Source organism: Dechloromonas sp. H13, assembly GCF_009469615.1.
GTDB lineage: Bacteria > Pseudomonadota > Gammaproteobacteria > Burkholderiales > Rhodocyclaceae > Azonexus.
The window spans coordinates 485,001-540,117 of the sequence record NZ_SSXX01000002.1 but is presented as its reverse complement, the minus strand read 5'-3'; the positions used below and the strand labels follow the sequence as shown (position 1 = coordinate 540,117).

The window sequence follows — 55,117 nt, the reverse complement described above, 5'->3', positions numbered from 1 at the left end:
TGCCAAGCGTTAAAAGCGAATTTTAACCGCGCAGGCGACCGATGATCTCCCTCGCCTGGTCGACCACGTCGCCACTGCCTTCGGCAATCACTTCTTCCAGCAGTTCGCGCGCCTGGGCATGGTCGCCCATTTCCTCGTAGGCCTTGGCCAGCGCCAGCTTGGTGCCGACTTCCTCGCTGAACTGCCCGCCACCCTGGCCGTCGCCGCCGGACAGGCTGACGACCTGGGTCGGCTCCGGCGTATCGCTGGCGAGATCCAGATTGATCGAGGTCATGTCGAATTCGGGAACCGGCATCGGCTGCCCGATGAAGACCGATTCGCTGAGCTTGACGTCGAAATCCTCTTCGCTGGGCGCATCGAAACCGACAGCCATCCCGGCCATGCCGTCGGTCACCGTCAGCTCGCCGCCCGGCTGCTCGTTGACCAGGGTCGGATTGACCATGGTTTCCGCCAGTTGGTCCCCGGGCAAGGTACCCTGGATCTGCGGATTGACGATGGTGTCGCTGCCATACTCGCCGCTCATAGTTCCCTGCATCGCCACCGGATTGACCACGGTTTCGACTGCCTGGGCAGCGGTATCCAGTTCGAAATCGATCTGGCCGGCCTCCGGCTGCGCCAGAGCGCCCGGCTGAACCGTGGTCGCCTCGAGACCGATGAAGGATTGCGAAAAATCGTTGGCGACATCGGCATTGCCCACAATCAGCGTATCGCTGGCCGCCAACTGCGGATTCACTTCGGTCGCGGCAAATGGCTCCGCCGGCGGCGCGCCGAGATCGAAATCGAGCGCCTCGATTTCCGGCAGCGCGGCAACCATCTCCGGCGCCTGCACCTGGGTCGGTTCCGGCTGCGGCGCCGTTTGCTGCTCGATGCCCAGATCGAAATCCAGCGCCTTGACGTCGCCACTGATCATCGTTTCCGAAAAATCGGCTTCCTGCGCGACTGCCGGTGCCTGAGCCACCTCCTCCATCGGCAGCTGGGGCACGACGAGTGGCTCCTCGACCGCAGCTGCCGCCATCACGCCAAGCGTACCGGGCAGGACCATCGTCGCCCGGCCGGCCTCGACCGGCGCGGCCACCTGAGGCGCTTCGCCTTCGGGCGTCGCGGCCGGACGTGCGCCGGAATAAAGGGGATTTTCGGGATCGAGCGCAGCCCCCATGGCTGCGACCTTTTCCCATTCGGGGCCAACGCCGCCGGTCTGCGCATAGAGTTCGCTGGCCAGCGTATCGAATTGCTTGACGCTCTTCCGATTGGAATAGATTTCAAGCAGTTTGGCGTGAATCGCCGTGCGATGCGGATCCTTGCGCAAGGCCTCGATCAGGATTTCCTCGGCCTGGGCATCCCGGCCGTACGCCATGTAGACGTCGGCCTCGGCAACCGGGTCGACTTCGTCGGTGTCGATCGTGCCCGGGCCCGTCTGGCTGAATTCGCCGGTCTGCAACGGTACGTTACCGGTGTCCACGCTCTGGCCACCAGTCATCCTGAACACCGAATTCGGCCCCAGACTCGACGGTCCGGGCTCGGCGGCGGTGAGCGCCGGCTCAGGTTCGTTACGCCGCCGGCGGGCGAAGAAATAACCCGCCAGAAGGGCAACCAGACCACCACCAGCAAGCAACGGCAAGGGGTCGAAGCCCGACTCGGGTTCGGGTGCCGGTGCCGCCTTCTTCGCCACCTCCGGTGCCTTGGGCGCCTCGGCCGGCTTGGATGCTTCGACCGGCTTGGGCTCTTCCGCCGCCTTCGGCGGCTCGACAGGCTTAGCGGGCTCTACTGCCTTCGGCGCCTCGACGACCGGCGCCGCTTCAGCTGCCTTCGGCGGCTCGACCGGCGCTGCCGGTTTCGGCGGCTCGGCTGGCGTCGCCGGCTTGACTGCCTCTTTGTTGGCAGCTGCCTGCTGCTGCAGTTCGGCGAGACGCTGAGTCTTCATGTCGACCAGCTTCTGCAGCTCGACGACATTCTTTTCCAGGATCGCCAGGCGATCCTGCGCTTCCTTCAGGGCACGGTCCTTGGCGATCAGTTCCTCCTCAACCGCCGCCGCCTTGCCACCAGCCGCCCCCTTGGCCTGCAGGTCGGCACGGGAAACCTTGACCTGATCCTTGGCCTGCTCCGCCGGCGCAGCCTTGTCTTCGACGCGCGCAGTTATCTTGCCCGAAGCAGCCTGGGCCGCCTCGTCCTGCTTCGCCTGGCCCTTGCCGGCTGCTACGGCCAGTTTCTGACGGTAGGCGTTCCAGTCGGCGGCCTGCGCAACGTAGACCTTCTTGGCCTCGGCTGGCGGCACCGCGGCCACGGTCGCCTTGTCGGGAACGTTGAGGATGGCGCCAGCCTTGAGACGATTGATGTTGTCGCCGATGAAGGCGTCGGGATTCTTCTGGAACAGGCCGATCAGCATCTGCTCCAGCGAGACGCCGTCGTACTTGGTTTCCCCCGCGATCTTGCGCAAGGTTTCGCCCGGCTGGACGACATGCGTTCCCGCTTCGGAGGATTTCTTCGGTTCCGCAATCGTTCTCGGCATCGGCGCTGCCGACTTCGGCGCATCGGACCTTGCGGCAGGCGTCGCCGCCGCTGCCGCACCACCGCCACGGACAGTTTCGACGACCCGGGCTTCCGCCGTGGAAACCGGACGCCCCGCCGCCCTGGCGGCCACTTCCGGCGGATCGAGCAGGAAGGTGTATTCGCGAATGACAGGGCCAGCCGGCCAGTTCAGTTCGACGAGTATATCCATGAAGGGATCGTTCACCGGCTTGCCGGAAGTGATCTTCAGCACGGGGGTGCCATTGCTCCGCTTGTCGATGGCGAAGCGCAGATCATAGAGCGCCGACGCATAGTCGATACCGGCCTCGCGGAACGCGGATTGCGGCGCGAGTCGCGCCGACATCGCAGCCAATTCGGCCTTCGAAGCATTGATCTCGATTTCGGCGCGCAATGGCTGGCCGAGCCCCGAGAGCACGGTAATCTTGCCCAGTCCGGCGGCCTCGGCCAGCCAGGGGGCAAACGAGAGGCAGGAAGCAACGGCCAAAGCCCCTGCGCGTTTCTTGAAGTTTGTTTTGGTCATATCTGTCACGGCGCCACCCATCCTGAGCGTCGAATTCGGGACTTTCAAATTAACATCATGCACTTAGCAATGCAAGCTAATCCGGGTTCTAAACAGCAACTTTTGGCATATTTCCAACATAAAAAATCCGGGGCCGCAGCCCCGGATTTTTATCGGGCAATTTCGACGATCACGCGTCGAGCAGGATGCGCAGCATGCGGCGCAGCGGCTCGGCCGCGCCCCACAGCAACTGATCGCCGCAGGTAAAGGCGGCCAGATACTCCGGCCCCATGGCCATCTTGTGTAGACGGCCGACCGGCACGGTCAGCGTACCGGTGACGGCGGCCGGGGTCAGTTCGCGCTCCGAGATCTCGCGGTCATTGGGCACGACCTTGGCCCATTGGTTGGCCTTGGCCAGCATGTCGCTGATCTCGTCGAGAGGCACGTCCTTCTTCAGCTTAATGGTCAGCGCCTGGCTGTGGCAGCGCATGGCGCCGATGCGCACGCACAGGCCGTCGATCGGGATCGAACCCGGCGCGCGGAAGGCCGGACGACCGAGGATCTTGTTGCATTCGGCACCGCCCTTCCATTCCTCCTTGGACTGGCCATTCTCGACCGGCACATCGATCCATGGAATCAGCGAACCGGCGAGCGGGGTGTTGCGGAAGTTCTTCTTCGGGAAGGCATCGGAACGGATCGTCTCGGCGACCTTGCGGTCGATGTCGAGGATCGCCGAAGCCGGGTCCGCCAGCAGGTCGGCCACCGACGAATGGATGGCGCCCATCTGGGAAATCAGCTCGCGCATGTTCTGCGCGCCGGCGCCGGAAGCGGCCTGATAAGTCATCGACGTGGCCCATTCGATCAGGTCGTTCTGGAACAGGCCACCGAGGCCCATCAGCATCAGCGAGACCGTGCAGTTGCCGCCGATCCAGTTCTTGCCGCCCTTGGCCAGCGCATCCTTGATCACGTTCATGTTGACCGGGTCGAGGATGATCACGGCGTTGTCGGCCATGCGCAGCGCCGAGGCGGCGTCGATCCAGTGGCCGTTCCAACCGGCGGCGCGCAGCTTGGGGAAGACTTCCTTGGTGTAGTCGCCACCCTGGCAGGTGATGACGATTTCACAGGCCTTCAGCGCCTCGATATCCGAGGCGTTCTGCAGCGGCAGCGAGGCTTCCTTGCCGCCGAACGCCGGCGCCTTGCCGCCAGCTGCCGAGGTGGAAAAATACACCGGATCGATATGGGCGAAATCGCCCTCCTCGACCATGCGCTGCATCAGCACGGAACCGACCATGCCACGCCAACCGACCAGACCAACCTTTTTCATGACTCTCTCTCCGAATTAATCTTTGAATAACGCCCGAAACCGCCGTTCGGTTTACGCCAGCGCCGCCAGCACGGCGTCGCCCATTTCCTTCGTCCCGACCTTGTTGGTACCGCGCTCATAGATGTCGCCGGTACGATAGCCTTGCGCCAAGACTTTTTTGACCGCATTTTCGACACGCAGTGCCTGCTCTTCCAGCCCGAAGGTGTAGCGCAGCATCATCGCCGCCGACAGGATGGTGGCCAGCGGATTGGCCACGCCCTTGCCGGCGATGTCCGGTGCCGAGCCATGCGACGGCTCGTAGAGGCCCTTATTCTTGTCGTCGAGCGACGCCGACGGCAGCATGCCGATCGAACCGGTGAGCATCGAGGCCTCATCGGACAGGATGTCGCCGAACATGTTGCCGGTAACCATCACGTCGAACTGCTTCGGCGCCTTGACCAGTTGCATCGCGGCATTGTCGACCAGCATGTGGCTGAGTTCGACATCCGGGTAGTCGTGGGCGATCTCGATCATCACGTCGCGCCAGAGCTGGGTGCATTCGAGCACGTTCATCTTGTCGACCGAGCACAGCCTCTTGTTGCGCTTCTGCGCCGCCTGGAAGGCAACATGGCCGATGCGGCGGATTTCCGACTCGCTATAGACCATGGTGTTGAAGCCGACGCGCTCGCCGTTTTCCTCGCGCACGCCGCGCGGCTGACCGAAGTAGATGTCGCCGGTCAGTTCGCGGACGATCAGGATGTCCAGCCCGGCGACGACTTCCGCCTTCAGCGTCGAGGCATTGGCCAGTTCAGGGTAGAGGATGGCCGGACGCAGGTTGGCGAACAGGTTAAGATCCTTGCGGATGCCGAGCAGGCCGCGCTCCGGCCGCTGCTCGCGCGGCAGGCCATCCCACTGCGGACCGCCGACGGCGCCGAGCAGCACGGCGTCTGCCTCGCGCGCCAGCTTCCGGGTCGCTTCGGGATAGGGTTCGCCGGTCGCGTCGACCGCAGCGCCGCCGAGCAGCGCCTCTTCCATCTCGAACTTGAGATCGAGCGCCCGGAGGACGCGCACCGCCTCGGCGGTGATCTCGGGACCAATGCCGTCACCCGGCAGGACACAAATCTTCATGCTCTCTCCTCGTTACGCGAACAGCCAGGGCTGGTCGATGCGGCGTCTTTCTTCGAATTCCTTGATCTTTTCGGCATGGCGCAGGGTCAGGCCGATGTCGTCCCAGCCGTTCAGCAGGCATTCCTTGCGGAAGGCGTCGATCTGGAACGGGATGCCGTGGCCGTCCGGACGCACGACGGCCTGTGCCGGCAGATCGACGACCAGTTTGTAGCCGGGCGTCGCCTCGACCTGCTGGAACAGCGCCTCGACCTCGGCAGCCGGCAGCACGATCGGCAGGATGCCGTTCTTGAAGCAGTTGTTGAAGAAGATATCGGCGAACGACTCGGCGATGATGGCCCTGAAACCGAAATCCAGCAGTGCCCACGGGGCGTGTTCGCGCGAACTGCCGCAACCGAAGTTGGCGCGCGTCAGTAGCACCTCGGCGCCCTGATAGCGCGGTTGATTCAGCACGAAATTCGGGTTCTTCGGACGATTTGAACTGTCCTGCCCGGGCTGGCCGACATCCATGTAGCGCCATTCGTCGAAGGCGTTCGGGCCGAAGCCGGAACGCTTGATGGACTTCAGGAACTGCTTGGGAATGATCGCGTCGGTATCGACGTTGCTGCGATCGAGCGGGGCCACCAGGCCCTCAAGGCGAATGAATTTATCCATGTCCCGATCCTCAGAGAACGTCACGCACATCGGCGAAGCGCCCGGCGATCGCCGCCGCCGCCGCCATCGCCGGACTGACCAGATGCGTCCTTCCACCCGGTCCCTGGCGCCCCTCGAAATTGCGGTTCGAGGTCGAGGCGCAACGCTCGCCCGGCTCCAGGCGGTCGGCGTTCATCGCCAGACACATCGAACAACCCGGTTCGCGCCATTCGAATCCGGCGGCGACGAACACCTTGTCCAGTCCTTCCGCCTCGGCCTGGCGCTTGACCAGACCCGAACCCGGCACGGCGAGCGCCAGCTTGACGTTGGACGCGACATGGCGGCCCTTGAGCACCGCAGCCGCTTCGCGCAAATCCTCGATGCGCGAGTTGGTGCACGATCCGATGAATACCTTGTCGATGGCGATCTGCTTGATCGGCGTATTCGGGTTCAGGCCCATGTACTGCAGGGCGCGCTCCATGCCCTCGCGCTTGACCGGATCGGCCTGCCGAGCCGGGTCGGGCACGACGGCGTCGATGGCAACGACCATTTCCGGCGACGTGCCCCAGGTCACCTGCGGCCGGATATCCTCGGCCTTGAGCGTGACGACGCGGTCGAACTGCGCACCGGCATCGGAATGCAGCGTCCGCCAGTAGGCGACGGCCTTGTCCCAGATTTCGCCCTTCGGCGAGAACGGACGGCCCTGCAAATAATTGATCGTGGTGTCGTCGACCGCAACGAAGCCCATGCGTGCACCGCCTTCGATGGCCATGTTACACAGGGTCATGCGGCCTTCCATGGACAGGCCGCGAATCGCACTGCCGCCGAACTCAATGGCGTAGCCGGTGCCGCCGGCCGTGCCGATGGTGCCGATGATGGCCAGCGCGACGTCCTTTGCGGTGACGCCCTTGCCGAGCTTGCCATCGACCGAGATCAGCATGGTCTTCGACTTCTTCTGCAGCAGGCACTGGGTGGCCAGCACATGCTCGACCTCCGAGGTGCCAATTCCATGCGCCAGACAGGCGAAGGCGCCGTGCGTCGAGGTGTGCGAGTCGCCGCAGACGACGGTCATCCCCGGCAGGGTCGCGCCGTTTTCCGGACCGACGACATGGACGATGCCCTGCTTCGGATCCTTGAACGGGAAATAGGCCAAGGCACCGACTTCGCGAATGTTGGCGTCGAGCGTCTCGACCTGCTGGCGGGAAACCGGATCCTTGATGCCTTCGTCCCAGTGGTCGGTCGGCGTGTTGTGGTCGGCCGTGGCGACGATGGACGAAATGCGCCACGCCTTGCGGCCGGCCAGCTTGAGGCCCTCGAAGGCCTGCGGGCTGGTCACTTCGTGCACCAGGTGACGGTCGATATAGAGAAGCGCCGTGCCATCAGCTTCCTGATGGACGACGTGGTTCTCCCAGAGTTTGTCGTAAAGTGTCTTCGGCATTGAACGCTTCGAATGGGCCGTAAAGCAATAAATTATGGCACAGGATCGGCGGTTTTTGCCCCGTCGGACGCGTCGACCGCAACCGCCTCGCGCACCCAGCGCCAGACCAGGAAAAAGCCGGCCAAGGCGAAGGCCGAGGCGAGGGTGAAGGTCCAGCCGGCGCCGATGGCGTCCCACGTCCAGCCGCTGATCAACCCGCCGAGCAGACCGCCGGCGCCGAACGAGATGCTCGAATAGAGCGCCTGCCCCCGCCCCTGCGCCCGCCCGGGAAACCAGAGATTGACGGCGGCGATGGCCGCGGCGTGATAGGCCCCGAAGGTGAGCCCGTGCATCAGTTGCGCCAGCACCACGGCCGGCAGCGACTCGACGCCCCAGCCGATCAGCAGGAAGCGCAGCACGGCAGCGGCGAAGCTCGCCAGCAGCAGGCGGCGCAGCGAATAGCGCCGCGTCAGCCGCGCCATCAGCATGAAGACGACGATTTCCGCCAGCACGCCGAGCGACCACAGGCCGCCGACTTCGGCCGTGCCATAGCCGTAGTCGGCAAGGTGGATCGAATAGAAGACGTAGAGCGCGCCGTGGGCGGCCGACATGGCGAAGCAGGCGGCCAGCAGCGCCCGGACATGCGGCTGGCGCAGTATCGCGGTGACCGGCAGGCTGTCATGGGCATGCGTCACCGCCGGCGTGTCGGGCAGGACGACGGCCAGCGCCAGGATGCCGGCCAGGATGCCCCAGCACACCCAGAGCACGCCGTTGAGCGGCAGCACGTCGAGCACGGCGCCAGTACCGAGCACGGCGACGATGAAGCCGATCGATCCCCACAGACGGATGCGGCTGTAGCGCCCGCGCTCCTCGCGCAGGTGATCGAAGGTCAGGGTCTCGACCAGCGGCAGTGCCGCGCTCCAGAAAAAGGCGATGACCGCCATCGCGATCAGCATGCCGCCCAACCGGTCGAGCCAGAAAAACGCGGTGAAGCCGGCCAGTCCGGCGACGGCCGCCAGGCGGACGATGGCCATGCGCCGCCCGAAGCGATCGGCCAGCCAGCCCCACAGGTTGGGGCCGAAGAGGCGCATCAACTGCATCTGCGACATCAGGAGGCCGATGTCCCAGGCGGAAAAATTCAGGGATTGAAGATAGAGCCCGAAATAGGGCGAGAAGGCGCCAATGAAGGCGAAATAGAAAAAGTAATAGCCCGAGAGGCGCCAGTAAGGCAGAACGTGCATCCGGCGATTTTACCGGATGCACCGTCGGGCCGGGACGCCGGTCAGGCGCGTGCGGCCTGCTGGCCGGCGCGGAAGGCCAGCAGCATGTGATAGAGCTCGTCCTTGAGCTTGACGCGCTGTTTCTTCATGTCTTCGATGGTGAAATCGGCCACCGGCATGTCGTTTTCCTCAAGGTCCTCGACCTTGCCGGTCAGGCGATGGTAGCTGCCATAAAGCCTGGCGAAGTGGGCGTTACCGGCTTTCAGCGCGTGAATCGCGTCGGCAAATTCCGGAAAATCGTGATGGAGATCGTGGTGATCGACTTGCATGAAACTCTCCCTGTGACGACATTTTCGCTCGACGAGCGGCAAAAAGCTCCAGATTTTACGCGATTTTTCCCGGGATGCGCGGCGTCCGGCAGACGACATCGCCGCATTGCGCCCGGTGGCGCAGCGCATGGTCCATCAGCACCAGCGCCAGCATGGCTTCGGCGATGGGCGTGGCGCGGATGCCGACGCACGGGTCGTGCCGGCCCTGGGTCGCCACCTCGATGGGATTGCCCTGGATGTCGACAGAGCGGCGGGGCTGGGCGATCGACGACGTCGGCTTGATCGCCATGTTGACGACGATGTCCTGGCCGGTGGAAATCCCGCCGAGGATGCCGCCGGCGTGGTTGCTGACGAACCCCTGCGGCGTCATCTCGTCGCCGTGTTCGCTACCCTTCTGCGCGACGGACGCGAAACCGGCGCCGACCTCGACCCCCTTGACCGCGTTGATGCCCATCATCGCGTAGGCGATTTCGGCATCCAGACGGTCGTACACCGGCTCGCCCCAGCCCGGTGGAACGCCGGTCGCGATGACGGTGATCCGGGCGCCGACGGAATCGAGCGACTTGCGCAGGCTGTCCATGTAGTTTTCCAGTTCAGGCACCAGCCCGGCGTTCGGCGCGAAAAAAGCGTTGCCGTCGATGTCGTCGGCCGCAACGAAGGGAATCTCGATCGGTCCGAGCGCGCTCATCCAGCCGCGGATGCTGACGCCGTAACGTTCGTTCAGCCACTTGCGGGCGATCGCCCCGGCCGCCACGCGCACCGCCGTCTCGCGCGCCGAGGAGCGGCCGCCGCCGCGGTAGTCGCGGAATCCGTATTTCTGGGTGTAGGTATAGTCGGCATGGCCGGGCCGGAAGGTCTCGGCGATATTGCCGTAATCCTTGCTGCGCTGATCCTGGTTGCGGATCAGCAACGCGATCGGCGTTCCCGTGGTCTTGCCCTCGAAAACACCGGAGAGGATCTCGACGGCATCCGGCTCGCGGCGCTGCGTCACGTGGCGCGAGGTGCCCGGCTTGCGGCGATCCAGTTCGGACTGGATATCGGCTTCGCAAAGGGCCAGTCCGGGCGGGCAGCCATCGACGACACAGCCGATTGCCGGACCGTGGGATTCGCCGAATGAAGTGACGGTAAACAGGGTGCCAAAAGTATTGCCGGACATGGGGAATGACAGTCAAAAGTTAATGCGGAAGTTTATCATGGCGGGCAAAAAGCCCTCATCCGGGCGGTCGACCGCAACCGGCCACGACCATCGGGACGACGCCCGCCATAAAGCACAAGGGCGGCCGCAGCCGCCCTTTCCCGCCTGAACCCGGTCAGGCCTGCGGCTCGTCAGGCCAGTTCTTGATGTAGTTCTTGAGCATCTTGTTCTCGAAGCTCTGTTCTTCGAGAACGGCCTTGGCGACGTCGAGAAAGGAAATCACGCCGAGCAGCGTGTCACCATCGATCACCGGCAGGTAGCGCGAATGCTTTTCGATCATCAGGCGACGCAGGTCGTTGGCTTCCATTTCCGGGAATGCCGTCACCGGGTTCCTGACCATCACGTCGCCCACCGTCACGCCGACCGGACAGGCGTCGTGCTGCCGCATCGCCTGCAGCACCTCGCGGAAGGTCAGCATGCCGGCCATTCTGCCGGACTCCATGACCACCAGCGAGCCGACGTCGAGTTCCGCCATGGTATCGATGGCCTTCGCGAGGAGCTGCTGCGGCGTCGTGGTGTACAACGTGCCGCCCTTGAGTTGGATGATCTCCCTGACCTTCATGATGCCTCTCCGGATGGTGTCGATTATTGGTCTCGGGATGTTAGAGCATCCGGCCCGATTGGGGAAGCGCCGGGCATTGCGATCCGGTCCGCCTGGCGAAAATCCGGGGCACGAAACTGCTGACGGAGCGCACTTCCGATTCCGGAGAAACTTATGGCATTGGCACTTGTCTTATGTCATAACGAGTTATACAATTCGTTATATTACCTAAGTCATAAATCGCTAGGATGCTTGGGTAAGTCCAGAAATCTGGCGAATGGAGAGTAGATGATGACAACTGTAAAAACCATCGAAAAAATCGACGCCCGCGAAATCCGGCGCAAACTCGGCCTCAACCAGCAACAATTCTGGTCCACCCTCGGTGTGACGCAGAGCGGTGGTTCACGCTATGAAAGCGGCCGCAATATGCCCAAACCGGTGCGCGAACTGCTGCGCCTGGTGCATGTCGAGCAGATCGACATCAAGGCGATCAAGCGTGAGGACTGGGATGTCATCGAGTACCTAAAGGCGCAGGAACCGGAACTCTACAAGTCGCTCAAGAAGTCGGCGCGCAGCAAGGGCAAGAAGGCCGCGTGAAAATCGGCCTGAAAAGGCCGTCGACCGCAGCAGCAGGCATCACGGGGAAACCAGTACCCGGATGCCTGTTTTTTTTTGGATTTCTTCGGCGAAGTCTTCCAGCGCCGTGATCGCCAAGCGCTGCAGGCGGGGCGCCGCCGGTTGCTGCGATGGCCGCGCCAGGCCATAGAGATGAATGCCGGCCAGACGCTCCGCCAGCGGTTTCAGCAAGCCGCAATAGGCATCCCGCGCAACGGCGTCGGGCGCCTGTCCATCCAGGGCGAACCAGCAGGTCTGCACCCAGGTGGTCGCCAGGCTGGCACATGACTCAAGGTTGCGCCGCACCTTTTCGGCCTCCAGCGGCACACCGTTGATCGCCATGACGTCGGCCGCCGTCGCCCGGTCGACCTTGAACCACACCTCGCCGCCCAGTTCGCCAAGCACGCGGATGCCTTCCTGCACCGCCGGGCGTTGCAGCAGGCTGCCGTTGGTAATCAGGCGCACCGGCAGCGTCCCGGCCAGTCCAAAGTTTTCCAGAACGCCCCGCACGCGCCGCACCGCATCGGGAAACTCGAAGGCGCTCGTCGGCTCGCCATTGCCGGAAAAGGCCACGTCCATCAGGCGCCGCGCCTCGGCCGGCACTTCGCGCGCCATGAAGTCGCCATGCAGCGCATCGTCCAGAAAACCCGCCAATTCCCGTTCGAGGAGGTCAAGATCGATGGGCGGCGGCCCACCCCGCGTCAGGCCGTCGACCTGGCAATAGACGCAGGCCCAGTTGCAGGCATTGTTGACGTTCAGGTTGATGCCCACGGACACACCGCCCGCCCGGCGGGAGATCACGGGATATACATAGCGCAGCCCGGCGCTGTCGCGCCGGTGGTCTTCGATTGTCAGCATGGGTCCATTGTATAATCCGCGACCGCCTAACGGACGAATCCGCCATGTTGATCACCCGCCGCCTCGAATTCGACGCGGGCCACCGCATCCCCGACCATCGCAGCCAGTGCCGCCATCTGCACGGCCACCGCTACGTCATCGAAGTCTCGCTGTCGGGCAACATCATCGACAAGGCCGGCGACGCCGCCAACGGCATGGTCATGGATTTTTCGCTGGTCAAGGATCTGGCCAAGGCGCACCTGGTGGACGCGTGGGACCATGCCTTCCTCGCCTTTGCCGGCGATCGCGCTGTGATCGACTTCCTCGACTCGCTGCCGGACCACAAGACGGTCGTTCTCGACCGCGTGCCGACCGCCGAGAACCTTGCGCGGATCGCGTTCGACCGCCTGAACGAGGTCTACCGCGATACCTACGGCAACCATCTGCGCCTGGAGCGCGTGCGCCTGTACGAAACCCCCAACTGCTGGGCCGATGCGGTGAGACCGACCGGCACGGACTGAACGCAACCGGAAGGAATTGGCGGGGCCGGTGAGATTCGAACTCACGATGCCTTTCGGCACGCCGGTTTTCAAGACCGGTGCATTCAACCGCTCTGCCACAGCCCCAAGGGCGCGAATTCTAGCACAGCGCGATGCGCGCTCACCTGCCGCATGGCGGCAACATTCGGTTGAAACTTTGTGCCCCGTCGATTAGTCTTAGTCGCTGTATCAACAATGGAAAACGAGAATTCGCATGCAAACTGACTTCAATATCGCCGGCCAAGGCTCCCGGGAACTTGCGTTCCAGCAAAACCGCGTCCTGCGCAACACCTATCTGCTGCTCGGCCTGTCGATGATCCCGACGGTGCTCGGCGCGCTGGTCGGCATCCAGATGCAGTTCAGCTTCCTGGCCGGCAGCCCGTTCATGGCCTTCATGCTGTTCCTGGGCATCGCCTGGGGCTTCATGTGGGGCATTGAAAAGAACAAGAACAGCGGCCTGGGAGTCGCCCTTCTGCTCGGCTTCACGTTCTTCATGGGCCTGATGTTGTCTCGCATCCTGCAGGTCGCCCTCGGTTTCTCCAACGGCGGTTCGATGATCGGTCTGGCTGCCGGCGGCACCGGCGCCATCTTCCTGACCATGGCCACTGTCGCAACCGTCAGCAAGCACGACTTCTCGGGGATGGGCAAGTTCCTGTTCATCGGCATGATCGTCGTGCTGCTCGCCGCCGTCGCCAACATCTTCTTCCAGATTCCGGCCCTGTCGCTGACCATCGCCGCCGTCGTCGTCGCGCTCTTTTCGGCCTACATTCTTTATGACATCAGCCGCATCGTTCAGGGCGGCGAAACCAATTACATTTCGGCGACCCTGGCGGTCTATCTCGACATCTACAACGTGTTTGTCAGCCTGCTGCAGCTGATCATGGCCTTCACCGGCGAACGCGACTGACCCCTACAACACTGATTCACTGCAGGAGAGGGCGGCTATGGCCGCCCTTTTTCATGCCTTGTCGAAGACGGCGATCGATTCGACGTGCCCGGTGTGGGGGAACATGTTGACCACCCCGGCAGCCGTGAAGCCATAACCCTTGACGGCGACCAGCACCTGGGCATCGCGCGCCAGCGTGGCCGGATTGCACGAGACATAGACGATCCGCCGCGGACCATCCTCGCCGAGGGCCTTGACCACCTCGATCGCGCCCTCGCGCGGCGGGTCGATCAACATCCTGTCGAAGCGCCCAAGCGCCGCCAGCGACGCTGTCGTGCATTCGAAGAGGTTGGCAACGGCGAATTCGACACGGTCGGCGAGCCCGTTGGCGGCAGCGCTTTGCCGACCGCGTTCGACCAGCGCCGGACTCCCCTCGACCCCGACCACCGTGGCGCCGGAGCGGGCAATCGGTAAGGTAAAGTTGCCAAGCCCGCAGAAGAGATCGGCGATCCGCTCCCCCGGCTGCGCATCGAGCAGCCGCAGGGCGCGTCGCACCAGGACGCGGTTGACCGCGTGGTTGACCTGGGTGAAGTCGGTCGGCCGGAAGTCGAGCTCCAGGCCGAATTCCGGCAAGGTGTATGACAGTCGTGGCCCTGGCAAGGGATGAAAGCGATAGGCGGTATCCGGCCCCTTGGGCTGGAGATAGAAGACGATGCGATGTCGGTCCGCGAACTGGCGCAACAAATCCTCGTCGCGCGCATTCAGCGGTTCGAGTATGCGCAGGACCAGTGCGGTACCCTGCTCGCCAACAGCCACTTCTACCTGGGGCAGGCGTTCGGCTACCGACAGCGCAGCGAAAAGCTCGCGCAACGGCAACAGCAGGTCCGAGACATGTGGCGGCAACACCGCACACGAGCGCATGTCGGCAATGTAGCTGCTGCGCCTTTCGTGGAAACCGATCAGCATCCCGCCCTTCTTCGGCACCTTGCGCACGCCGAGGCGGGCACGGTGACGATAGCCCCAGGGCTCGCCATGGATCGGCGCCAGCATCTGTCCGGGGCGCAGACGGCCGATGTGCCAGAGGCTGTCTTCGAGTACCCGCTGCTTTGCCGCGACCTGGGCCATCGGGTCGAGATGCTGCATGACGCACCCGCCGCAAATGCCGAAATGTTCGCAGCGCGGCTTCACCCGCGCCGGCGAGCCGGAGAGCACGCTGACCAGGTGCGCCAGTTCGTAACTGGACTTTCTCCGGAAGCTCGCATACTCGACGGTTTCGCCTGGCAAGGCGCCGTCCACGAATATCGTCTTGCCTTCGAGACGGGCGATGCCACGGGCTTCATGATCCAGCGATTCGATAACCCCGATCGGCATGAACTGCTCCGGAAAAAGCGCGAATTTTAACAATGGTCTAAACTACAGGCCATGTCCCGCGAACTATTTACCTCCTGGCCCGACTACCAGACCGCGATAGATCGCATTCTGGCGCTCGCCCGCAAGCGAATCTGCATTTACGACGAGGACCTCGGGCATCTGCACCTCGAAACCCCCGAACGGATCGCCATGCTCAAGGCCGCGCTATCCACGGTGCGCGCCGACTGCCTGCGCATCGCCTTGCGCGACGCGATGCCGTTGCAGCAACGCCACCCCATCCTCCAGGAACTGCTGACCACCTACAGCCACAATAGCGCGGTGCAACAAACGCCGGAACACCTGGCTCACCTGCGCGACTCGATGATCCTGGTCGACGATGCACATGCACTGATCCGCTTCGATCGCAATCAGCCGAGATGCAAACTGCTGCTCGACGAAAGCGACGAAGTGATGCCTTATCGTCGGCGATTCGACGAGATATGGGCCGAAGGCGGCACGCCGGTCAGCACGACAACGCTCGGTTTGTGAACTGCGAGTCCTTCTTGCGGCGCAGCATTTCGAGCGTCGCAATCAAAAATTGATATAATTAAAAGTGATTGGCCTATCGGCCATCGAATTTTTCTGGCTGCACTTTTTCTACTTGTCGATAAGGAAATCCCATGAATAAGTCCATTCTCGTTGCTGCCCTGCTTGCCGTTGCCCTGACCGCCTGTGGCAAGAAGGAAGAGCCGAAGGCTGCCGCTCCGACTCCCGCCCCTGCTGCCGCCGCTCCGGCCCCGGCCGCCCCGCAAGCTGGCATGGCCGGCATGGAAGCTGCCAAGCCCGCCGAGCAGGCTGGCATGGCCGGCATGGCTGCTCCGCAAGCTGGCATGGCCGGCATGGAAGCCAAGAGCGAAGCCGGCCAGGCTGGCGTTGCCGCTCCGCAAGCTGGCATGGCCGGCATGGAAGCCAAGAAGTAATTCTTCGGGCTTCAGCAAAAGCGGGGCTGCGGCCCCGCTTTTTCGTTCACCCTCAATCGATCTGTCGCCAGGAGAAACCTTCCGCCTGGCAGGCCACGGCGACCCGCAGGTCGACGCCATCGACCGCCGAGGCCAGCGCCCGCAGCGCCAAATCAGGACGATTGTTACTCTCGCTCAGGTGCACCGCTACCAGATGCTGCAACCTGCTGCAGTCGATAGCCCGCAGGAGATCGGCCGCCACGCTGTTTTCCAGATGGCCGAAACGTCCGGCGATCCGCCGCTGCAGCGACACCGGATAATTCGATGCCGCCAGCAGGGCCGCATCGTGGTTGCATTCCAGAATCAGGGCGTCGACGCCCGAAAGAACATCGCGGATATGCGGGGTAACCTCACCGGCATCGGTCAGCAGCCCGAGGTGCCGGAGCCCGTCCGAGAAGACGAACTGGAGCGGCTCGCGCGCATCGTGCGGCACGGGGAAGGGTTGTATTTCGAGCGCGTCAACATGGAACCGCCGACAGCTGTCGACAATGCGCACATCGACACCCCGTGCGGCAGCTTCACAAGCCATCAACGTCCCATAGCTCAACCAGACGGGCAGGCCGTAGCGCCGGGCAAAGGGGAAAACACCACCAACATGGTCACCATGTTCATGGGTAACCAGGATGCCGGACAAATCTTCGGGTGACCGTCCGACGCGGGCGAGACGCCGGAGCGTCTCGCGCTGCCCGAAGCCGCAATCAACCATCAGGCAGGTGGCGCCGCTCTCGACCAGCAGCGCGTTGCCCGCGCTGCCGCTACCGAGCGACGCGAAGCGGATCACTGCAACTGCTGGTAGAGCAGTGCAAGGATCTTCTTGGCCGTTTCCGACTTGTCCGTCCCGCCTTCGCTGGAGAGAACCTGGACCGTGCTGTTCGCGCCGGACTCGCTGACGTAGATGCGATACTGCGCCTTGGCATCGACCACCGGATCGGAACTCTTCCAGAAATTCAGCTTGCTCAACCAACCGGTGTCGGTCTTCTTGGTATCGCGCTCGGGGTCGACATAGCGGACGAAATACAGTCCCTTCGAACGATCCCTGTCCTCGACGGTGAAACCGACCCGATCCAGCGCCAGACCGACCCGTCGCCAGGCACGGTCGAAACGCTCATAGACTTCCAGCGTCCCGGTGCCGTCGTTGTTCGATGCCAGCTTGGCACGCGGCTCGGCCTTGGCTGCGGCGACGCTGGTTGCGGCGCGCTGGTTCTCCGAGCCGAGGCGGACCATCAGGCGGCGCAGCATTTCGGCTTCGAGTTCCGGATCCGGCGGGCGCGGTTGCCAGCGCGTATCGTCCTTGGCCGACGAGGTATAAACCTCCTCCATGCCGCGATGGCTGATGAAGATGTCGGTGGTTCCCGGCTCGGCGCCCGGCTCGAAGCGGGTGCGGAACTTGTCGCGCTCACCCGTCGAGTAGAGCGAATCGAGGAACTTGCCGATCGTGTTGCGGATGATGTCGCCGCCGATCTTGGCGCGGTCTTCGGCCCAATCGGTTTCCATCACGCCGGCATCCGGCCGCTCGACGACGATGATGAAACCGGTCTCCTGCCAGAAGTCCTTGACCGGCCCCCACAACTGGTCGGCCGATGCCGTAACGACCAGCCAGCGCTGGTTGCCGGAACGCTCGACGCGCACCTTGTCCACCTTGGGCAGAACCGTCGCATTCTGGGCTTGGGCCGCCGGCGTGCGATCGGCGCTGTAGGCCGAGAAGGTCGCGCTGCCCTTGCCCGCCGCGTCGGGAACCGCATAGCGGTCGTCGCGCGCGATCTGCGACAGATCGGGAGGCACCTCCAGAGTCGGCACCTTGCCGGCCGACTTGTATTCGACCTTTTTCGAATCCGGAATGACATCGCTGATGCTGCTGCAAGCGGCGACGGTCACCGCCAACAACGCCAGCGTGAGGCTGGAAAGCCGATAATTCATGTTTGCTCCGTCGGTCAGGCAATGACGCCGGCCAGGCGCATGGCGGAAAGAACTCGAGCCTGGCTGGCTTCGGAGAGGGTGGTCAGCGGCAGGCGGATGCCCCCCGGGATGAGGCCCATCTGTTGCACCGCCCACTTGACCGGAATCGGATTGGCTTCGCAGAACAGGTCGCGGTGCAGGCCGAGCAGTTTGAAGTGGATTTCGCGCGCGCGGGCGATATCGCCGTTGCGGGCGGCGACGCACATCTCGTGCATGAGGCGCGGAGCGACGTTGGCGGTTACCGAAATGTCGCCGTGGAAACCCAGGCTGATGGTGGCCACCGCAGTCATGTCGTCGCCCGTGTACAGCGCGAAGTCCTTGGGCGCGCGGGCGATCAGGTCGCAGGCGCGGTCGAGGTTGCCGGTGGCGTCCTTGACGCCGACGATACCCGGCACCTGGGCGAGGCGCAGGATGGTGTCGTTGCTCATGTCGGCCACGGTGCGGCCCGGCACGTTGTAGAGCAGGATCGGCAGGTCGACCGCTTCGGCAATCGACTTGAAGTGACGATATAGGCCTTCCTGGGTCGGCTTGTTGTAGTAGGGCACGACGGACAGCGCCATGTCGGCGCCCGCCTTCTTGGCGAACTTCGTCAGCTCGATGGCTTCGGCCGTCGAATTGGCGCCGGTGCCGGCGATGATGGGAATACGGCCGGCAGCATGGTCGACCGTGACGCGGATCAGCTCGCAATGCTCCTCGACATCGACGGTCGGGGACTCGCCGGTGGTACCGACGACGACGATGGCGTCGGTACCCTCGCGCACGTGGAAATCGACCAGGTTGCGCAGGGAATTCAAATCGAGGCTGCCGTCCTCCTGCATGGGCGTGACGATGGCGACAAGGGATCCGGTAATCATGGCCTGTTGAGCAATAAAATAATCCGGGGATTGTAACTGAAGGGTCCTTGCAGCGGAAAGGCGCTTGGTAACAGATTGTTACCCCCGGCCGACCCAGCGCAGGCGCCCCCGGCCGGCGACCATGCTGCCCTCGGCGAGATCGAGCGCCGGATGACGATCCGGCCCGGCGCACTGCAGTTGCCGGGCGAATTCATCGAGCCGCGCCGCCGCCGGCACCCGCCAGCCCAGCAGGCGCAAGCGATGGCGCAACAGATTCTTGAGGCGCGGCAGCGACATGGCGCGCAGATTCGCTAGCGACAGTGCGTCGCCGTCGGCCGCCGCCTGCCAGTCGCTGGCCGCCAGTTCGCCGAGCAGGACGTCGGCCTCGGCAAAGTGGCCGGCGGCCTGGGCCAGATTCCGTTCGGCGGCCGGAAAGCGGCCGGCGATTGCGGCCAGCACCTCATGGCGCAGGAAATTGCGGGTCAGCGCGGTATCGGCATTGCTCTCGTCATCGACCCAGGCGAGCCCGTGCGCCTGCGCATAGGCCTCGATCTCTTCGCGCGAAACGCCGAGCAACGGGCGCAGGATGCGCAGCCGCCCTTGTCGCCAGTCAACCGGGATCGCCGCCGCCCCCGTCACACCGCTACCGCGCAGCAGGTTGAACAGCAGGGTTTCCGCCTGGTCGCCCTGGTGATGCCCGAGCAGCAGGGTATCGGCGGCGAGCGCCGCGAAGGCCTCGTAGCGGGCGGTGCGGGCCGCCGCTTCGAGGCCGAGGCCGCTGCGCAGGTCGACATCGACCTGCGCGACATGGCAGGCGATGCCGAGGCGCCGGCAGTAATCGGCGCAGAAGCCGGCCCACGATTCGGCATTGGGCGACAGGCCGTGATGCACATGAACGGCGTCGAGCCGGTCGCCGAATCCCGCTGCGACGAGGAGATGCAGCAGGACGACCGAGTCGCAACCGCCGGAAAGGCCGACGCTCAAACGCCCGCCGCCCGCCTTCCGGGCGGCGAGAAAGGCGGCGACGCGGGCCGGGAGACTACTTGGCGGCGTGTTCCTTGAAGCGGCCATAGCTCATCAGCCGCTCGTAGCGCGTGGCCAGCAGTTCGGCGGTGGACAGCGCGGAAAGGTTCTTGAGGGCGTCCTGCAGCGCCTTCTTGAGATTGTGCGCCATGGCCGCGTAGTCGCGGTGGGCGCCGCCGGGCGGCTCGCTGACGATCTTGTCGACCAGGCCCAGCGTCTTCAGGCGCTGGGCGGTGATACCCATCGTTTCGGCGGCTTCCGGCGCCTTTTCGGCGCTTTTCCAGAGGATGGAGGCGCAGCCTTCCGGCGAGATCACCGAATAGGTCGAGTACTGCAGCATCTGAACGACGTCGCCGACGGCGATCGCCAGCGCGCCGCCGGAACCGCCCTCGCCGATGATGGTGACGATCACCGGCACCTTGAGTTCCGTCATCACGTAGAGATTGCGGCCGATCGCCTCGGACTGGCCGCGCTCCTCGGCGTCGATGCCGGGATAGGCGCCCGGCGTGTCGACGAAGGTCATCACCGGCAGGCCGAACTTCTCGGCCAGCTTCATCAGGCGCAGCGCCTTGCGATAGCCTTCGGGGCGCGGCATGCCGAAATTGCGGTGGATCTTTTCCTTGGTGTCGCGCCCCTTCTGGTGGCCGATCACCATCACCGGCTGGCCGTTGAAGCGGGCGAGGCCGCCGACGATGGCGTGATCGTCGGCAAAGGCGCGGTCGCCGTGGAGTTCCTCGAAGTCGGTGAAGATCAGCGAAATGTAGTCGAGGGTATAGGGCCGCTGCGGATGGCGCGCCACCTGGGAAATCTGCCACGGGGACAGCTTGGCATAGACGTCCTTGGTCAGCTGTGCGCTTTTCTTTTCCAGCCGGCCGATTTCCTCGGCGATATCGACGGCGGAATCATCCTGGACAAAGCGCAACTCTTCGATCTTGGATTCGAGGTCGGCAATCGACTGCTCGAAGTCTAGGAAAGTTGTTTTCATGGACAGCCCGTTTTCTTGGTTGGCGCGTATTTTACCCCAAAGGCCGTAATGCCAATCTCAATACTCGACCGGCAGCGGGTCGAGGCTGCGCCACAGATACCAGGTGGCCACCGAACGCCAAGGCCGCCAGCGCTCGCCGCAGGCGGCAAGCGTCTTGCGCGGCTGCTTCTCGCCCCCGAAATAACGTTCATGCACCGCCCGCTGCAGCCCAATATCGTCAAGCGGAAAAACGTCTGGGCGCAACTGGTTGAAGATCAGGAACATTTCCGCCGTCCAGCGGCCAATGCCGCGCACCTCGGTCAACGCGACGATCACCGACTCGTCGTCCATTGACACCCACTCCGCGGGATCGAGCCGCCCGCTGGCAAAATGCGCGGCCAGGTCACGCACGTACTCGCTTTTGCGCCGCGACAGGCCGCAACCCGCCAGCCCTTCCTCGCCTGCCGCCAATACCGCTGACGGCGAAACCTCGCCGACCGCCGCGACAAAACGCCCCCACACCGCATCCGCCGCCTTGACCGAAATCTGCTGGCCGACGATGGAGCGCGCCAGTGTACCGAACGGATCGCCGCGCGACACCAGACCCAGGCCAGCGTAGCGCGCGACCAGCTCGGCCATGCGCTCGTCGGCGGCCGCCAGCTCCTGCGCCGCCTGTTGCCAGTAATCCGGAGTCATCGCATCACCTTTTGAAAATCGGCCAAAAAACGTGGTCGACCGCAACAGGCCGTGAAAAGCCCGGATCAGCCGTACTTGCCGCTCAGGAAGGGGTTGTAGCGGCGTTCTTCACCGAAGTTCGACATCGGCCCGTGTCCGGGGATGAACTCGACGTCGTCACCGAGCGGGAAAAGTTGCTCGTGGATCGAGCGGATCAGCGTGTCATAGTCGCCGCGCGGGAAGTCGGTGCGGCCGATCGAGCCCTGGAAAAGCACGTCGCCGAGCTGCGCCAGCTTGCTCGGCGCGTGGTAGAAGACGACATGGCCCGGCGTGTGCCCGGGACAATGCAGCACGTCGAGTTCGACCTCGCCAAAATGCACCTTGTCGCCGGCCTTGAGCCAGCGGTCCGGCTCGAAGCTGGTCACGTTCGGGAAACCGAACATCTTGCTCTGCTGCGGCATGCCGACGATCCAGAAGCGATCCTCCTCGTGCGGCCCCTCGATCGTCACGCCGGTTCGCGCGGCCAGCGCGCCGACGCCGCCGGCATGGTCGATGTGGCCGTGGGTGACGAGTATCTTGGCCAGCGTCAGGCCTTCCTGCTGCAGCACTCCGAGGATGCGGTCGATATCGCCGCCGGGGTCGATCACCGCCGCCTGGCGGGTCTTTTCGCACCAGAAGATGGTGCAGTTCTGCTCGAAGGGCGTGACCGGAACGATGGCGTAGCGCATGGCGGATCGGAATTGACGAAATGGGCGCCATTATCGCATGGCCGCCGACCAGCTACCGTCCTCGCAGTGCCACCCATTTTGCGAGCAGCACGCCGGAAATTGCGCCTACGCCGGATTCCCGGCCCGCGCTTCCAGCGCTTCCCAGCGTTCGAGCAGCGCCATCAGTTCGTCGTCGATCGCCGCCAGTCGCGTGGCCGCCTGTTGCGCGCCGGCCGGGTCGGTCTGGTAGATGGCCGGGTCTTCGAGGCGCCGGGTCAAGGCACCCTGCTCGTCCTCCAGCGCAGCGATTTTTTCCGGCAGTGCCTCCAGTTCCCGCTGCTCCTTCCACGACAGCTTGTCGGCCCGCGCCTTCGCCGGTTCGGCCGCCTTCGCCGCCAGCTTGCCCTCGCCCTTCGGCCGGCCGGCCTCCTTCTGGACGCTCGCCTTGTAGGCCGCCCAGTCGCTGTAGCCGCCGGCATACTCCTTCCATGCGCCATCACCTTCGGCAGCGATCGTCTGCGTCACCACGTTGTCGAGGAAGGTCCGGTCATGGCTGACCAGGAACAGCGTGCCGTCGTAGTTGGAGAGCAGTTCTTCGAGCAGCTCAAGCGTCTCGATGTCGAGGTCGTTGGTCGGCTCGTCGAGCACCAGCACGTTGGCCGGCCGCGCGAACAGGCGGGCCAGCAGCAGGCGGTTGCGCTCGCCGCCGGAGAGCGAACTGACCGGCGAACGGGCGCGCTCCGGGGCGAAGAGAAAATCTTCGAGATAGCCGATCACATGCTTGCGCGCGCCGCCGATCTCGACGTAATCCGATCCCGGTGAAATGACATCGACCAACGACGCATCCGGATTCAGCTGGGTGCGGAACTGGTCGAAATAGGCGACATCGATCTTCGTCCCCTGGCGCGCGCTGCCTTCGTCGGGCTTCAATTCGCCGAGGATCATGCGCAACAGCGTCGTCTTGCCGGCGCCGTTCGGCCCGATCACGCCGATCTTGTCGCCGCGCTGGATGCGCGCCGAAAAATCGCGGACGATGACCCGCTCGCCGTAGCGCTTGCTCACATGCTCCAGTTCGGCGACCAGCTTGCCGCTCTTGTCGCCGGCATCGAGCTGCAGATTGACCTTGCCCATGCGTTCGCGCCGCGCCTGGCGTTCGGCACGCAGCTTGTCCAGGCGCTGGACGCGGAAGACGGCACGCGTCCGCCGCGCCTCGACGCCCTTGCGGATCCAGATTTCCTCTTCCTTGAGCAGTTTGTCGGCGCGCGCATTGGCCAGCGCCTCCTCGTGCAGCAAAGCCTCCTTACGCTGCTGATAGTCCTTGAAACTGCCGGGAAAACTGGCCAGCTTCCCGCGATCGAGCTCGACGATGCGCGTGCACACGCGGTCGAGAAAGGAACGGTCGTGGGTGATGAAGAACAGGGTGACGCCGGTTTCGATCAGCAGATTTTCCAGCCACTCGATGGCGGCGATATCGAGGTGGTTGGTCGGCTCGTCGAGCAGCAGCACCTCGGGCGCGACCGCCAGCGCCTGGGCCAGCGCCAGGCGCTTCTTCTGGCCGCCGGACAGGCTGCCGACGTTGGCGTCAGGGTCGAGTCCGAAACGGTCGATGACCTTCTCGGCCTGCGCCTCGTAGGCCCAGGCGCCACAGGCTTCCAGCTCGTGCTGCAGGCTTTCCATCTGCGCCAGCAGGGCATCGTGATCGCCCCCGCCTTCGGCCATCCGGTGCGACACCTCGTGATAGGCGGCGAGCAACCGGGAAGCCTCGCCCATGCCCGAAATGACCGCCTCGAACACGGTCGACCGCGGATCGAACGGCGGTTCCTGCGGCACGTAGCCGACGCGGATGCCGGGCTGCACCCAAACTTCGCCATCATCTAGCCGGCCGCGCCCGGAACCGGCCGCGAGGGCCGCCAGCAGCGAGGATTTGCCGGTGCCGTTACGGCCGATCAGCGCCACCCGCTCGCCCGGATCGAGCTGGAAATCGGCATGATCGAGCAGCGGCACGTGGCCATAGGCGAGACAGGCGTCGGAAAGTTTCAGGTAAGGCATGGCGCAATGGAAAACGGCGCCCCGCGAGGCGCCGAGTCAGGTTCGGATGCGACATTCTAACGGCTTGCGGTTGGGGCATCTATCCCAAATTGGTCGCCCCCCGGTACAATGCGCGCCTGCCGGCACGCACGCCGCCTCCATAGTTAAATGGATATAACACGCCCCTCCTAAGGGCGAATTGGTGGTTCGATTCCACCTGGGGGCGCCAGCCAAATGTTTGTGATGCACCGAATTTCCTGAGCGGCGACAGTCGCAAGGTCTCAATCCAATCACACGAGAAAGGCACGAACCCGATGAAGCTCGTTCTGGTATGGCTGCTCAATGCGGTCGCTTTGCTCCTGGTGCCTTACATCGTCCCTGGCGTCCACATCGAGACCTTCTTCTCCGCGCTCATCGCCGTGGTGATACTCGGCCTGGTGAATGCCGTGATCCGGCCGATCTTCATCCTGTTGACCCTCCCGGTCACCCTGTTGACCCTGGGCCTCTTTCTTTTCGTCATCAACGCGCTGCTGTTCTGGTTCGCCGGCGACATCCTGCGCGGTTTCCGGGTCGACGGTTTTGTCGCCGCGCTGTTCGGGTCGATCGTCTACAGCCTGGCCAGCTGGGCGTTCGCCACCCTGCTCCAGGGTGGCAAACGCAAGGCTTCCTGAATCGCGGGGAGGATCGACATGCCGCAAACGCAGGCGCTGGGCGACCTGATCCTCGAGCAGACCGCCGATGCGGTGATCTATGCCAACCGGCAGGGGCTGATCGAACGCTGGAACGCCGCTGCCACGGCGCTGTTCGGCTACTCCTTCGACGAGGCGCTCGGGCAGAGCCTCGACCTGATCATCCCCGAGCGCCTGCGCGCCGCCCACTGGCGCGGCTTCGACGCCGCCATGGAAACCGGCGCGACGCGGCTGCACGGACATCCGACTGTAACGCGCGCCGAGCACAAGTCGGGACGCAAGCTTTACGTCGAGATGAGCTTCGCCATCGTCGCCGATGGTACCGGCACGGCAATCGGCTCGGTGGCGGTCGCCCGGGACGTGAGCGAACGAGTGGCCAGGGAAAGGGCGGCGGCGCCATGATTGGCACCCGGCCCATGCGCCTGCGCCGGGTGCTGCTCGCCGGCGCCGTCGGCCTCGCCGGCTGCGCCTCCTGGCACTGGGAAAAACCGGGTGGCGATCTCGGCGCCGACCAGCGCTACTGCAAGCTGCAAACCTATTCGGGCGCCGACGGCATGGTCACCAGCGCCCAGGTCAGGGCCATGCACCACTGCATGGAATCCCGGGGTTGGCGGAAGGTGGCGAACTGACCCGGGTTCGCGCCCCCGCCTCCGGTTATGCAGAGCGAATCACTTCCGGTAGACTTCGTCATTTCGATCAAGCGAGTCCAATGAAATGACATTCGGTGAAGCCATCAAGACCTGTTTTGCCAAGTACGCGGACTTTAGCGGGCGCGCCCCGCGCTCCGAATTCTGGTGGTGGGAACTGTTCGCCTTCCTGGTGCTGGTGGGCACCGCGATGGTCAACGACACGCTGTCCAATCTGGCCAGCCTGGCCCTCGCACTGCCCAACCTGGCGGTCGGCGCGCGGCGCCTTCATGACATCGACAAGAGCGGCTGGTTCCAGTTGCTGTACCTGATCCCGCTGATCGGCTGGATCGTCCTGATGTACTGGGCCGTCAAGGAAGGCAAGGAACCGAACCGCTTCTGACCGGCTGCGCCGCCCGGCTCCGGAGGCCCGGAGTGGCACGCCATACCACCGCCCATGCCATCGTGAAAACCAGGAAATCCCCTCCCCGGCATTCCGTCGACATCAGCGAAGAGGCCGGCGTGCGCTACCTGCATTTCGGCTCGGAATGGGTGCAGGGGGCGATGCGGATCGCCCGGCCGTGGTCGCTGGAACTGGCCTACACGCGGGAAATGATGGCCGGCCTGCTGTTGCGCGGCGGCACCGGCAGCTGGCCGCGCAGCGCCCTGCTGGTCGGGCTCGGCGCCGGCTCGCTGGCCAAGTTCATCTACCGCAACCTGCCCGACTGCCGCAGCACGGTCGTCGAAATCAACCCGCAGGTCGACTACATCGCCCGCCAGTTCTTCAAACTGCCGGACGATCCGGCCCGCCTGGCCGTGGTCATCGGCGACGGCGCCGAATTCATGCTGGCCGGCGAGCGCCGCTTCGACTACATCCTGGTCGATGGCTTCGACGCCGACGCCCGCGCCGGTGCGCTCGACACCCTGCCCTTCTATCAGGCCTGCCGCACCCGGCTCACCGACGCGGGGCTGCTCTGCGTCAACCTCCTTGGACGCAACAAGGGCTTCGCCGGCAGCGTCGAACGCCTGGCGGCCGCCTTCGACGGACGCATCGCCGTACTTCCGTCGTGCGACAGCGGCAATACCATCGCCTTCGCCACCGGCGGCGAAGCTGTCGCCATCACGCTGGACGACCTGCGCGACCGGGCGCTGCGCCTCAAGAAGGAAACCGGCCTCGACCTGCTGCCCACCCTCACCCGCCTGCAACTCGCCCACCCGCTGCCCGGCGGGATGCTGCGCATCTGAAGGGCTGCTGCGGTCAACCTTGTTTTTTTAGGTTTTTCCACCTAAAAATATAATGATCCTCCACCCATAAATACGACAAGGCGGACACAACAACGATAACCGGCAATTCAATGCCACTCCCCCGTTATCTTTGCCATGCCCGAGGAGGAATACATGCTTTCCATTCAGGACGTCCTTGATTATTGCGATCTCGACCGCGGCGAAATCGAAGCCGTCGCGGAACACGAGCATCTCCCGATGGCCGTTGCCGCCGAACTGGGTGAAACCCTGCTGAGTTCGCCGGAGGGTGTTTTCAAACTGCACTCGATGATTGTCGAGAACATGGAACATGCCCTAGAATGCGGCCACGTCGAGCATGCGAGAGATCTCGCGGAAACCTACCAGCATCTGCAGCGCACGCATCCGATGCCGCTCTGAAGCGTTTCCAGACTCCTCCGCCGAGGACTGACCGGCATCCGACCGGTCGCGAACCCGACCCGAGTGGCCGGGTTCTTTTTGCCGACAGACGGATACAAAGTCTGCGGAACCATGACTGTTCGCCCCAGTCGGAAATAACAGGAACAAGGAGCAAGGAAACAGACCATGCTTGCACTGAAGGATTGCATCGACATGTGCGGCCTGACCGAAGACGAGGTCGTCGCCATCGCCGAAGAGGAAAACCTGCCGCCCATCGTCGCCGTGCTGATCGGCAGCAATCTCCTGCGCTCCGAAAACGGCCTGGCCTATCTCGGCGAAATCCTCAGAAACCGTGCCGAAAAGGCGGTCGACCGCGGCGAACCGGAAGTCGCCGCCAAACATCGCACCACCTACGAAAATTTCCGGCAGCGCTGCCCGCAGCCGCTCGTCGACTAAGCAACCGCCCCGCCTAGACGTGGCGCGACTGCGGCCCGAAGCCGTGCTCGACCGCGTAGAGGGCAACCTGCACGCGGCTCGTCATGTTCAGCTTCTTGAAGATGTTCTGGACATGGATCTTGACCGTGCTTTCCGCCAGATCGAGGGCGCGGGCGATTTCCTTGTTGCTTTCGCCCTGCGCCAGGCAGTTCAGGATGTCGCGCTCGCGCGGTGAAAACTTGTCGCGCTCGACCACCTGGCTCGCCGCGCCCGGCTGTTCGCGCACCCCCTGGATCAGCTTGGCGGTCATCTGCGGCGACACCACCGAGTCGCCCTCGGCCGCCCGCCGGATGGCGTCGAGCAGCGCGTCCATCTCGATGTTCTTGAGCAGGTAGCCGCTGGCGCCGGCGCGCAGAGCCTCCATCAGGTCCTGCGCATCCTCCGAAACGGTCAGCATCAGCACCCGGGCGCCGGGGATTTCCTCGGTGATCACCTTGACCGCCTCGAGGCCGCTGATGCCCGGCATGTGCAGGTCGAGGAGGATCACGTCCGGCTGCAGCGAACGCGCCCGCTTGATGCCTTCAAGGCCGTCGCCGGCCTCGTCGAGCACCTCGAAGTCGTCGTGGCGCTGCAGCAGCGCCTTGACCCCGCTGCGGAACAGGACATGGTCGTCGACCAGCAATACGCGAATTTTTTCAGTCATTTCAGGCAACCTCTGCTTGTTTTTTCGGCAGGACGAAGCGCACCCGCGTGCCTTTGCCCGGCGCCGACGTAATCTGACATTCTCCCCCGATCCGGTGCGCCCGCTCGCGCATGATGCGCAGACCGACGTGGCGCTCGGAAAGGACGTTGGGTTCGTTGACCGGGTCGAAGCCGCCGCCATCGTCCTCGACGACGACCTCGATTTCGCGCCGCGTGCGGCGCACCGTCACCGCCACCCGGCCGGCCCGCGCATGCTTGCGGATGTTGGACAGAGACTCCTGGACGATGTGCATGATCTGGATCTCGTCGGTCGGCTCCAGCGGCGCCCCGCTGCCCTGGCGCTCGAAGCCGGTGGCGATGCCGGTCTGCCCCTCGAATTTTTCGAGAGCGGCGACGATGGCCGAATCGAGGTCGGACTGGTGCATGCGGGTGCGGAAGTGAACCAGCAGCTCGCGCACGTCGTCGTAGCTCTCCTGCACCCCTTCGCGCAGTTGCCCGGCGGTCTGCATGGCCTCGTCGGCGCGCCCCTTGCGTAGCGAATCCTGCAGCAATTGGACCTGGATGTTGAGGAAGGCCAGCCCCTGGGCGATCGAATCGTGCAGTTCCTGGGCCAGCAGGTTGCGCTCCTCGGACACCGCCAGTTCCTTCTCGCGCGACCGCAGGCGCTGGTTCTCGACGGCCACGCCGAGGTGCTGGCCGAGGGTTTCGAGCAGATTGAACTCCTGCTCGGAAACTTCGCGCTGTTCGCGAAAGTAGAGGTTGAAGACGCCGATCCGCTGCTTGTTGTAGAGGATGTTGAAGGCGGTCGCCGTGGCGAAGCGTTCGCGGACGCAGGTCCGCAATTTCATGCCCGGCGGCGGGTTGAGCGTAGCGAAGGCGACCGGCTTGCCGGTCTGGATGACATCGCCGCACAGGCAGTCGCTGCAGTTCATTTCGCTTTCGCGGAAGACGAACTCCTCCGACAGGCCTTCGTGCGTCATCAGGTAGAGCTTCTCGGTATCGGCGGTGTACAGGCGCACGGCCCCGGCATCGGCGCCGAGGGCGTTGCGGATGCGCCCGAGAAACCCCTGGCAGACGGCTTCGAGCGGCGCCGGTTCGCTGAGAAAGGCGGTAATCCCGTAGAGGATGCCGAGTTCCCGGTTGCGCTCCGCCAGGCTGCGGGTTTCCGCCGCGACCCGTTCTTCCAGTGTGTTGTAAACCCGCTGCAAATGCTCGGCCATCTGGTTGAAGCCGCTCGCCAAACTGCCCAGCTCGTCATCCCGGGTGACCGGCAGGCGTACCGCCAGATCGTCGTTGGCCATGCGCCGGATGCCGGCCTGCAGTTCGCCGACCGGGCGGATCACCAGCTGCATGAAGAAGCGGATCAGGACCGCCGTGCCGATCGTGGCGAGGACGATCAGCGCCGCCTGCACCGTGCGCAGCAGGTTGGTGTTGGCGGCATAGCTGTGCTCCATCGCCAGCACCAGGTCGTTGATGCCGCCGACGAAGCCTTCCAGTTCGTCGTCGAAGCCGTCGAGCGCGGCAGCGCGCTGCGCCGGCGGGTGACCGAGAAAGGCTACGACCTGCGGGCGCATCGTCTGGCGCCAGGCCGTCTCGACGGCCAGCAGGCGGGCCTGGACGTCGACATCGCGCGGCGGCGCCATCGGCCGCGCCGGATCGCCCTGGCGCAGATCGAGGAGGACCCGGTCGAAACGCTCCACTTCGCTTTGCACGCTGCGGTCGACGGCGACATCATGGTGTTCCAGGCTGCGCGCCATCAGGTGGCCGATCCGGTAGGTGCGCATGCGCTGGCTGCCGGCATCGTTGATCGCCGCCGCCACGCCTTCCAGTTGCCAGGAAAGGTAGAGCGTCATGCCGATGGCCGACAGGGCCACCAGGAAGAAGACGAACAGCGTCCCAACGATCTTGCGGGACAGCTTGCCGGGAAAAGCAAACATCGATGCCTCGTTTGTGCGATGCCCGGCACCTTAGCCCGCCGCTTGCCGAAAATGCAAGCAGATGAATCAAAGGACAAAAAAAAGCCCACCGGCGGGAGCCGATGGGCAAAGGTCGCTAGTGGAGAGAGAGAGCTTAGCGACGATGGAGGCGGTACACGGATCAGGCAGCCATCTTTTCGACGTGCGCCTGCTTTTCGTAGAGGAATTCGAGCACCGCGGCGCGGTAGTCGATGTAGGCCGGGTCGTGCGCCAGGGTCAGGCGCTCGCGCGGGCGCGGCAGCTTGACCTCGAGGATTTCGCCGATGGTCGCCGCCGGGCCGTTGGTCATCATGACGATGCGATCGGAGAGCAGCACGGCCTCGTCGACATCGTGGGTGACCATGACGGTGGTCGCCCGGGTGGCCTCGCAGATCTTCATCAGCTCGTCCTGCAGCTTGGCGCGGGTCAGCGCGTCGAGGGCGCCGAAGGGCTCGTCCATCAGCAACACCTTGGGTTCCATCGACAACGCACGGGCGATGCCGACGCGCTGCTTCATGCCGCCGGAGATTTCATGCGGGTACTTGCTGCTGGCGTGGTCGAGGCCGACCAGGCTGATCGCAGCGGCAGTACGCTCCTTGAGCTTGGCCTTGCCCTCCTTGGCGCCGAACACGCGCTCGACGGCCAGGTAGACGTTCTCGAAGCAGGTCAGCCAGGGCAGCAGGCTGTGGTTCTGGAAGACCACCGCGCGCTCGGGTCCCGGGCCGCCGATCTCGCGGCCGTCGCAGAGCAGCACGCCGGTGGTCGGCCGGGTCAGGCCGGCGATCAGGTTGAGCAGGGTCGATTTGCCGCAGCCGGAGTGGCCGATCAGCGCGATGAATTCGCCCTGTTTGATGGTCAGGTCGATATCGCGCAGGGCGACGAACTTGCCCTTCTTGGTGTCGAAAGTCTGGCCCACCGCTTCGATCTGTACGAATTTTTCCATGATGTGCGCTCCTTACGACGATTCTTTGGTCAGCTTCTTGGCCAGCAGGATCAGGCTCTGTTCGAGGATCAGGCCGACGATGCCGATGACGAAGATGGCGATGATGATGTGCTCGACCTTCAGGTTGTTCCACTCGTCCCACACCCAGAAGCCGATGCCGACGCCACCGGTGAGCATTTCGGCGGCGACGATGACCAGCCAGGCGGTACCGATGGACAGGCGGATGCCGGTCAGCATGTAGGGCAGCACGGCCGGGAAGAGGATCTTGGTGACGACCTTCCACTCGGACAGCGCCAGCACGCGGGCGACGTTGAGGTAATCCTGCGGCACGCGCTGGACGCCCTGGGCGGTATTCATGATCATCGGCCAGATCGAGCAGATGAAGATGGTGTAGGTCGCCGCCGGGTCGGCCTTCTTGAACACCAGCAGGCCGATCGGCAGCCAGGCCAGCGGCGACACTGGACGCAGCAGGCTGATGATCGGGTTGACCATGGCCGACAGGAAGGCCGAGCGACCGAGGATGAAGCCGAGCGGAATGCCGACCAGCGCCGCGAAGCCGAAGCCGATGCCGACGCGCTGCAGCGAGGACAGCACGTTCCAGCCGATGCCCTGGTCGTTCGGCCCGTTGCGGTAGAACGGGTCGGAGAACAGCGCCACCGCTGCGTCCCAGGTCTGGACCGGCCCGGGAATGCTGCCGCCCTTGTGGGTGGCGACATACCAGAGACCGATCAGTACCACCAGACCGAGTACCGGCGGCAGGATGGCGCGGCCGAAGGCGCCCAGTTTTTCGCCGATCGGCGTGCCGGTTTCGGCGACCGCCAGGGTTGCTGCTTTTTCCATTTTCTTTTCCTTGGCCGGTTCGGCGGCGACTTCCGCGACCGGCTGGCTGCTTGTGCTGCGGTCGACCGGCTTTTCAAGGCCAAAATCACCGCTCATCGTCATTGCGCTCATGATTCTCTCCCTGGCCCTCAGGCCTTGACCTTGAATCCGTCGGCGTACTTCGCCGGATCCTTGCCATCCCAGACGACGCCGTCGATCAGCTTGCTGCTGCGCATGTCGCTCTTGGGCAGCGCGACGCCGGCGGCGGCGGCACCCTGCTTGTAGACGTCGATGCGGTTGACCTGCTTGGCGATCGCCAGGTAATCGGGATGGCTCTTGAGCAGCCCCCAGCGCTTGTGCTGGGTCATGAACCACATGCCGTCGGACAGGTAAGGGTAATTCACCGCCCCATCGTTGAAGAACTTCATGTGGTTCTTGTCGTCCCAGCTCTTGCCGAGGCCGTTCTGGTAGCGGCCGAGCATGCGGGCGACGATGACTTCGGTGTCGGTATTGACGTAGGCCTTCTGGGCGATGGTTTCGGCCGTCTTCTGCTTGTTCGGCAGCGAGGCGTCGATCCACTTGCCGGCATCGAGAATGGCGGCGACCATGGCACGCGCCGTATTCGGGTTCTTCTGCACCCATTCGGCGGTGGTGCCGAGCACCTTTTCCGGGTGGTCGACCCAGATGTCCTGCGTCGTCACCGCGGTGAAGCCGATGTTGTCCATGATCGCGCGGTTGTTCCACGGCTCGCCGACGCAGAAACCGTCCATGTTGCCGACGCGCATGTTGGCCACCATCTGCGGCGGCGGCACGGTGATCGTCTTGACGTCCTTCAGCGGATTGACGCCGTTGGCCGCCAGCCAGTAGTACAGCCACATGGCGTGGGTGCCGGTCGGGAAGGTCTGGGCGAAGGTGTATTCCTTTTCCTTCTTGGCGATCAGGGCAGCCAGGCTGGCGCCGTCGGTCGCGCCCTTGTCGCGCATCTGGTTCGAAAGCGTGATCGCCTGACCGTTGTTGTTCAGGGTCATCAGGGACGCCATGTCCTTCTTGGGACCGCCGATGCCCAACTGCACGCCGTAGATCAGGCCGTACAGCACGTGGGCGGCGTCAAGCTCGCCATTGACCAGCTTGTCGCGCACCGAAGCCCACGAGGCTTCCTTGGTCGGGATGATCTTGATGCCGTATTTCTCATCGAACTTGTTGACCGCCGCCATGACGACGGAGGCGCAGTCGGTGAGGGGAATGAAGCCGATCTTGACTTCCTTCTTTTCGGGGGCATCCGAACCGGCGGCCCAGGCACCGCTGCGGACGCCGGGGGGTACCATGGACATTAGCGATGCTCCCAAAGCGGCTGAAACAAAGTCACGACGAGAAAAGGACGACTTGGACTTAGGCGCCAGAGTGTTGTCTTCCATTGCTTGCTCCTTGATTGCTTGAATCGAAAAACAAAATGGGCGCCACACCCATGCCGCAAAATCCCGGCAGCACAGGTGGACGCCCTTGTCCCCGGAATCCGACCGAACCGATCGGATTCCTGCCCGGCCGCCATTGACCGTGCGTTTCACGAGGACCATCGCAATGGTCGTGCCAGGACTAGTTATTTGTAACTAGTTACTTGGAACTATATGATTCTAATGGAGTTTTTTTGCCGGATTCGCCCGGCGCCTGCCGCCAGGCCATGCACTGTTGCAGTGCAGCAAGCGACTTCCCCTGCACAACAACGGGGAATGTCAGAGTAGGACGCGCGCCATGTCGATGACGTCGCGCGCCACCTTGGCCATCGTCTGGCCGCGCTCCATCGCCAGCTTGCGCATGGCGTGGTAGGCCGCGTCCTCGTCGAGCCCGCGCGCCTTCATCAGCACGCCCTTGGCCTTGTCGACCAGCTTGCGCTCGGAAAGCTTCTGCGAAATCTCGTCGAGCTCGCGGCGCAGTGCCTGCGTATCCTCGAAACGGGCGCGCGCCACCTCGACGATGGGCTTGATGCGCCTGGGATCGAGGCCATCCACCACGTAGGCCGAAACGCCCGCCCTGACGGCGTCGCGGATGGTCGCCTGGCCGTCTTCCTGGGTGAAGATGACGACCGGCCGTGGCATGTCCTTGTGCATCGCCGCCAGATTTTCCAGCGTGTCGCGGCTCGGGCTGTCGGTGTCGATCAGGATGACGTCGGGCTGGAGTTTCTCCACCTCTGCCGTCAGGTTTTCCGAGCCGGCCAGGATGGCGGCCACCTGATAGCCGGCGAGCGCCAGCCCGGCGCAGATTTCTCCAGCCCGCGAACGGGATTCATCGATGACGAGTACGGTAAGCATGCGGGGGGTTAAGCAAACTCCGAACCAGCCGCTTGCAACGCCGCCGCCGCCATGGCCTGGACGACGGTTTCGTGCTCGCCGATCGCCCCCGCCAATGAAAATCGCACTGCCGGATGGGTCGACCGCAAGCGGTCCAGCATTTCCGGCACGTCGCGCTTGAGATGGCCACCCTGGGCGATGAACATCGGAATCACGACAATCTCCGACGCGCCGCCGGCGACCAGCCCCGCCGCGCAGTCGGCCAGCGTCGGCGCCATGAATTCGAGGAAGGCGAGCTCGACCGCCTTGTCGCCGGCCCGCTGGCGGATCGCCGCCTGGACGCGGCGCAGCGGATTGGCCCATTCCGGATCGCGGGCGCCGTGGGCGAAAAGGATGAGGGCCGTGGTCATGGGTCAACTCCTGAAAGGTGGCGGATTATGCCGCCCGGACGGCCGGAAGGCCAGCGGTGCAGACACGTACAGTATGCGCCCGCCTGCGGCGAACGGAAATCACCCGCGCGACGGCGTTCCGCGTGGCCGTCCGGCAAGCGCCAGGAGGGCGACCAGGCTGAACGCCGCGCCGGCGTAAAAAGCGAATTCGGCCCCGAAGCGATCCCACAGCAGCCCCGCGCACAGGCTGGCGAGCAGCATGGCGACGCCGCTGACCAGGTTGAAGAAGCCGAACGCCGTGCCGCGCAGGTCGGCTGGCGCCGTAGCGGCGACCATCGTCGCCAGCAGCCCCTGGGTGATGCCGAGATGGATGCCCCACAGCGCCACCCCGGCCAGTAGCGCGCCCCAGTGGACGCTGGCCGCCAGCACCAGGTCGGCGGCGACCAGCACCAGCAGGCCGCCGGCCAGCAAACCGGCATGGCTGACGCGGTCGGACAGGCGGCCAAACGGGTAGGCGGCCAGCGCATAGACGAGATTCATGGCGACCATGACCAGCGGCACCAGCGCCAGCGCGATGCCCGACTGTTGCGCGCGCAGAACGAGAAAGGCCTCGCTGAAGCGGGCCAGCGTGAACAGCCCGCCGACACCGACCACCCACCAGTAGGCGCCCCCCAGCCGCCGCAGGCTGGCGCGCGAGATCGGGTTGCCGCGCCTTTCCGGCTGCGCCCGGTGCGGCTCGCGGACGCCGGCCCACAGCAGGGCGACGGCGAGCAGGCCGGGAATCACGGCAACCCAGAAGACTGCCCGGAAGTCGTCGGCCCAAAGCAGCATCAGCCCGGTGGCGAGCAGCGGGCCGACGAAGGCGCCGACCGTATCGAGCGACTGGCGCAGCCCGAAGGCGGCGCCACGGATCGCCGGCGGCGCGAGGTCGGCGATCAGGGCATCGCGCGGAGCGCCGCGCACGCCCTTGCCGATGCGGTCGAGCAGGCGGGCGGCGAGGACGATGCCGGCGCCCGAGGCGAGCGCGAACACCGGCTTGGTCAGCGCCCCCAGCGCATAGCCGAAGACCGCCAGCCCCTTGCGCCGGCCCAGGTAATCGCTGAGCGCACCGGAAAACACTTTGACGATCAGCGCCGTCGCCTCGGCCAGCCCCTCGATCAGCCCGACGACCAGCGCGCTGGCCCCGAGCGTGGTAACCATGAACAGTGGCAGCAGGCTGTGGATCATCTCCGACGAAACGTCCATCAGCAGGCTGACGAAGCCGAGCACCCAGACGCCGGCCGGCATCCGCTGGTCACCGGCGATCGGCGCCCGGCTCATGCCGTCGCCCCGCCGCGGCTAGCGCAGCAATTTGAGCAATAAAACGAGGTTGACCGCGAGCGATGCCGCGGCGACGAGCTTCCACAGCATGAGCGGGTTGCGCTGCACCAGCGGCTGCCGGCCGGGCGCGGCGACCGGCCGCGCGGCCCCGCGTTCGAGCGCCAGCAGGAACTCCTCGGCAGTTTCGAAGCGGTCCTTCGCCTCGCGCGCCACGGCCTTGAGCAGGAGGTTCTCCAGCCAGCCGGGAATCTCCGGCCGCCAGCGGGTCGGGCGGGCGGGCTCGCCGAATTTCGGCTTCTGGAAGGGCTCGATCTCGCCATAGGGATATTTGCGGGTCAGCAGGTGATACAGCGTAACACCGGCGGCATAAAGATCGAAGCCCGGCGCCGGCGGCGCCCCCTCGAACAGCTCCGGCGCCATGTACGACGGCGTGCCGGCCTGGCCCACGGGATCGTCCGGCTTGCGCTCGCCGAGGCTGAGGGCGACGCCGAGGTCGAGGATGCGCAGCACGCCGTCCTGGCCGAGGTGGAGGTTGTCGGTCTTGATGTCGCGATGCACGATGTCGAGCCGGTGCAGCGTGGCGATGCCCTTGAGCAGCGCGATGCCGAGCCGCACCACCTCGCCGGCCGGAAAATGCTGGTCGGCGTCGAGCCGCGCCTGCAGCGTCGCGCCGGCGTGCCAGGTCATCAGGTAGTAGAGGCAGCTCTTGTCCTCGGCCGGCACGACCTGCGGGAAGAAGGGCGAAACGACGCGCCGGGCCCGCCACTCCTCCATCAGCAGCGCAGCGCTCGCGTCGGCGTCACCGGTCATAGTCGGCTGCAGGGTCTTGAGCACCAGCTGCTGGCCGCTGCGCGGATTGCGCACGCGGTAGAGCAGCGTTTCCCGTGCATCGTGGAGGATTTCCTCGACGATCAGCCCGTCCAGCTCGTGGCCGACCTTGAGGCGATGCGGCAACGGCAGGCTGGCGGCACTCTCCAGGCTGTCGCGCAGGCTGTTCGCCGGCAGGGCGAGGACGTCGACGACGACGGCGGTCGCATTGTCGTGGCCGCCCTGGGCCAGCGCCAGGCTGGTCAGCGCGGCGGCGGCGGCCTGCGGCTCGGGGTGATCGAGCAGCACCTCGGCGATCAGCGCATCGGGCAGGACGCCCCAGATGCCGTCAGAAACGAGCAGGAAACGATCGTCGACCGCCAGGTCGCCGTCGGTAAAATCCATTAGCACGCGCGGGTCGAGGCCGATGGCGCGCGACAGCACGTTGTTGAGTTCCGGGTGTTCCCAGGTGTGGTCGACGGTCAGCGGCAGCAAGCGCCCATCCTGCAGGCGATAGATGCGGCTGTCGCCGATATGGGCCGTGTAGTAGCGTCGACCGCGCAGGACGAGGACCGACAGCGTCGTCGCCATGCCGGCCAGCTCGGCGTTGCGGCTGCCCTCGGCGATCACCCAGCGGTTGAGCGCCGTCGTCACCGTCTCGATGGCGCGCGGGACGCCCCAGGTGTCGGGCGTCGCGAAATAGTCGGAGAGCAGGCCGCGCACCGTGTACTCGGCCGCCTCGCGCCCGCCCTTGTGGCCGCCGATGCCGTCGGCGACGGCGGCAATGACGCCCTTGTTGGCGAGCTCCTGGCCTTCCGGCGTGACGACGCCGCAATAGTCCTCGTTGCGCTCGCGCGGGCCGGTCAGCGAGGAATGGCCGACGGCGAGGCGGAGGCGGTTGTTCTGCTGGGTTCCCATGGAGCGGATACTACCCTGCCCGCGCGCCACCGCCCCGCCGCACCATCACGCGCGCACCAGCTTTTCGTACTGGCCGGTCAGGCCGTCCATCACCTCGAGGATGCGCTCGCTGGTCGTCGCCACGTTGCGCGCGGCGATGTCGCGGCTTTCCTTGCCGTTGAGCGCCTGCTCGAAGAACAGCCACTGCGTGTTGGCGAGCCCCAGTTCGGTGCGGATCTCCGGCGTGTTCTGCGGCGCCGCGTTGAGTTCGGCCAGGGCGGCGACGAAATCGCGGCGCGCCGCCTCCAGCTCGCTCTTCAGCTGGTCGGAACCGACCCCCGACTGCTCGAACAGGAAACACTTGGCCATGCGCTGCGACAGCATGCGCTGGCGGCCGGAAATGTTGACCAGATGGCCGGCGCCGTTCGCCGCCTGCTTTTCGTAGAGCCCGGTCAGCGCGTGCGCGGCGCGCAGGGTCTTCTCGGACTCGACCAGCACCAGGCGGCCGTTTTCCGGCGTGCGCGGGCGGCCGAGCACGTCGCGGTAGGCCGCCCAGGCCTTGTCGAGATCGGCGAGCGCAGCCTGGATCGCCTCGGTCGGCGCCAGCGTCTTCAGCTCGGCGAGCTGCGCCTCGAACAGGCGGCGCGACTGTTCGAGCAGGCTGCCCGCCTTGTCCGGCATGACGCCGGCCACCTGCATGGCGTAGGCCTTGGCCATGCGCTGCGACAGCATGCGCTGGCGGCCGGCCTTGTTGATCGCCGCGCCCACGGTCAGGCTGCCCTTGCCCGCTTCGGCGGCGAAAACCGTCGGGGCGAACAGCAGCGCTGCGGTCGACGCCAGAAATTGCCTTCTTTTCATTGTTCTTCTCTCTGTCGGGGTTGCGTGATCAGATCTTGGCCGTCGTCAGGTGGCTGGCGCCCCAGGTCGTGCGCCAGCGGGTCTTGACGCCGGTCAGGCCGACCAGGGCGAGCACGGCCAGCGCGGCGAAGATCAGGAAGCCCATCTGGTAGCTGCCGGTCATCTGCTTCGAGTAGCCGAGGCTGGACGCCAGGTAGAAGCCGCCGACGCCGCCGGCCATGCCGACGAGACCGGTCATGACGCCGATTTCCTTCTTGAAGCGCTGCGGCACCAGCTGGAACACGGCGCCGTTGCCCATGCCGAGCGAGAGCATGGCGCATACGAAGACGACCAGCGCCATCCAGGCTTCCGGCAGGCCGAAGCTGACAATGGCCAGGAAGATGGCGGCGAAGATGTACATCACGGTCAGCGATTTGACACCGCCGACGCGGTCGGCGACGTTGCCGCCGATCGGGCGCACCAGCGAGCCGGCGAAGACGCAGCCGGCGGTGAAGAAGCCCGCCATCTTGGGGTCGAGGCCGTACTGGGTGTTGAAGTAGATGACCAGCGACGAGGCGAGGCCGACAAAGCCGCCGAAGGTGACCGAGTAGAAGAACATGAACCACCAGGCGTCCTTGTCCTTGAGGACCTTCAGGTACTCGGCCAAGGTCTTGGGCGGCGGCGCGTCCGGCGCGTCCTTGGCCATGAAGACGAAGGCGATCAGCACGATGACCAACGGAATCAGCACGATGCCGAAGACGTTGGTCCAGCCAAAGGCAGCGGCCAGGCCGGGCGCGAACAGCGCGGCGAGGGCGGTGCCGGAGTTACCGGCGCCGGCGATGCCCATCGCCGTGCCCTGGTGCTCGGCCGGATACCAGCGCGAGGCGAGCGGCAGCGCGGCGGCGAAGGAGGCGCCGGCGACGCCGAGGAAGAGGCCGAGGACCAGCACTTCGCCGTAGGAATGGACGCCGACCAACCAGGCATAGAGCATGGCGCCGATGACGACGACCTGGCCGATGATCGCCGCCTTCTTGGGCGACAGGCGATCGACCAGAATGCCCATGACGATGCGCAGCAGCGCGCCGGCCAGCACCGGGGTGGCGACCATCAGGCCCTTTTCGGCGTGGCTCAGTCCGAGATCCTTGGCGATGCCGACGCCGAGCGGGCCGAGGATGACCCAGACCATGAAGGCGAGGTCGAAGTAGAGGAAGGCGGCGAGCAGGGTCGGCGTATGGCCGGCCTGCAGGAATGATTTTTTGTCCATGTGCGTGCTCTCGTAGCAGGGTCGAAGACGACCCCTAGTTTGAAAGGATTAGATCAACGTGGACATCGTTGTCATCCACCTACCTCCATTGGTAGGTGCTACGGCGTTATTTTTGAGTAAGCGATTACCGTGCCAAGTCCGTTTCGCGCCAAAATCGGGCTTTTCGCTTCAGCCTTCCCGGTCAAACCGCACCAATTCAATGCACCGTTCTTCATTGCGGTGCAGCAATTGTTTTCGCGCCGATACCAAAGCGCTCCGTATGACCCGTCTTGCCCTCCACCGGATCCGCCTCGGCCAATGGCGTGCCCGCCAGCCATTTTTGGCCAAGACTCCCGGTTGACCGCGTCAGCCGATGCTGTGCGCCCGTGCCACCAGCGAAACGACGAGCAATACCGCAAGCACGAATGAAACCCCCTTCCAGAAAATCACTGGGTTGCGCTCGATGAGTGGCGGGCGGGTCTTGTTGAGGAAATCCTTGTTCGGGTGGTGCAGGTCGTAGATGAATTCCGAGATTTCGTCGTAGCGCTCCAGCGGGTCGGGGTGCACAGCCTTGCGGATGGCGTCGTCGACCCAGGCGGGAATCTCGCGCTCTTCGCTGAGCACGCTCTTGTAGACGAGTTTTTTCTGCGCCGCTTTGGTGCGTGACTTGGGCACCTGCGTGCCGTAGGGAAAGCCGCTGGAGAGCATCTGGTAGGCAATGACGCCAAGCGAGTAAAGGTCGGCGCGCTGGCCACCCTGTTCGCCAAGGAAATATTCCGGCGCCGCGTAGAGTGCCGCGCCGAGCAGGTTGATCTGCTCGATGGGCGTTTCCACTTCTTCGAGCCCGGCAACGCGGGTGGCGCCGAAATCAATGATTTTCACGGTACCGGTGCCGTCGATCATGATGTTGTCGGGTTTCAGGTCCTGATGGATCATCTCCAGCCTGTGGAAGGCCTGCAGGCCCTTGGAGACCTGTTCCAGAATGGCGCGCACCGTTGCCAGATCGGGCTTGGGGTTGTCGATCATCCATTGCGTCAGGGTCTGGCCCTCGATGTATTCGGTAACGACGTAGATGCTCTGGCGCTGCCTTGTCTGCGAGCACGGCTTCAGGACATGTGTGCTATTGATGCGGCGGGCGATCCATTCTTCGAGCAGGAAGCGTTCGAGTGCCGCCGGGTTGACCTGCATGTCGACCGAGGGTGTCTTGATCACCACCCGCTCGCCGGTGTCGCTATCGACCGCCAGATAGATGTGGCTGCGCGCGCTACGCTTGATGACGCGAACGATCTGGTAGCCCTCGAAAACATTGCGCGCTTCGAGTTGCGGCGGGCACGGCAAGTCGGAAATCTGCCGGAAGACTTCGTTGGCTTCCGGATCGGGCAATTCGTCGATACGAATCAACTGGATGGTCAGGTTGTCGCCGCTGCCGCGTTCCAGGGCGCCCTCGACAATCGCCCGGGCGGCGGCATCGAGGTCGGGACCGGCGGCGAGGGCGCTCTGGACGGCGCCGAGGTCGGTGTGCTCGTAAACGCCGTCGGTAGAGAGGATCATGAGGTCGCCGACGGCCAGGTGCACCGGCAAATAGTCGATCTCCACCTTGCGATCCATACCCAGGGCGCGGGCGAGGTAGCTTTGCTGCGAATTCATCCAGACACGGTGGTCTTCGGTGAGTTGGATCAACTCGCCCCCCCGCAGCCGGTAGATGCGCGCATCGCCCACGTGGAAGAGGTGCGCCGTCGTGGACTTGATGACCAGGCCGCTGAAGGTGCAAACGTATCCGCGCTCGCGGTCGTAGCGGTGCTGGCTCTGCTGGGTTTGCGAATGCAGCCAGGAATTGGTCGCCGTCAGCACATGCTCGCCGGATTTCTTCACCGACCAGGCGTCCGAGGTGCAATAGTAATCCTCAAGAAAGCCGGTGACCGCCGACTGCGCCGCCTCCTGGCTGACCTGGCTGCTGCTGATCCCGTCGGCCAGCGCCACGGCGACGCCCTTGGCGGAAAGCTGCGGCTCCCTGGGCAGGCAAACCCCGTGGAAATCCTGATTCAGGTTCTTGCGCCCCTTGTCGGAATACTGCCCGACAGCGACTTTGAGATGACGGCTCATGGGAATTCTGCCTCTGCTGCGGTCGACCGCGAAATTCTGCCCAAAATTGGAAAAGCCCCCAACCAGGCGGCGGAGGCTCTTTCATGCACCGGGACGGATCAGATGGCCTTGCGCTTCGGTGCCGTGCGGACGTGCGTCGAATATAGCGTCAGACCGACAAAGGCCAGACCGCCGACGAGGTTGCCGACAACGGTCGGAATTTCATTCCAGATCAGGTAATCCATGATCGTAAAGTTACCGCCGAGCATCAGGCCGGACGGGAATAGGAACATGTTGACGATGGAGTGCTCGAAGCCCATGTAGAAGAAGACCATGATCGGCATCCACATGGCCATGATCTTGCCCGAAACGTTGGTGCAGATCATGGCGCACACGACGCCGGTGGACACCATCCAGTTGCACAGCACCCCGCGGATGAACAGCGTCAGCATGCCGGCGGCGCCGTGGGCCGAATAGCCCACCGTACGGCCCTCACCGATGGTGCCGATCTTCTGGGCGACAGCGTTGGGCGCCTCGGTGAAACCATAGGTCCAGATGATGGCCATCATCACCGCCACCGTCAGCGCACCGGCAAAGTTGCCGACAAACACCAGCCCCCAGTTGCGCAGGACGCCGTTCGTGGTGACGCCGGGGCGCTTGTCGATCAGGGCCAGCGGGCACAACGTGAACACCCCGGTCAGCAGGTCGAAACCGAGCAGGTAGAGCAGGATGAAGCCGACCGGAAAAAGCATGGCGCCGACCAGCGGCTGGCCGGTCTGGACGGTGACGGTCACTGCGAAGGCCGCAGCCAGCGACAGGATGGCGCCGGCCATGTAGGCGCGGATCAGGGTGTCGCGGGTGGACATGAAGATTTTCGATTCGCCTGCGTCGATCATCTTCGTGACGAATTCGGTGGGTGCCAGATAGGCCATGGTGGTTTCCTTTTCGGATTTGGTTTGTTTTGGAACCTCCCGGGCCTGCTCTCAAGGCCGGGGAAGCTGGATCCCACCATTGGGACCGAGCGGGCCGACGGCACTGCCGGCCCTCGTAGTGCTTAAGCCGCTCAGAGGGCCAGATAGACCTCGCCGTTCTCGACCTTGACCTGGAAGGTCGAGCACGAACCGACGTCGGGCGCCACGGCCTGACCATCATTGAGGCCGATGTTCCAGCCGTGCAGCGGGCAGGTCACCCGCCGGCCATGGACGATGCCCTGCGACAGCGGGCCGGCCTTGTGCGGGCACTTGTCGTGCAGCGCGAAGACCTCGTCCTCGGCATTGCGGAAGATGGCGATGTCGCCGCCGGTAGCGCGCTGCACGACCCGCGAGCCGAGTTGCGGGATGTCGTCCAGCTTGCAGATCAGTTTCCAGTTGCTCATGTTCTTGTGTCCTTTCCGGTGATCAGGCTTCGAGCTTGATCGGGATGAATTGCTTGATCGGCTGTTCCTCGCGTGAGGTCTGCCATGGATCCTTGGCGTCCTTCAGCGAGTCGAGGAGGCGGAAGTAGTACGCCTTGCGCCCTTCCTCGTCTTCCAGGATCTTGCTCTTGATGTAGTCGAGGCCGACGCGCTCCATGTAGTGGCAGGTGCGCTCCAGGTACCACCCCTCCTCGCGGTAGAGCTGGAGGAAAGCGCCGGAATATTCCATGACTTCCTCGTCGGTCCTGACCTTGCACAGGAACTGCGCGACTTCGGTCTTGATGCCGCCGTTGCCGCCGATGTACAGCTCGTAGCCGGAATCAACGCCGATCACGCCGACGTCCTTGATGCCGGCTTCGGCGCAGTTGCGCGGGCAGCCGGAAACTGCCAGCTTGACCTTGTGCGGCGAGTACATGTCGAACAGCATCTTCTCGAGCTTGATGCCCATGGTCATCGACTTCTGCGTGCCGAAGCGGCAGTGCTCGGCGCCGACGCAGGTCTTCACGGTGCGGATCGACTTGCCGTAGGCGTGGCCGGAGACCATGCCGGCGGCGTTGAGGTCGGCCCACATTTTCGGCAGGTCTTCCTTCTTGACGCCGAGCAGGTCGATGCGCTGGCCGCCGGTGACCTTGACCGTCGGGACGTTGTATTTCTCGGCGGCGTCGGCGATGGCGCGCAGTTCGGCCGGCGTCGTCAGGCCGCCCCACATGCGCGGCACGACCGAGTAGGTGCCGTCCTTCTGGATGTTGGCGTGGGCGCGTTCATTGATGAAGCGCGACTGCGGATCGTCCTTGGCTTCGTGCGGGAAGGTCGAGATCAGGTAGTAGTTCACCGCCGGGCGGCACTTGTCGCAGCCGTTCGGCGTCTTCCATTCGAGCGCCTTGAAGATCGCTTCCTTGGTCGTCAGGTGCTGGGCGACGATGGCCTCGCGCACCGCCTTGTGCGAATGGTCGGTGCAGGCGCACATCGGCTTGGTATCGAGCGCCGCCGGGGTGTAGGCACCGCCGATGGTCGACGCCAGGATCTGCTCGACGAGACCGGCGCAGGAGCCGCAGGACGAGGCGGCCTTGGTGTGCTTCTTGACCTCGTCCAGCGTGAACAGGCCCTTGGCCTTGATCGCCTGCACGATGACGCCCTTGGTCACGCCGTTGCAGCCGCAGACCTCGGCCGAATCGGCCATTTCGGCGGCCTTGCTCTTGCCGGCGTGGCCGACGTCGCCGACCAGGTTCTGGCCGAAGATCAGCGAATCGCGGATGTCGTGGATGTCGCGGCCGTCCTTCAACAGCTGGAAATACCACGGGCCGTCGGCGGTGTCGCCGTACATGACGCCGCCGACCAACTTGTTGTCCTTGATCACCAGCTTCTTGTACACGCCGCCGTGCGGGTCGTTGAGGACGATTTCCTCGGTGTCCTTGCCACCCATGAAATCGCCGGCCGAGAACAGGTCGATGCCGGTCACCTTGAGTTTGGTCGAGGTCACCGAGCCGGTGTAGCGGCCGATGCCGTAGCCGGCCAGATGGTTGGCGGCGACCTTGGCCTGCTCGAACAGCGGGGCGACCAGGCCGTAGGCGATACCGCGGTGGCTGACGCATTCGCCGACCGCATAGATCTTCGGATCGTAGGTCTGCATCGTGTCGTTCACGACGATGCCGCGGTTGCAGTAGATGCCGGACTTTTCGGCCAAACCGTAGTTGGGGCGGATGCCGGCGGCCATCACGACGAGGTCGGCCGGGATCTGCATGCCGCCCTTGAAGCGGATCGCCGCGACGCGACCGGATTCGCCCTGGATCAGCGCCTCGGTCTGGGTTTCGAGCAGGAACTTGAGGCCCTTGTCTTCGAGCGACTTCTGCAGCATGCGGCCGGCGACTTCGTCGAGCTGGCGCTCGAGCAGCCACGGGCCGAGATGGACGACGGTGACGTCCATGCCGCGCAGCTTCAGACCGTTGGCCGCTTCCAGGCCGAGCAGGCCGCCGCCGATGACGACCGCGTGCTTGTGGCGGGTCGCGGCGTCGATCATCTCGTCGGTGTCCTTGATGTCGCGGTAGCCGATGACGCCAGGCAGGTCATTGCCGGGGACCGGCAGCATGAAGGGCGTCGAGCCGGTGGCGATCAGCAGGCGGTCGTAGTGCTCCTCGGTGCCGTCATCGGCGACGACCTTGCGGTTCACGCGGTCGATCTTGGCGATCTGCTTGCCGGTGTGCAGCGTGATGTTGTTTTCCTTGTACCAGTCCAGTTCGTTGAGGACGATTTCCTGGATGGTCATTTCGCCGGCCAGCACCGGGGAAAGCAGGATGCGGTTGTAGTTTGGGTGCGGTTCGGCACCGAAGATGGTGATGTCGTAATGATCCGGCTTGATCTTCAACAGTTCTTCGACGGTGCGGACACCGGCCATGCCATTGCCGATCAGGACGAGACGGGGTTTGCTCATGTTTGGCTCCAACGTTGCGCGCACCCGGGGGTGCAAAATTCATATCAGCGCATGACGTCGTTGCCACAGGGTTGGCCGTTAGGCCGAAGCCGCCTTCGTTGGCGGGCTATCGCTGTCCTGGCCAGATGCTCGCAATCACCGTGCCAGCAATCTAAGCCGTTGATTTTTTACATTTCAACATGGTCGACCGCAGCAGACCTGCACCAAACACGGGCGCCACAGCCCGTTGCGGTGCAACAAAACGGGGAATTTCTAGCCGCCGTTGGCGGCCAGACTGCTGGCTTCGACGGCGACGATGGCCTTGGCCTGGTTGAAGTCCTCGGCGTAGCCGGAAGCGAACAGGCAGCATGCCAGCTGGTTGGCGATCGGCTTGGGCAGCGGCAGCTGATGATCGAGGACGCGGCGGATCCAGGCGGCGGTGGTCACCGCATCGGTGCCCTCGGGCAGGTTGGGCAAGGCACGCAGGCTGTCGTGCTCGGCTTCGAACAGGATGTCGGCACAACCGTCATGCACGTATTCGAGGCGCGGCCGGCGCTTGGGATTGGCGAACGGCTCGCCTTCGGTGCCGCGCAGCAGGAGGCCGGGACGATCGAGCGCCAGCAGCATGTCGCGCATCAGTTCGATGAAATCCGGGTGGGTCGCCGCCGCCACCAGCACGCCCTCGCCGCGGAAGGGGTCGAGCATCTTGACCAGGCTGTGCGCGCTGTTGCGCACGCCGAGGCGGGCGCGCAGGGCGAGCAGGTTGTGGATGCCGGGCGCCATGGCGCTGAGCGGCACGAAGGCCAGCCCCTTCTGCTCGAGCGTCGCCTGCGCCTGGGTCACCGAAACCGCCGGCATGATGCCGAGTTCGCGAAACACGTGGCCGCTGGTGATCCGGCCATAGCCTTCGAGCAGGCCATGGACCAGCACGGGAACGCCGAAGCGCTGCAGCATCAGCGCCAGCAACGGGGTCAGGTTGGCTTCCTTGCGGGCGCCGTTGTAGGTCGGCAGGACAATCGGGCGCACGCGTCCGTGCGGCCGCAGCATGATTTCGGTGCGCTCCTCGGTGGCCGCGAGAAAACCGAGCATCTCGTCGAGCGATTCGCCCTTGACGCGCAGGCCGAGGATGATCGCCCCGAGCTCGAGGTCAGGCACACCGCCATCGAGCATGGCCGCGTACAGGCGTTGGGCATCCTCGGCGGAAAGGTCGCGCGCGCCCTCGGCGCCGCGACCGATTTCCTTGATGTACTGGGCGTAACTCATCGTCTCCTCCAGCCGCGGTCAGGCTGCCGCAGCTTCTTGTGTCCCATATTGTGCCACTATGCGCTTGACATCGGGCACGCAGGACCCGCAAAAAGTGCCGCATTTCAGCTTTTCCTGCAGGCCGGCCAGGTCGGCGCCCTGGGCCAGTGCCTTCTGAATCTGGACGTCGCTGACGTCGGCGCACTTGCAGACGATGTTGCGCGGCGCCACCGTCACCGGCGGCTTGGCACTCGGCGCCAGCGCCAGGCGAATCAGGCTGGCGTCGAGTTCGTCCTCCGCCATCGCCTGCTTCAACCAGCCCTGCGCCAGCGTCTCGCCGGCCAGCCGCACGCCCAGCAGCCTGCCCTCACGGGCGATCGCCTTCTTGGCGATGCTGCGCCGGGCATCCACGTAAACGATGGCCCCGTCGTCGGTATCCATGCCGAACAGGCGGTCCAGTTCGGCGATCAGCGCGTCATCGACGGCAGCGGCCGCCGCTGCCCGGAAAACCACCAGCGGGCTGCTACGTCCGTACAGCGCTATCGTCGCATAGGGAAACGCGGCAATCTTTGATCTGGCTTCCTGCATCAGGACCAGCGCGTCGCTGCGACTGGCGCAGCGACGGACGATGGCCAGCGGGTAAGGCAAGTCGACGCGGGCGATCTGCACCGCCGCATGCTTCAGTTCCGGCTGCATGGAATAGGGGTCGACGGCGTCGCAGGCCAGCGCGTTGGCGCCGGGTGAGTTCATGAACTGGCTGCCCCAGTGCATCGGCATCCAGGCGCGGCCGCGTTGCAGGCCAGGACGCTCGGCGACGCGGACGGTCATTGCGCCGCGGGCGTTGGTGACGCGCACGAGATCGCCGCTTTCCAGGTTGCGATGGCGCATGTCGCAGGGATGCATGGCGAGCAGCGGCTCATCCTCGAGATTGAACAGGCGCGGCACCGTGCCGGTGCGGCTCATGCCGTGCCAGTGGTCGCGCATGCGACCGGAGAGCAGGCTGATCGGCGCTTCCTCGGCCGGCACGTCGGCGGTCGGCCGGTGCTCGACGGCGACGAAGCGAGCCCGGCCGTCGGCGGTCGGGAAACGCCCGTCCTCGTAGAGGCGGACCTTGCCGGCGCTGGCACCTTCCGGGTACGGCCATTGCTGCGGCCCGTCGGCTTCGAGCAGCGCGTAGCTCAGGCCGGTAATGTCGAGGTCGCGGCCGCGCGTAGTCTCGCGGTGCTCGTTGAAGATGGCTTCGGCATCGTCGTAGGGGAACAGCCGGTCGACGCCGGCGTGATCCAGCTTCCGGCCGAGGCGGCGGGCGAAATCGACGACGATCTCCCAGTCGTGGCGTGCTTCGCCGGGCGCCGCCACCGCCGGCCGGACGCGGCTGATGCAGCGCTCCGAATTGGTCACGGTGCCGTGCTTTTCGCCCCAGCCGCTGGCGGGCAGCAGGAGGTCGGCGTAGTCGGCGGTGTCGGTGTTGCCGTAGGCTTCCTGCAGCACGACGAACTCGGCGGCCTGCAGCGCCTCGCGCACGGCCGCTTGGTTGGGCAGCGATTGCGCCGGGTTGGTGCAGGCGATCCAGACCGCCTTGATCTCGCCGGTTTTCAGGCTTTTGAACAGGTCGACCGCAGACTTGCCGGGCCGCGCGGGAACGAAGGGCACGCCCCAGAAGCGCGCCATCTCGGCGCGATGCGCCGGATTGCCGAGATCACGGTGTGCCGACAGGAGGTTGGCGAGGCCGCCGACTTCGCGCCCGCCCATGGCGTTGGGCTGGCCGGTCAGCGAGAACGGGCCGGCGCCCGGCCGGCCGATCTGCCCGGTCGCCAGGTGCAGGTGGATGAGGGCGGCGTTGTTGTGCGTGCCGTGCGCCGACTGGTTAAGCCCCTGGCAGTACAGCGACAGCGATGCGCCGCTGGCGGCGAACCAGCGCGCCGCCTGCAGCAGGTCGGCGGTCGGAATGCCGCAGATATCGGCGGCGATTGCAGGCGGGTAATTTTTGACGATGTCGGCCAGCGCCTCGAAGCCGGTGGTATGCGCGGCGATGTAATCGGGATCGACCAGGCCTTCGTTGATCAGGATGTTCAGCATGCCGTTAAACAGGGCGATGTCGGTGCCCGGCTTGATCGGCAGGTGGAGGTCGGCGATCTCGGCACTTTCGGAACGGCGGGGGTCGGCGACGATGATCTTCAGGTCGGGATTGGCCGCCCGCGCATCCTCGATGTAGCGGAAGACGATCGGATGCGCGACCGCCGGGTTGGCGCCGGCGATGAAGATAAGCCCGGCCTGCAGAATGTCCGCGTAGCTGCACGGCGGCGCATCGGCACCCAGCGTCTGCTTGTAGCCGGCGACGGCCGACGACATACAGAGCCGCGAATTGGTATCGACGTTGTTGGTGCCGATCAGCCCCTTGGCCAACTTGTTGAAGACATAGTAGTCCTCGGTCATCAACTGGCCCGAGATGTAGAACGCGACCGAATCCGGGCCGTGGGCGCGGATGGTCGCGGCGAAGCGCTCGGCGGCTTCGTCGAGGGCAGCATCCCAACTGACGCGCTGGCGTTCGCCGCCGCGCGTCGCGCGGCGCTCAGGATACTGCAGGCGATAGGTCGGGTCGGCGGTCAGGTGCAGGGTCGCACCCTTGGTACATAGGCGCCCGCGATTGGCCGGGTGTTCAGGGTCGCCGCGAACGCCGGCAATCCTGCCCTCCTCGGTTTCGATCAGCACACCGCAGCCGACGCCGCAGTAACAACAGGTGGATTTGACTTCCGTTTTCATGATTTTCCTTCCGGCCTGCCTTAGAGCAACAGGCGTGCCATATAGAAAATCACGGGATTGGGCATAAAAAAGGGAGACTCCTTGCGGAAATCTCCCTGTTTTGGTGCGTAGACCGCAACTAATGTCCCTATTTGATGCGCTGCAGCTTGGGACGCCCTCCTTCAGGGCGTGGCGGCTCCGGATTTTCATCGGCGGCGTCTTCAGGCAACGGCTCTGCGGCCTCCTCGGCCGCCTGGCCGCCTTCGTCACCGACCTCGAAAGCCATCCCGGCGCCGTTCTCCCGCGCATAGATCGCCGACACCCGGTCGACCGGCACCGACAGCTGGCGTGCGACGCCACCGAAGCGGGCCTGGAATTCGATCAGATCGTTACCAATCTGCAACTTGTTGGTCGCATCGGGGCCAAGGTTGAGCACGATCTGGCCATCACGGATGAACTCGCGCGGTACGTTGGTACGCGCATCGACCTGGACCGCGATGTATGGCGTGAAGCCGTTGTCGCAGCACCATTCCCAGATGGCCCGGACAAGATAGGGCTTGGTCGAGGGCAGTTCCATGCCTTACTTGCGCATCGCTTTTTCGGACGGCGTCAGGGCGTCGATGAAACCCTGGCGGCTGAAGATGCGCTCGGCGTATTTCATCAGCGGCGCCGCGGCCTTGCCGAGGTCGATGCCGTAATGGTCGAGGCGCCACAGCAGCGGCGCGATCGCCACGTCGAGCATGGAAAATTCGTCGCCCAGCATGAATTTCTGCTTGTTGAAGATCGGGATGATCTCGGTCAGGCGGGCACGGATTTCCTGGCGCGCCTTGTCGGCGGTCTTGCCGTTCTTCTCGAGCACTTCCATGAACGAGAAGATCTCGCGCTCCATGCCGACCAGCAGCTGGCGGGCGCGGGCCCGCATGATCGGGTCAGCAGGCATCAGCTGCGGATGCGGAAAACGCTCGTCGATGTATTCGTTGATGATGTTTGGCTCGAACAGCACGAGATCGCGCTCGACCAGAACCGGCACGCGGTTGTGCGGGTTGATGACAGCCAGATCTTCCGGCTTGTTGAACATGTCGACATCGATGACCTGGAAATCCATGCCTTTTTCGTAAAGGACGATGCGGCAGCGATGGCTGAATGGGCAGGTGGTGCCCGAGTAGAGGTTCATCATTGGTGTTACCCTCAAAATGAGATTCGGCACCGGGGGCCGGCCGAAGCCAAACCCGCGATGCCGTCAGCTGATCCGTGTTGGATCAGTGAATGTCTTTCCAGTATTCCTTCTTCAAAGCGTAGGAAACCACGAAGAGCAGTGCCAAGAAGGCAAGAACGAACCAGCCCAGGGTACGGCGGAATTCCTGCTGCGGCTCGCCCATCCAGACCATGAAGCCGACGAGGTCGGAAACCGCCTTGTCGAATTCAGCCGGGGAAAGCTGACCGGGCACCGCCATTTCCAGCTTGTGCGACTCATGATCCCGCACCTGCTGGCCCTGCAGCTGCCACAACGGGTTGGGCATGCCGACATTTTCGAACACGACGTTGTTCCAGCCGGTCGGACGGTTCGGGTCACGATAGAAGGAACGCAGGTAAGTGTAGAGCCAGTCGGCGCCGGCGCCGGCATTGCCGGCTTCGCCGCGGGCACGGGCAACGATGGTGAGGTCCGGCGGCGTCGCGCCGAACCACAGCTTCTGCTCGTCGGAACGCGCTGCGACAGCCATCAGCCCGCCGATCTTGTCGGACGTGAACATCAGGTTGTCCCTAACCTGCTGCTCGGTCAGGCCCAGTTCCGTCAGCGTCTTGTAGCGCATGTAGGAAGCGCCGTGGCAGTTCAGGCAGTAATTGACGAACAGCTTGGCACCGTTCTGCAGGGCCGCCTTGTCGCTCACCGAACCCGGCCACTTGTCGAGATGGACATTGCCGCCGCTGGCAAAGGCCATGATCGGCGCGAAGAGCAATGTGATCAGGAATTTTTTCATTTTATGCATCCTCTCACTTCATCGTCACACGTTCGGGGACCGGCTTGAACTTGTCCATGCGGGACCACCACGGCATGCCGAGGAAGAATCCGAAGTAGAACACCGTGCAGACCTGGGAAACCAGTTCGCCCATCGGCGACGGCGACAGCGTACCCAGATAGCCGAGGATGAAGAAACAGATCACGAAGATGGTCAGCATCGTCTTGTAGATCGGACCGCGATAGCGGATCGAACGCACCGGGCTGCGATCCAGCCACGGCAGGAAGGCGAAGATCACGACCGAGGCACCCATCGCCACCACGCCCCAGAACTTGGCGTCGAGGCCGAAGAAGTTCCAGACCATGGCACGCAGGATCGAGTAGAACGGCGTGAAGTACCAGACCGGCGCGATGTGCGGCGGCGTCTTCAGCGGGTCGGCCGGGTAAAAGTTCGGCGTTTCCAGGAAATAACCGCCGCCTTCCGGCGCGAAGAAGAGCACGGCCGAGAAGACCATCAGGAAGACCACGACACCGACGATGTCCTTCACGGTGTAATAGGGATGGAACGGGATGCCGTCGCGCGGAATGCCGTTTTCGTCCTTGTTTTCCTTGATGTCGATGCCATCCGGGTTGTTCGAGCCGGTTTCGTGCAGTGCCAGCAGGTGCGCCGCGACAAGGCCGAGCAGGATCAGCGGGAAGGCGATGACATGGAAGGAGAAGAAGCGGTTCAGCGTGGCATCGCCGACGACATAGTCACCGCGAATGATGATCGAGAGGTCGGGGCCGATGACCGGGATGGCCGAGAACAGGTTCACGATCACCTGCGCGCCCCAGAAGGACATCTGCCCCCACGGCAGCAGGTAACCGAAGAAAGCCTCGCCCATCAGCACCAGGAAGATGCCGACCCCGAACAGCCAGGTCAGCTCGCGCGGCTTGCGGTAGGAACCGTAGAGCAGGCCGCGGAACATGTGGAGGTAGACCACGATGAAGAAGGCCGAAGCACCGGTGGAGTGCATGTAGCGGATGATCCAGCCCCCCGGGACGTCGCGCATGATGTACTCGACGGACGCGAAGGCGATGGGCACGCCGTTGGCGTTCAGCGCGGCATCCGGCTTGTAGTGCATGACCAGGAAGATGCCGGTGACGATCTGGATGACCAGGACCAGCAGGGCCAGCGAACCGAAGAAGTACCAGAAGTTGAAATTCTTCGGCGCGTAGTATTCGGAGAGGTGTCCCTTGTACATCGAGGTTGCCGGGAAGCGGGCGTCGACCCACTCCAGCACGTTGCCCCCGATGGAGCCGTCGGACTTGTACTTTTCGAAATTGCCAGCAGCCATTTCTTACGCTCCCTTTTTGTCTTCGCCGATCAGAACCCGCGTATCGGAAAGATACACGTGCGGCGGCACTTCGAGGTTGGTCGGGGCAGGCTTCGCCTTGAAGACGCGGCCGGCGAAGTCGAAAGTCGAACCATGGCAGGGGCACAGGAAGCCGCCCAGCCAGTTGGCCGGCATCCCTTCTTCGGCACCGGCCTTGAACTTGGAAGACGGCGAACAACCGAGGTGGGTGCAGATTCCGACGACGATCATGTATTCCGGCTTGATGGAGCGATGCTCGTTCTGCGCGTACTGGGGTTGCTGCGGCTTCTCGGATTTCGGATCGGCGACCTGGTCGTCGAGCTTGGGCAGGGTTTCGAGCATGGCCTTGGTGCGGTTGATGACCCAGACCGGCTTGCCTCGCCATTCGACGGTCATCATCTGGCCGGCATCAAGCTTGCCGATATCGACTTCTACCGGAGCGCCTGCAGCCTTGGCACGCTCGGACGGAAGCAAGCTGGAGACGAACGGCACAAGTGCGGCAACCGCACCTACCCCGCCGACGGCCGCGGTAGCGACGATCAGACGCCGCCTGCCGCAGTCCATTTTTCCTTGATTGCTCATAACGCTGACCCCTAAAGGAATTGGATGGGATTAAAAATAAACGCTAAATTATACGACAACGGAACTCGCGATAAAAGCCATTGTCAATCTGCGCAAGTCCTGCGCTCGCGCAATGCCTGCGCCAGAGTTCCGCTATCGACGTACTCGAGTTCACCGCCGACCGGTACGCCGCGGGCGATTCGCGTCACCGTGATGCCCTTCGGCTTCAGCATCGACATGATGTAGTGGGCCGTCGCCTCCCCCTCGTTGGTGTAGTTGGTGGCGAGGATCACCTCGCGCACCGCGCCGTCGAGAATCCGGGACAACAGTCTTTCAAGCCCGAGTTCGCGCGCGCCAACGCCGTCGAGTGGAGAAATGCGCCCCATCAGGACGTAGTAGAGCCCTGAATAGGCCTGCGTTTGCTCCATCATGTTCATGTCGACCGGCGTTTCGACGACGCAAAGCAACGATGCGTCGCGGCGCGGCGACGCGCAACGCTCGCAAATCTCGCTCTCGGTAAATGTGTTGCAGCGCTGGCAATGGCGGATCAATGCCACGGCATGCGCGATGGCGTCACCGAGACGCTGCGCGCCCTTCCGGTCGTGCTGCAACAGGTGGTAGGCCATGCGCTGTGCCGATTTTGGCCCGACGCCGGGCAGGCAGCGCAACGCCTCGATCAGCGCTTCGAGGCCCGATGGATTCACAGGCTCAGAACGGCAGCTTGAAGCCCGGGGGCAGGTTCATGCCGGCCGTGAAGCCGGCCATCTTTTCCTTGCTCAGTTCCTCGCCACGACGAACGGCGTCATTGACGGCTGCCGCAACCAGATCCTCGAGCATTTCCCTGTCATCGAGAACCGAAGGATCGATACTGACCCGGCGGACATCGTGAGCGCAGGTCATCACGACCTTGACCATGCCGGCGCCGGACTGCCCTTCGACTTCGGTCTGAGCCAGCTGCTCCTGCACCTTCTTCATGTTGTCCTGCATCATCTGGGCCTGTTTCATCAGACCAGCCAAACCACCCTTCATCATGTATGTATCTCCGCTATTCGATGGGTTTGATTGACGATTCGACCAGCGAGGCATCGCAACTTTCGATGACATCGCGGACGAAGGAATCCTGTTCGATCGAGGCAATCGCCTGGTCCTGGCGTTCTCGGCGCTCGCGCCCGACGGTTGCCGCCGGGGTATCGGCCTCGGTCTGCGCCAATTCGAAGCGCAACGCGATCGGCCGCCCCAGATAATCGCTCAACGCCTGGCGCAATTTATCGGGCGCCGGTTTCATCTGCAGATGGCCGTGCGCAGGCGCCAGGCGAAGTACGCAATCCCCGTCGCTGAGTTCGCGCAGTTCGCAATGCTGCGCGAGTTCCCGCGCCAGGCCGTTCAACTGGAGCGCGGCGACCATTTCATACCACGGCCCGTTCTCCACGGCGGCACCCCGCGACGTGGGCGGCAGTGCGGCCTTCCCTGGGTTGGCGACTGACTCGGCAACCGTCGCTGCAGCCACCGGCTCGCTTTTGGGAAGCAAAGTGGGCCGCTGAACCGCAGC

General features: G+C 64.3%; 56 protein-coding genes and 2 tRNA genes (1 of these 58 running past the window's edge). 13 read left to right on the top strand and 45 right to left on the bottom strand.

The window, feature by feature from the left end:
• Positions 1-22: 22 nt before the first annotated feature.
• From GH660_RS07235 to GH660_RS07195, 9 genes are all read right to left on the bottom strand, one after another.
• The gene (locus tag GH660_RS07235) at positions 23-3,046 is read right to left on the bottom strand and encodes a FimV/HubP family polar landmark protein (RefSeq protein WP_194266246.1); all 3,024 of its coding nucleotides are present in this window, start codon (positions 3,044-3,046) and stop codon (positions 23-25) included.
• A gap of 169 nt (positions 3,047-3,215) precedes the next feature.
• Positions 3,216-4,349 (bottom strand): aspartate-semialdehyde dehydrogenase, encoded by a 1,134-nt coding sequence (gene asd, locus GH660_RS07230; protein WP_153145965.1) that lies wholly within the window; start codon positions 4,347-4,349, stop codon positions 3,216-3,218.
• A gap of 51 nt (positions 4,350-4,400) precedes the next feature.
• Positions 4,401-5,456, bottom strand: coding sequence for a 3-isopropylmalate dehydrogenase (leuB, locus tag GH660_RS07225; RefSeq protein WP_153145964.1), 1,056 nt, complete (start codon positions 5,454-5,456; stop codon positions 4,401-4,403).
• A gap of 12 nt (positions 5,457-5,468) precedes the next feature.
• Complete coding sequence (leuD, locus tag GH660_RS07220) at positions 5,469-6,107, bottom strand: 3-isopropylmalate dehydratase small subunit (protein WP_153145963.1); 639 nt, start codon at positions 6,105-6,107, stop codon at positions 5,469-5,471.
• A gap of 10 nt (positions 6,108-6,117) precedes the next feature.
• Positions 6,118-7,524, bottom strand: coding sequence for a 3-isopropylmalate dehydratase large subunit (gene leuC, locus GH660_RS07215; protein ID WP_153145962.1), 1,407 nt, complete (start codon positions 7,522-7,524; stop codon positions 6,118-6,120).
• 32 nt (positions 7,525-7,556) lie between these two features.
• On the bottom strand, positions 7,557-8,744 hold the full coding sequence (locus tag GH660_RS07210; protein ID WP_153145961.1) for an MFS transporter: 1,188 nt from the start codon (positions 8,742-8,744) through the stop codon (positions 7,557-7,559).
• Between the two features lie 41 nt (positions 8,745-8,785).
• Positions 8,786-9,052, bottom strand: a complete 267-nt coding sequence (locus GH660_RS07205; RefSeq protein WP_153145960.1) for a YdcH family protein — start codon at positions 9,050-9,052, stop codon at positions 8,786-8,788.
• Positions 9,053-9,107: 55 nt separating this feature from the next.
• Positions 9,108-10,208: a chorismate synthase gene (gene aroC, locus GH660_RS07200; RefSeq protein ID WP_153145959.1), complete on the bottom strand. Its 1,101-nt coding sequence runs from the start codon at positions 10,206-10,208 to the stop codon at positions 9,108-9,110.
• 154 nt (positions 10,209-10,362) lie between these two features.
• A complete protein-coding gene (locus tag GH660_RS07195) occupies positions 10,363-10,809 on the bottom strand; it encodes a CBS domain-containing protein (RefSeq protein ID WP_153145958.1) in 447 nt (148 codons plus the stop codon).
• Between the two features lie 270 nt (positions 10,810-11,079).
• On the opposite strand from GH660_RS07195, the gene GH660_RS07190 reads away from it, so the two are divergent.
• Positions 11,080-11,385, top strand: a complete 306-nt coding sequence (locus GH660_RS07190; RefSeq protein WP_153146206.1) for a DNA-binding transcriptional regulator — start codon at positions 11,080-11,082, stop codon at positions 11,383-11,385.
• 39 nt (positions 11,386-11,424) lie between these two features.
• Here the strand turns inward: GH660_RS07190 and GH660_RS07185 are convergent, their stop codons facing one another.
• Complete coding sequence (locus GH660_RS07185) at positions 11,425-12,261, bottom strand: radical SAM protein (protein ID WP_153145957.1); 837 nt, start codon at positions 12,259-12,261, stop codon at positions 11,425-11,427.
• Positions 12,262-12,305: 44 nt separating this feature from the next.
• Here GH660_RS07185 and queD point away from each other — a divergent pair, with 44 nt between their 5' ends.
• A complete protein-coding gene (gene queD / locus GH660_RS07180; RefSeq protein WP_153145956.1) occupies positions 12,306-12,761 on the top strand; it encodes a 6-carboxytetrahydropterin synthase QueD in 456 nt (151 codons plus the stop codon).
• 17 nt (positions 12,762-12,778) lie between these two features.
• Here the strand turns inward: queD and GH660_RS07175 are convergent.
• Positions 12,779-12,866: transfer RNA gene (locus GH660_RS07175), tRNA-Ser, on the bottom strand.
• Positions 12,867-12,993: 127 nt separating this feature from the next.
• On the opposite strand from GH660_RS07175, the gene GH660_RS07170 reads away from it, so the two are divergent.
• The gene (locus tag GH660_RS07170; protein ID WP_153145955.1) at positions 12,994-13,686 is read left to right on the top strand and encodes a Bax inhibitor-1/YccA family protein; all 693 of its coding nucleotides are present in this window, start codon (positions 12,994-12,996) and stop codon (positions 13,684-13,686) included.
• Positions 13,687-13,737: 51 nt separating this feature from the next.
• On the opposite strand, the gene rlmD is transcribed toward GH660_RS07170, so the two are convergent.
• Complete coding sequence (gene rlmD / locus GH660_RS07165; RefSeq protein WP_153145954.1) at positions 13,738-15,036, bottom strand: 23S rRNA (uracil(1939)-C(5))-methyltransferase RlmD; 1,299 nt, start codon at positions 15,034-15,036, stop codon at positions 13,738-13,740.
• Positions 15,037-15,087: 51 nt separating this feature from the next.
• Between rlmD and GH660_RS07160 the strand changes: the two genes are divergently transcribed.
• On the top strand, positions 15,088-15,564 hold the full coding sequence (locus GH660_RS07160; protein WP_153145953.1) for a hypothetical protein: 477 nt from the start codon (positions 15,088-15,090) through the stop codon (positions 15,562-15,564).
• Positions 15,565-15,695: 131 nt separating this feature from the next.
• Positions 15,696-15,995: a hypothetical protein gene (locus GH660_RS07155; protein ID WP_153145952.1), complete on the top strand. Its 300-nt coding sequence runs from the start codon at positions 15,696-15,698 to the stop codon at positions 15,993-15,995.
• Positions 15,996-16,047: 52 nt separating this feature from the next.
• Here GH660_RS07155 and GH660_RS07150 read toward each other — a convergent pair whose 3' ends face one another.
• The 8 genes from GH660_RS07150 to GH660_RS07115 form a co-directional block, all read right to left on the bottom strand.
• Complete coding sequence (locus tag GH660_RS07150; RefSeq protein ID WP_228276394.1) at positions 16,048-16,815, bottom strand: MBL fold metallo-hydrolase; 768 nt, start codon at positions 16,813-16,815, stop codon at positions 16,048-16,050.
• The gene (gene bamC / locus GH660_RS07145; RefSeq protein WP_153145951.1) at positions 16,812-17,951 is read right to left on the bottom strand and encodes an outer membrane protein assembly factor BamC; all 1,140 of its coding nucleotides are present in this window, start codon (positions 17,949-17,951) and stop codon (positions 16,812-16,814) included. Before bamC ends, GH660_RS07150 begins: the two co-directional genes overlap by 4 nt.
• Positions 17,952-17,965: 14 nt before the next feature.
• A complete protein-coding gene (gene dapA / locus GH660_RS07140; protein WP_153145950.1) occupies positions 17,966-18,844 on the bottom strand; it encodes a 4-hydroxy-tetrahydrodipicolinate synthase in 879 nt (292 codons plus the stop codon).
• Between the two features lie 78 nt (positions 18,845-18,922).
• Positions 18,923-19,894 (bottom strand): tRNA lysidine(34) synthetase TilS, encoded by a 972-nt coding sequence (tilS, locus tag GH660_RS07135; RefSeq protein WP_153145949.1) that lies wholly within the window; start codon positions 19,892-19,894, stop codon positions 18,923-18,925.
• Entirely contained in the window at positions 19,863-20,831 is a 969-nt protein-coding gene (locus GH660_RS07130; RefSeq protein ID WP_153145948.1) for an acetyl-CoA carboxylase carboxyltransferase subunit alpha, read from the bottom strand. Before GH660_RS07130 ends, tilS begins: the two co-directional genes overlap by 32 nt.
• Positions 20,832-20,888: 57 nt before the next feature.
• Positions 20,889-21,506, bottom strand: a complete 618-nt coding sequence (locus tag GH660_RS07125; RefSeq protein ID WP_153145947.1) for a DNA-3-methyladenine glycosylase — start codon at positions 21,504-21,506, stop codon at positions 20,889-20,891.
• Positions 21,507-21,571: 65 nt separating this feature from the next.
• A complete protein-coding gene (locus GH660_RS07120) occupies positions 21,572-22,213 on the bottom strand; it encodes an MBL fold metallo-hydrolase (protein ID WP_153145946.1) in 642 nt (213 codons plus the stop codon).
• A gap of 105 nt (positions 22,214-22,318) precedes the next feature.
• Entirely contained in the window at positions 22,319-24,241 is a 1,923-nt protein-coding gene (locus GH660_RS07115; protein ID WP_153145945.1) for an ATP-binding cassette domain-containing protein, read from the bottom strand.
• A 133-nt stretch (positions 24,242-24,374) separates the two neighbouring features.
• Between GH660_RS07115 and GH660_RS07110 the strand changes: the two genes are divergently transcribed.
• From GH660_RS07110 to GH660_RS07075, 8 genes are all read left to right on the top strand, one after another.
• Positions 24,375-24,449: transfer RNA gene (locus GH660_RS07110), tRNA-Arg, on the top strand.
• An 85-nt stretch (positions 24,450-24,534) separates the two neighbouring features.
• Positions 24,535-24,891 carry a phage holin family protein gene (locus tag GH660_RS07105; protein WP_153145944.1) on the top strand — a complete coding sequence of 119 codons (357 nt, stop codon included), beginning with the start codon at positions 24,535-24,537 and terminating at the stop codon, positions 24,889-24,891.
• 18 nt (positions 24,892-24,909) lie between these two features.
• Entirely contained in the window at positions 24,910-25,311 is a 402-nt protein-coding gene (locus GH660_RS07100; RefSeq protein ID WP_153145943.1) for a PAS domain S-box protein, read from the top strand.
• Positions 25,308-25,538, top strand: a complete 231-nt coding sequence (locus GH660_RS07095) for a hypothetical protein (RefSeq protein ID WP_153145942.1) — start codon at positions 25,308-25,310, stop codon at positions 25,536-25,538. The genes GH660_RS07100 and GH660_RS07095 overlap by 4 nt, the downstream gene beginning before the upstream one ends.
• Before the next feature lie 85 nt (positions 25,539-25,623).
• Positions 25,624-25,938, top strand: coding sequence for a DUF805 domain-containing protein (locus GH660_RS07090; RefSeq protein WP_153145941.1), 315 nt, complete (start codon positions 25,624-25,626; stop codon positions 25,936-25,938).
• Positions 25,939-26,000: 62 nt separating this feature from the next.
• On the top strand, positions 26,001-26,780 hold the full coding sequence (locus GH660_RS07085; RefSeq protein ID WP_228276413.1) for a spermidine synthase: 780 nt from the start codon (positions 26,001-26,003) through the stop codon (positions 26,778-26,780).
• A gap of 153 nt (positions 26,781-26,933) precedes the next feature.
• Positions 26,934-27,197: a hypothetical protein gene (locus tag GH660_RS07080; protein WP_153145940.1), complete on the top strand. Its 264-nt coding sequence runs from the start codon at positions 26,934-26,936 to the stop codon at positions 27,195-27,197.
• Positions 27,198-27,362: 165 nt separating this feature from the next.
• Positions 27,363-27,632 carry a hypothetical protein gene (locus GH660_RS07075; protein ID WP_153145939.1) on the top strand — a complete coding sequence of 90 codons (270 nt, stop codon included), beginning with the start codon at positions 27,363-27,365 and terminating at the stop codon, positions 27,630-27,632.
• Between the two features lie 13 nt (positions 27,633-27,645).
• Here GH660_RS07075 and GH660_RS07070 read toward each other — a convergent pair whose 3' ends face one another.
• The 25 genes from GH660_RS07070 to dnaX form a co-directional block, all read right to left on the bottom strand.
• Positions 27,646-28,314 carry a response regulator transcription factor gene (locus tag GH660_RS07070; protein WP_153145938.1) on the bottom strand — a complete coding sequence of 223 codons (669 nt, stop codon included), beginning with the start codon at positions 28,312-28,314 and terminating at the stop codon, positions 27,646-27,648.
• A gap of 1 nt (position 28,315) precedes the next feature.
• Positions 28,316-30,250, bottom strand: coding sequence for a type IV pili methyl-accepting chemotaxis transducer N-terminal domain-containing protein (locus tag GH660_RS07065; protein WP_153145937.1), 1,935 nt, complete (start codon positions 30,248-30,250; stop codon positions 28,316-28,318).
• Positions 30,251-30,410: 160 nt separating this feature from the next.
• Positions 30,411-31,211 carry an ABC transporter ATP-binding protein gene (locus GH660_RS07060; protein WP_153145936.1) on the bottom strand — a complete coding sequence of 267 codons (801 nt, stop codon included), beginning with the start codon at positions 31,209-31,211 and terminating at the stop codon, positions 30,411-30,413.
• A 12-nt stretch (positions 31,212-31,223) separates the two neighbouring features.
• Complete coding sequence (gene ntrB, locus GH660_RS07055; protein WP_153145935.1) at positions 31,224-32,162, bottom strand: nitrate ABC transporter permease; 939 nt, start codon at positions 32,160-32,162, stop codon at positions 31,224-31,226.
• 17 nt (positions 32,163-32,179) lie between these two features.
• Positions 32,180-33,361, bottom strand: a complete 1,182-nt coding sequence (locus tag GH660_RS07050; protein WP_228276393.1) for a CmpA/NrtA family ABC transporter substrate-binding protein — start codon at positions 33,359-33,361, stop codon at positions 32,180-32,182.
• 399 nt (positions 33,362-33,760) lie between these two features.
• A complete protein-coding gene (locus tag GH660_RS07045) occupies positions 33,761-34,336 on the bottom strand; it encodes an ANTAR domain-containing response regulator (protein ID WP_153145933.1) in 576 nt (191 codons plus the stop codon).
• Between the two features lie 8 nt (positions 34,337-34,344).
• Positions 34,345-34,725 carry a sirohydrochlorin chelatase gene (locus GH660_RS07040; protein ID WP_153145932.1) on the bottom strand — a complete coding sequence of 127 codons (381 nt, stop codon included), beginning with the start codon at positions 34,723-34,725 and terminating at the stop codon, positions 34,345-34,347.
• 99 nt (positions 34,726-34,824) lie between these two features.
• Entirely contained in the window at positions 34,825-36,024 is a 1,200-nt protein-coding gene (locus tag GH660_RS07035) for an MFS transporter (RefSeq protein ID WP_153145931.1), read from the bottom strand.
• 18 nt (positions 36,025-36,042) lie between these two features.
• Positions 36,043-37,749, bottom strand: a complete 1,707-nt coding sequence (locus GH660_RS07030) for a bifunctional protein-serine/threonine kinase/phosphatase (protein ID WP_153145930.1) — start codon at positions 37,747-37,749, stop codon at positions 36,043-36,045.
• A 45-nt stretch (positions 37,750-37,794) separates the two neighbouring features.
• The gene (locus GH660_RS07025) at positions 37,795-38,586 is read right to left on the bottom strand and encodes a type IV pili methyl-accepting chemotaxis transducer N-terminal domain-containing protein (protein WP_153145929.1); all 792 of its coding nucleotides are present in this window, start codon (positions 38,584-38,586) and stop codon (positions 37,795-37,797) included.
• 28 nt (positions 38,587-38,614) lie between these two features.
• Positions 38,615-39,829 (bottom strand): NarK/NasA family nitrate transporter, encoded by a 1,215-nt coding sequence (locus tag GH660_RS07020; protein WP_153145928.1) that lies wholly within the window; start codon positions 39,827-39,829, stop codon positions 38,615-38,617.
• Positions 39,830-40,174: 345 nt separating this feature from the next.
• The gene (locus GH660_RS07015) at positions 40,175-41,911 is read right to left on the bottom strand and encodes a bifunctional protein-serine/threonine kinase/phosphatase (RefSeq protein ID WP_153145927.1); all 1,737 of its coding nucleotides are present in this window, start codon (positions 41,909-41,911) and stop codon (positions 40,175-40,177) included.
• A gap of 98 nt (positions 41,912-42,009) precedes the next feature.
• A complete protein-coding gene (locus GH660_RS07010; protein ID WP_153145926.1) occupies positions 42,010-42,822 on the bottom strand; it encodes a formate/nitrite transporter family protein in 813 nt (270 codons plus the stop codon).
• A 131-nt stretch (positions 42,823-42,953) separates the two neighbouring features.
• On the bottom strand, positions 42,954-43,265 hold the full coding sequence (gene nirD / locus GH660_RS07005; protein ID WP_153145925.1) for a nitrite reductase small subunit NirD: 312 nt from the start codon (positions 43,263-43,265) through the stop codon (positions 42,954-42,956).
• 22 nt (positions 43,266-43,287) lie between these two features.
• The gene (nirB, locus tag GH660_RS07000; RefSeq protein ID WP_153145924.1) at positions 43,288-45,732 is read right to left on the bottom strand and encodes a nitrite reductase large subunit NirB; all 2,445 of its coding nucleotides are present in this window, start codon (positions 45,730-45,732) and stop codon (positions 43,288-43,290) included.
• Positions 45,733-45,984: 252 nt separating this feature from the next.
• Positions 45,985-46,974 (bottom strand): DNA-binding protein YbiB, encoded by a 990-nt coding sequence (gene ybiB / locus GH660_RS06995; RefSeq protein WP_153145923.1) that lies wholly within the window; start codon positions 46,972-46,974, stop codon positions 45,985-45,987.
• An 18-nt stretch (positions 46,975-46,992) separates the two neighbouring features.
• On the bottom strand, positions 46,993-49,716 hold the full coding sequence (locus tag GH660_RS06990; RefSeq protein WP_153145922.1) for a nitrate reductase: 2,724 nt from the start codon (positions 49,714-49,716) through the stop codon (positions 46,993-46,995).
• Positions 49,717-49,843: 127 nt separating this feature from the next.
• Positions 49,844-50,272 (bottom strand): ClpXP protease specificity-enhancing factor, encoded by a 429-nt coding sequence (locus GH660_RS06985; RefSeq protein WP_153145921.1) that lies wholly within the window; start codon positions 50,270-50,272, stop codon positions 49,844-49,846.
• Positions 50,273-50,275: 3 nt separating this feature from the next.
• Complete coding sequence (locus tag GH660_RS06980) at positions 50,276-50,872, bottom strand: glutathione S-transferase N-terminal domain-containing protein (protein ID WP_153145920.1); 597 nt, start codon at positions 50,870-50,872, stop codon at positions 50,276-50,278.
• An 82-nt stretch (positions 50,873-50,954) separates the two neighbouring features.
• Positions 50,955-51,674 (bottom strand): cytochrome c1, encoded by a 720-nt coding sequence (locus tag GH660_RS06975; protein WP_153145919.1) that lies wholly within the window; start codon positions 51,672-51,674, stop codon positions 50,955-50,957.
• 13 nt (positions 51,675-51,687) lie between these two features.
• On the bottom strand, positions 51,688-52,989 hold the full coding sequence (locus GH660_RS06970; protein WP_153145918.1) for a cytochrome b N-terminal domain-containing protein: 1,302 nt from the start codon (positions 52,987-52,989) through the stop codon (positions 51,688-51,690).
• Positions 52,990-52,992: 3 nt separating this feature from the next.
• Positions 52,993-53,589 (bottom strand): ubiquinol-cytochrome c reductase iron-sulfur subunit, encoded by a 597-nt coding sequence (petA, locus tag GH660_RS06965; RefSeq protein WP_153145917.1) that lies wholly within the window; start codon positions 53,587-53,589, stop codon positions 52,993-52,995.
• A gap of 83 nt (positions 53,590-53,672) precedes the next feature.
• Positions 53,673-54,272, bottom strand: a complete 600-nt coding sequence (recR, locus tag GH660_RS06960) for a recombination mediator RecR (RefSeq protein WP_153145916.1) — start codon at positions 54,270-54,272, stop codon at positions 53,673-53,675.
• A gap of 4 nt (positions 54,273-54,276) precedes the next feature.
• Positions 54,277-54,600: a YbaB/EbfC family nucleoid-associated protein gene (locus tag GH660_RS06955; RefSeq protein WP_153145915.1), complete on the bottom strand. Its 324-nt coding sequence runs from the start codon at positions 54,598-54,600 to the stop codon at positions 54,277-54,279.
• Between the two features lie 13 nt (positions 54,601-54,613).
• Positions 54,614-55,117: the final stretch of a DNA polymerase III subunit gamma/tau gene (gene dnaX / locus GH660_RS06950; protein WP_153145914.1), read on the bottom strand. It continues 1,113 nt past the right edge of the window; 504 of the gene's 1,617 nt are visible here — the last part of the coding sequence; its start codon lies off the right edge, out of view; it ends in the stop codon at positions 54,614-54,616.

What these genes read in the sequence shown, in the direction of transcription:
- leuC (WP_153145962.1), bottom strand. Translation starts at nt 7,524, where the DNA reads ATGCCGAAGACACTTTACGACAAACTCTGGGAGAACCACGTCGTCCAT.
- GH660_RS07025 (WP_153145929.1), bottom strand. Translation starts at nt 38,586, where the DNA reads ATGAAAAGAAGGCAATTTCTGGCGTCGACCGCAGCGCTGCTGTTCGCC.
- GH660_RS07050 (WP_228276393.1), bottom strand. Translation starts at nt 33,361, where the DNA reads ATGTCCATGGTACCCCCCGGCGTCCGCAGCGGTGCCTGGGCCGCCGGT.
- GH660_RS06985 (WP_153145921.1), bottom strand. Translation starts at nt 50,272, where the DNA reads ATGGAACTGCCCTCGACCAAGCCCTATCTTGTCCGGGCCATCTGGGAA.
- GH660_RS07105 (WP_153145944.1), top strand. Translation starts at nt 24,535, where the DNA reads ATGAAGCTCGTTCTGGTATGGCTGCTCAATGCGGTCGCTTTGCTCCTG.
- GH660_RS06980 (WP_153145920.1), bottom strand. Translation starts at nt 50,872, where the DNA reads ATGATGAACCTCTACTCGGGCACCACCTGCCCATTCAGCCATCGCTGC.
- GH660_RS07070 (WP_153145938.1), bottom strand. Translation starts at nt 28,314, where the DNA reads ATGACTGAAAAAATTCGCGTATTGCTGGTCGACGACCATGTCCTGTTC.
- dapA (WP_153145950.1), bottom strand. Translation starts at nt 18,844, where the DNA reads ATGATTACCGGATCCCTTGTCGCCATCGTCACGCCCATGCAGGAGGAC.
- nirB (WP_153145924.1), bottom strand. Translation starts at nt 45,732, where the DNA reads ATGAGCAAACCCCGTCTCGTCCTGATCGGCAATGGCATGGCCGGTGTC.
- GH660_RS06990 (WP_153145922.1), bottom strand. Translation starts at nt 49,716, where the DNA reads ATGAAAACGGAAGTCAAATCCACCTGTTGTTACTGCGGCGTCGGCTGC.
- GH660_RS06975 (WP_153145919.1), bottom strand. Translation starts at nt 51,674, where the DNA reads ATGAAAAAATTCCTGATCACATTGCTCTTCGCGCCGATCATGGCCTTT.
- GH660_RS07010 (WP_153145926.1), bottom strand. Translation starts at nt 42,822, where the DNA reads ATGGCCTATCTGGCACCCACCGAATTCGTCACGAAGATGATCGACGCA.
- GH660_RS07035 (WP_153145931.1), bottom strand. Translation starts at nt 36,024, where the DNA reads ATGAGCCGGGCGCCGATCGCCGGTGACCAGCGGATGCCGGCCGGCGTC.
- petA (WP_153145917.1), bottom strand. Translation starts at nt 53,589, where the DNA reads ATGAGCAATCAAGGAAAAATGGACTGCGGCAGGCGGCGTCTGATCGTC.
- nirD (WP_153145925.1), bottom strand. Translation starts at nt 43,265, where the DNA reads ATGAGCAACTGGAAACTGATCTGCAAGCTGGACGACATCCCGCAACTC.
- GH660_RS07155 (WP_153145952.1), top strand. Translation starts at nt 15,696, where the DNA reads ATGAATAAGTCCATTCTCGTTGCTGCCCTGCTTGCCGTTGCCCTGACC.
- GH660_RS07075 (WP_153145939.1), top strand. Translation starts at nt 27,363, where the DNA reads ATGCTTGCACTGAAGGATTGCATCGACATGTGCGGCCTGACCGAAGAC.
- GH660_RS07160 (WP_153145953.1), top strand. Translation starts at nt 15,088, where the DNA reads ATGTCCCGCGAACTATTTACCTCCTGGCCCGACTACCAGACCGCGATA.
- GH660_RS07040 (WP_153145932.1), bottom strand. Translation starts at nt 34,725, where the DNA reads ATGACCACGGCCCTCATCCTTTTCGCCCACGGCGCCCGCGATCCGGAA.
- GH660_RS06970 (WP_153145918.1), bottom strand. Translation starts at nt 52,989, where the DNA reads ATGGCTGCTGGCAATTTCGAAAAGTACAAGTCCGACGGCTCCATCGGG.
- bamC (WP_153145951.1), bottom strand. Translation starts at nt 17,951, where the DNA reads ATGAATTATCGGCTTTCCAGCCTCACGCTGGCGTTGTTGGCGGTGACC.
- GH660_RS07030 (WP_153145930.1), bottom strand. Translation starts at nt 37,749, where the DNA reads ATGGGAACCCAGCAGAACAACCGCCTCCGCCTCGCCGTCGGCCATTCC.
- GH660_RS07190 (WP_153146206.1), top strand. Translation starts at nt 11,080, where the DNA reads ATGACAACTGTAAAAACCATCGAAAAAATCGACGCCCGCGAAATCCGG.
- rlmD (WP_153145954.1), bottom strand. Translation starts at nt 15,036, where the DNA reads ATGCCGATCGGGGTTATCGAATCGCTGGATCATGAAGCCCGTGGCATC.
- ybiB (WP_153145923.1), bottom strand. Translation starts at nt 46,974, where the DNA reads ATGAGTTACGCCCAGTACATCAAGGAAATCGGTCGCGGCGCCGAGGGC.
- GH660_RS07100 (WP_153145943.1), top strand. Translation starts at nt 24,910, where the DNA reads ATGCCGCAAACGCAGGCGCTGGGCGACCTGATCCTCGAGCAGACCGCC.
- GH660_RS07120 (WP_153145946.1), bottom strand. Translation starts at nt 22,213, where the DNA reads ATGCGCTACGCCATCGTTCCGGTCACGCCCTTCGAGCAGAACTGCACC.
- leuB (WP_153145964.1), bottom strand. Translation starts at nt 5,456, where the DNA reads ATGAAGATTTGTGTCCTGCCGGGTGACGGCATTGGTCCCGAGATCACC.
- GH660_RS07235 (WP_194266246.1), bottom strand. Translation starts at nt 3,046, where the DNA reads ATGACCAAAACAAACTTCAAGAAACGCGCAGGGGCTTTGGCCGTTGCT.
- GH660_RS07185 (WP_153145957.1), bottom strand. Translation starts at nt 12,261, where the DNA reads ATGCTGACAATCGAAGACCACCGGCGCGACAGCGCCGGGCTGCGCTAT.
- GH660_RS07205 (WP_153145960.1), bottom strand. Translation starts at nt 9,052, where the DNA reads ATGCAAGTCGATCACCACGATCTCCATCACGATTTTCCGGAATTTGCC.
- GH660_RS07125 (WP_153145947.1), bottom strand. Translation starts at nt 21,506, where the DNA reads ATGACTCCGGATTACTGGCAACAGGCGGCGCAGGAGCTGGCGGCCGCC.
- asd (WP_153145965.1), bottom strand. Translation starts at nt 4,349, where the DNA reads ATGAAAAAGGTTGGTCTGGTCGGTTGGCGTGGCATGGTCGGTTCCGTG.
- GH660_RS07115 (WP_153145945.1), bottom strand. Translation starts at nt 24,241, where the DNA reads ATGCCTTACCTGAAACTTTCCGACGCCTGTCTCGCCTATGGCCACGTG.
- GH660_RS07060 (WP_153145936.1), bottom strand. Translation starts at nt 31,211, where the DNA reads ATGGAAAAATTCGTACAGATCGAAGCGGTGGGCCAGACTTTCGACACC.
- GH660_RS07170 (WP_153145955.1), top strand. Translation starts at nt 12,994, where the DNA reads ATGCAAACTGACTTCAATATCGCCGGCCAAGGCTCCCGGGAACTTGCG.
- GH660_RS07130 (WP_153145948.1), bottom strand. Translation starts at nt 20,831, where the DNA reads ATGAAAACAACTTTCCTAGACTTCGAGCAGTCGATTGCCGACCTCGAA.
- GH660_RS07015 (WP_153145927.1), bottom strand. Translation starts at nt 41,911, where the DNA reads ATGAGCCGTCATCTCAAAGTCGCTGTCGGGCAGTATTCCGACAAGGGG.
- GH660_RS06955 (WP_153145915.1), bottom strand. Translation starts at nt 54,600, where the DNA reads ATGATGAAGGGTGGTTTGGCTGGTCTGATGAAACAGGCCCAGATGATG.
- GH660_RS07080 (WP_153145940.1), top strand. Translation starts at nt 26,934, where the DNA reads ATGCTTTCCATTCAGGACGTCCTTGATTATTGCGATCTCGACCGCGGC.
- GH660_RS07065 (WP_153145937.1), bottom strand. Translation starts at nt 30,250, where the DNA reads ATGTTTGCTTTTCCCGGCAAGCTGTCCCGCAAGATCGTTGGGACGCTG.
- GH660_RS07210 (WP_153145961.1), bottom strand. Translation starts at nt 8,744, where the DNA reads ATGCACGTTCTGCCTTACTGGCGCCTCTCGGGCTATTACTTTTTCTAT.
- GH660_RS07045 (WP_153145933.1), bottom strand. Translation starts at nt 34,336, where the DNA reads ATGCTTACCGTACTCGTCATCGATGAATCCCGTTCGCGGGCTGGAGAA.
- leuD (WP_153145963.1), bottom strand. Translation starts at nt 6,107, where the DNA reads ATGGATAAATTCATTCGCCTTGAGGGCCTGGTGGCCCCGCTCGATCGC.
- ntrB (WP_153145935.1), bottom strand. Translation starts at nt 32,162, where the DNA reads ATGAGCGCAATGACGATGAGCGGTGATTTTGGCCTTGAAAAGCCGGTC.
- GH660_RS07095 (WP_153145942.1), top strand. Translation starts at nt 25,308, where the DNA reads ATGATTGGCACCCGGCCCATGCGCCTGCGCCGGGTGCTGCTCGCCGGC.
- tilS (WP_153145949.1), bottom strand. Translation starts at nt 19,894, where the DNA reads ATGGCCGCTTCAAGGAACACGCCGCCAAGTAGTCTCCCGGCCCGCGTC.
- GH660_RS07020 (WP_153145928.1), bottom strand. Translation starts at nt 39,829, where the DNA reads ATGGACAAAAAATCATTCCTGCAGGCCGGCCATACGCCGACCCTGCTC.
- GH660_RS07195 (WP_153145958.1), bottom strand. Translation starts at nt 10,809, where the DNA reads ATGAAGGTCAGGGAGATCATCCAACTCAAGGGCGGCACGTTGTACACC.
- aroC (WP_153145959.1), bottom strand. Translation starts at nt 10,208, where the DNA reads ATGTCCGGCAATACTTTTGGCACCCTGTTTACCGTCACTTCATTCGGC.
- GH660_RS07090 (WP_153145941.1), top strand. Translation starts at nt 25,624, where the DNA reads ATGACATTCGGTGAAGCCATCAAGACCTGTTTTGCCAAGTACGCGGAC.
- queD (WP_153145956.1), top strand. Translation starts at nt 12,306, where the DNA reads ATGTTGATCACCCGCCGCCTCGAATTCGACGCGGGCCACCGCATCCCC.